The following is a 54593-nucleotide window of genomic DNA, read 5'->3' as shown; positions in this document are numbered from 1 at the left end:
GCTCCTTGGGCAGGGCGGCCCAGATCATCACCAGGTCGGCGTGGCTTTGGTGGTTGGCAAAGTAGATGCGTTGCAGCGCTTTCGGCGGGCAGCCCCACCAGCGCGCTTGGGAGCCGGTCAGGATACGGATCAGCCCGAGCAGGAAGTAGCTCACCAAGGTGGCAGCCCAGTCCAGCAGGATGGGTTTCAAGCGCTGCAACATGCAAACCTCATCGGGCAAGCGGTCATGGCAGTTCGGCGCTTTCCAGACGGTTGGCGATGACCCGGGCACGCCCGGCGACATAGCTGGAATTGGGCAGCTTCTCAAAGTATTTGGGCCGCGGCAACATCACCGCCAGCCGCGCGGCCTCATAGGTGCTGAGTTGGGCCGCTGGCTTGCGAAAGTAATGTTGCGCCGCCGCTTCGGCACCAAACACGCCTTCGCCCCATTCCACACTGTTGAGGTAAATCTCCAGAATGCGCTGCTTGTCCAGCAGCGCCTCCAGCGCAAAGGTCAGCACAAACTCCTGGCCTTTGCGCAACAGCGTGCGCTCGCCCGACAAAAACAGGTTTTTGGCCAGTTGCTGGGTGATGGTGGAGCCGCCGATGACCTTGGGTGGCTTGACTGGCTTCGGGGGTGGCGGCGCGGCCTTGGCCGGATTTCTGGCTGCCGCTTTGTTTTGCGCCTGCTGCGCCAGTGCCTGGGCTTTGGCGACGCGCTCCTCGGCTCGGGCGTTTTTCTCCCAGGCTTTTTCCAAGGCATCCCAGTCCACGCCGTCGTGGTTGGCAAACCCATCGTCCTCACTGGCGATCACCGCGCGCTTGAGGTTGTTGGAGATCTGCGCATACGGCACCCACTGCTGGCCCCAGGGCAGGCGGCCGGTGCGCGTGACCAGGCCCCAGGCTTCAGAGCGCTGAAATGCGGTGGACTGCGGGTCGATCACCAGCATGGCGGCAATGCGGGCGACAAAAAACAGCTGCAGCAGCACGCCTGCCACTATGACCAACACCAGCCATCGCCAGGCCGCTTTCATGCTTCAGGTGCCCAGCTTGGCGCGCAGTTCGGCCAACACCTGGCCTGCCGGTGGCCGCACGCCACGCCAGATAAAGAAGGCCTCAGCGGCCTGACTGACCAACATGCCCAACCCGTTGCGCGGCACGGCACCGTGGGCGCGTGCCCAGTCCATGAAGGGCCGGGCAGCCGCGCCGTACATCATGTCGTAAGCCAGGGCGCCGGGCTTCAACACCCGCGCATCCACCGGCACGCCATGCCCGCCCAGGCTGCTGGCTGTGCCGTTGATGATCACATCAAAATCACCCTCTAGCCCTTGTAAATCATGCGGTAGCAGCTCTACATTTTGTAGCGTTGCCAAGGGTAGGTGGCGTTGTACCAAGCCTTCAGCGCGGTGCTGTGTGCGGTTGGCCACGGTGATGTGAGCCGGCTGCGCACAGATCAGCGGGCCGAGCACGCCAGCCGCAGCGCCGCCTGCGCCGATCAGCAGCACGCGCTTGGCCCGCAGGCTGACCCCGGCATTGTGTTCAATGTCATGCACCAGCCCGAGTCCATCGGTGTTGTCGGCCAGGATTTGACCCTTCTGAAACGTCAGGGTGTTGCAGGCTTGGGCCAGCAGGGCGCGCTCGCTGGTGTGAGTGGCCAGCGCGGCGGCTTCAAACTTGAACGGCACGGTGATGTTGCAGCCACGGCCTGCCTCGTTGATGAAGCGCTGAACGCTGGCGGGAAAGTCGTCCAGCGCGATCTCGCGCTTGCTGTAGCTCATGTCTTGCCCGGTGAGTTCGGCAAAGCGGGCGTGGATCCAGGGCGACTGGCTGTGGGCTACCGGGTGGCCCATGACGCAATACAGGTCAGTGCTCATGTTAGGGGGGGGGTGTCTTTCTTGGATGGCGGCGAGACCTGTCAGGGCGATGACATGGGAGCTTGCAGCGTATCCTCTCGGGTGAATTTGAAGCGTGACACCACCGCAATCTGGTCAGCCTGGCTACGCATTTCGCGGTTGAAGGCACCAAAAGGCCCCGCCGCCTTGGCAATCGCCTGAGCGCGGCGGTCGAGCAGCCGGTTGCCCGAGCTTTGCACCACCTCGGTGGCGAGCACCCGGCCATCATGGTTGACGGTGACGATCATGGTCAGCTCGCCATACAGCTTGTTGCCGCCTTGTTCGGGGAAATTTTCGGTGCCTTTGTCTTCAATCGCGCGGCGCAGCCGGTCGTAGTAAATGGCGTAGACACCTTCACGGGTGGCCGGGCTGATGTAGCGCTTCTTCGGTCGCTCGTTTTCCATCTGGATGCGCCGCTCAATCTCGGCCAGCAATTCAATCAATTGGCGGCGTTTTTGCTCGCGTTGAACGTCTTCTGGATTGGGCTTTTTTTGCAGCGGGTCAGTCGGTGGCATGGCGGCCAGCGCCGTCTTGACCGAAGAGAGCAGCACTTTTTGCTGCTCTTGAAGCTCGCGCATCTGGCGCTGGCGGTCCTGTTCACTCACCTCGCCCTGCATCGACACCATGGCGTGGGGCAGTGGGCTGGTGGCGCGGCCTGCTGCCGCATCACCGCCGCCAGCCATGCTGGCTTGCGCAATGGCACGCGCCTTGTCTGGCTTGTCGTTGGTCTTGGCGTTGACCAGAATCACCTCCAGCGGGGTGTCTTCAAACACCCGGTTGAAGGACTCGGGGTCGACAACACGCAGCGTCAGCAGCGCCGCGTGCACGGCAATCGAGATGCCAAGCGCAAGTTGGAGGGTGGTGAAAGACCGCAGGTTCACGGGGCGCAATTATCGCCGGGCTTGGCCGCCTCAGAAGCTGTGTCGGCATCGCTGAGGTCCACCGCAATCGCGATCGGACCAGACAGGGTGTCGTCTTCTGACTCGTCTTCTGTGGTGCCGGGAGCGCCTGAGCCAGACTTGTCGTCTTCGCCGCCATCAAGCCGCTGGATGACGGTGCCGTGGATGTCCAGCGACACCTCGTCAATATCGCCCAGACGCACCAGCACCCGCGCGCCGCGCGGCAAGCTTTGCGCCCCGGCCACCGGCAGCACCAGCGGCAGATGATCGGCGCGCACCAGGTTTTCTTTGAACAGCGTGGCCTCGAACTCGGTAATGCCTTGCTGCTGGATGTATTTCAGAATCCAGAAGCGTTCTATCGCGTTCTGGAAGCCGTTGTAAGCGGCGTAAGTGGCATCAAAACTGGAGATGATCGAAAACAGCTCGGCATCTTTTGGCTTGAACGGTGCCGCCAGCGCCGCGGTCTTGCCGTGGCGGGCGCAGGCAATGATCTGCCACTGGTTCACCAGATCGGTGTAGCGACGCAGCGGTGAGCTGCTCCAGGCATAACTTTTCACACCAAGCCCCGCGTGCGGCATGGCTTTGGTCCCCATGCGCACCTTCACGCCAATGGCCAGACTGGCCTGGCTGCGGTAAATGCCGGGCACGCCCAGCTCGGCCATCCAGTTGCCCCAGGTGCTGTTGGCCAGAATCATCGCCTCAGAGACGATCAAGTCCAGCGGCGCGCCGCGCTGGCGCACGCTGATCTCGACCTGCTCGCTGCCTTGCGGCTCGGCACCGTCAGTCCAGAGCTTGTTAGCCCCCACGCTTGCCATTTCATGTGCTTCGCTGCCCCCCACGGGGGCGTTCGCGCCTTGGGACGGCCCGGTGCCGCGAATGAGACGGTAGTTGTAATCGGGCCGGTTGAAGTTCTCGGGCTTGCCGCGTACCACTTCGCGCTTGGCTTTCAGGTCTTTGGCCAGGCGGTATAAAAATGAGAGCTGCTCGCGCTTATCTGATAAGGGCTGCGGGTCGATTTCATGCTTAAAGTCTGGGTCTTCCAGCCAGGCGGTGGTGACGATATTGTCGAGCTGGTCATGGCGCAAGTTGCTGTCAATGTGCACCCGCTCCAGCTTCGTTTCGCTGCTTTTGATCTCCAGCGTGGCCTCATCCAGCGTGACATACAGCGACACGGCCGGGCAGTCCTGACCCTGCATCAGCGTATAGGCTTGAACTACCTCGTCGGGCAGCATGGTGATCTTGTAGCCGGGCATGTAGACCGTGGACAGGCGCGCACGGCCAAGTTGGTCAATGGCGCCGCCGGGCTGGATGGCCAGGCCGGGTGCGGCGATGTGGATGCCCAGCAACACCGTGCCGCTGCCCAGGCCCTGCACCGACAGCGCGTCGTCGATCTCGGTGGTGGCTGAGTCGTCAATCGAAAAGGCCCGCGCGCTGGACAGCGGCAGCTCGGCGGTGATGCGGGGCGCCTCAAGTTTCGGGAACCCAACCCCTTTGGGGAAGTTTTCCAGCAAAAAGCGCCGCCAGTGGAACTGGTAGGGCGAGTCAATTGCCCCGGCTTTGATCAGCAGGTCCAGCGGGCCCAGATGGGTGGCCCGCGAGGCTTCCACCACGGCCTTGTACTCAGGCGCGTTTTTGTCGGGCTTGAACAGAATTTTGTACAACTGGTCGCGAATAGCCTGCGGGCACACACCGCTGCTGAGCTCTTTGACCCAGGCTTCAACCTGCAGGGCAAGCTGTTTTTTCTTCTCGATGGCGGCCAGGGCTAGCGCCAGAATGTCTTTGGAGGCCTTGCGAAAGCGCCCTTTGCCCGCGCGGCGAAAGTAATGTGGGGCTTCAAACAGCGCCAGCAACATGCCCGCCTGCTCGCCCAAGGTGGCTTGTTCGGAAAAATAGTCGCGTGCCAGCTCGGCAAAGCCAAATTCTTCTTCCGGGGCGAATTCCCAGGCCATGTCCAGCTCAATCCCGCTGGCCACGCCTTGCGCGGCGGCCATCAGCTGGGCGGGTTCGGGCTTGTCAAATTTCAGCAGGATGTTGGCCGCCTTGACCTTGACGCGTTTGCCGCTGTCGAGCTCCACCTGGGCCGAGGTATCTGCCTCAGAGAGGATTCGGCCAGCGAGGAATTTGCCTGTCTCTTCAAATAATAAGTGCATGATGGATTGTCACACGGGCGGTTTTCGCCCTCCAAGAGGTGGCTGTTTTCCTCTGCCTTTGCGAGTCAGCAGGTTTCAGGCGGCGCGGTTTCACCCTGCTCAGTGAAGACTGCAGGCAGCTTGGTGGGGGCGGTGATACGCACTTGTTTGTTGACGTTTTCCCTGCCAAACACCACCTCAATGGCGCTCACGCTCACCCCAAACAGCGGTGCCAGAAAACGCACCATGTGGTCGGTGGCCTTGCCGTTCAAGGGCTTGGCGGTGACGCTGATCTTCAGTTGCGTGCCGTGGGGCTTGCCGATGGCATCTTTTGCGGCGCTGGGTTTGCCCAGGATGTTGACCACCAATACCGCGCCATCCCAGGCAAAAAAACTGTCGCCAGTGATGTTGTGGACCTGCCCACGGCTCATGGCGCAAAACCCAGCACCACCCGGCGGGTCATGGCAGATTTTTTCTCGATCTTGGTCACGATGACCGCGCCAATCTCAGCGGTGTTGGCCACATGCGTGCCGCCGCAGGGTTGCAGGTCGATCAGAACGGCGGGCTTATCGACCTCTGCCGATACCTGGTCAATGGGTGCGGCATGCGCGGTTGCTGTGCCGATGCGGATGGTACGAATCTGCCCGCTGCCGCGCGGCGGCTGCACCGACATGCTTTTCACCAGCGCCGGGTTCGCGTCGAGTTCGGCATCCAGGAGGGTGCCGACGCTGACCGGATGCGCTGCTGCCACCAACTCGGCGATGGCGGCGCTCAAAGCCTCTTTGTCCAGCGCCTCAGTCATGTTGAAGTCGATGCGCGCGTAGACGGGGGTGATCGAGCAGCCATTCACCAGCTTGGGCAATATGTGGCACAGCAGGTGGCTGGCGGTGTGAAAACGCATCATGCGGTGCCGCCGCGCCCAGTCGATACGGGCGGTCACAGTGTCGCCCACGCGCAGTGGAGGCGTCGCGCCTTGCTCTTGAGTCAATAGCTGCTCAAGCAATTCTGGTAAGGGCTGGTGGCATATTTCCTTTGTAAAACTGCCATCCTCGGCCTTGCCCTTGCGGGTGTCCGTAATCGCTATTGTTGAACCATCGGCCAGCACCAGCACTCCGGTATCACCCGCCTGCCCGCCGCCCAGCGGGTAGAACACAGTGCGGTCCAGCACGATGCCTTGCGCCGTGATGGCGGTCACCGTGGCGGTGCATTCAGTGAGATAAGCGTCTTGGCGGAAAAGGTCTTGGGTCATGTGGCGCATTTTCGCGCTTGTGCGGCATGGTCGAGCACCAGGTGAAGCACGTTGTCACAAAAGAAGTAAGTGCGACTTCTCGGCTCCAACCACGGCATTCAAGGCAATCCGGTGATCAAACGTGGCTAGTGCGCCTTGGTGCGCTACGGCCAGAGTCAGCAGGTACAGGTCGGTGATCTGGCCGTGCCCGAACACCCGGCTCCAGTTCACCAGGCCATCGGTGCGCAGACTGACATCGTCGGACCAAAAAGCGTGATCGACATCCCCACAGGCCAGGGCCAACTTGGCGCGCACGGCTTCAAACCCTGCCGGGCCATGCTGGCTGTAGCCGGGCAGGTTCAGCACGCGCAGCACACCGTTTTCCACCAGCGGGCAGGTGGCAATTTTGAGACCGGGTTTTTGAAAGAGGGCCAGTGCTTCGGCATTGTGGACGTGTGCATCGTCGAGCAGCGCAATCCAGACGTTGACGTCCAGCAGCAAACGCACGCGGCGCGGTGCGGCGCTCAAATCCCCTCCTGATCCATCAGGCGGCGAACGTGTTCCGTGGTGATGATTTCATCCCGCGCTGGCAGCACCGAATACTTGCTGCGCAAAACAGCCGGGGTCGCGGGCGCCTGGGCATTGGCGCGCAAGGCATCGCGCACGTAGCGCGACACCGCCTCGCCCAAGGAAGTGCGCTCGCGCTGGGCACGCTGGCGAGCGACCGCAAAAACATCGTCGTCCAGGGACAGGGTGGTGCGCATGGTCTATTTCCTTGCATAACATCAAATCACCATTTTGGCATCAAATCTTACGACAAGATCCGCGGCGTTGTTCCAGGCTCAACCGGTACTTGCGGCGAGGTCTGTCGTCGCCATGCAATCGATGGGACGGGATAAATAGTCGATATTTGTTTCTCATTATTTACATTTTGAACAAAATGCATAGAATAAGAAACACTATGCCAGCACCACCCTTTGCCATCTCCACTACCACTGCCGCCCGCTTGGGCGCGCTGGGGCTGCAGATTCGCGCACGCCGCAAGATACTGGGGCTAAGCGCCACTGTGGTGGCAGAAGCGTCGGGCTTGTCTCGCGTGACCTTGCATCGCATTGAAACAGGTGCCCCAGCCGTAACCATGGCGGCCTATTTGAACGTGATGGCTGCCATAGGGCTGGACTTCGGCGTCAGTCTGCCCGCTGATCAGGCCGCCACTGTGCCAGACACCGACCACATTGGCTGGATTCCGGCGAGGGTACGGCTGGCGGATTACCCGCAGCTCAAGCAACTGGCCTGGCAGGTGAATGGGGTGGATGAATTGACCCCAACGCAGGCGCTCAGCATGTATGAGCGCAACTGGCGCCACATTGACGTGGCGGCGTTGCAGCCGCATGAACAAAAACTGGTTGATGCCTTGCGCCTGGCACTGACATAAGAAGCCGCCGTGTTTGAACGCCCTCATCACCAGCGCATTGCACAGGTACTGTACGCACTCGACGCCCAGTTGCTGCGTGACAAACACTGTCTGTTTGGCGGTGGCACGGCCATCGCGTTGCGCTACGGTGAATACCGCGAGTCGGTTGATATCGACTTTTTGGTATCGGATCTGCCCAGCTAACGCAGCTTGCGCCAGTTGCTGACCAACCCCGGCGATATTGCAGGCATCGTTCATGACCAAGCCGCGCCTCTGGAACAAATCAAAGAAGTGCGTGCGGACCTATATGGCATTCGCACCACACTGCAGGTGGACGGTAAGCCGATCAAGTTCGAAATTGTTCTGGAAGGCCGCATCCAACTCGCCACGCCCACGGCGGAAGACGAAATTAGCGGCGTGGCCACTTTGAGCGAACTGGACAGCCCACCTCCAAGCTGCTGGCCAATTCAGATCGCTGGGGCAGACGGCGTGTTCAAACGGGATGTGATTGACCTGGCCATGGTCAAGCCCAAAGCAGTTGTCTGGCAGCGCTTGCGGGCGCTGCGCAGGAGCTGTGAAGCCGTGCGTCAAATTGCCCACCTTTTCACCGCATGCCACGCCAGAGGCCCAAACCAGCCCTCGTACACTTGCAACCCTTGGGTCAAACCCCGCACTTTTTTGCACCGCAACCATGTCCAACCTGCCCGCCTGCCCCCAATGCACTCTTGAAAACACCTACCCGGATGGCGACAACTTGGTTTGCCCGGATTGCGGGTTTGAGTGGCCGCTGGTGGCTGCCGCTGGCGAAGGCGACGCGGCGGATAGCCCGGTGCTCGATGCCAATGGCAACCCGCTGGCCAGTGGCGACACGGTGATTCTGATCAAAGACCTGAAGGTCAAGGGCTCGTCGATCGTGCTGAAGAAAGGCATCAAAATCAAAGGCATCCATCTGCCCGAAGGCGCTGGCGACCATGAGGTGGACTGCAAAATCGACCAGGGCGCGTTCATGCTCAAGGCCGAATTCATGAAAAAGGCCTGACGCAGTCAGTTGGCCGCTTCTTATTAGTGACGCCGCACCACCATGACCACCTCTTCACGTTTCTGGGCCGACCTCAGCACCCGTGACTTTGCCGTGCTGCTAGCCAGCGGTGAGGCCGCGCGCACTATTGCTGTGCTGCCGGTGGCCGCCACCGAGCAGCATGGCCCGCATTTGCCGCTGAGCGTCGACACGGTGCTGTTGGACGGCATGGTAAAAGCCGCCTTGCCGCACTTGGCCTCTGACCTGAAGGTGCTCGTCCTGCCCACGCAGGCGGTGGGCCTAAGCCCTGAGCACACCCATTTTCCCGGCACGCTGACGCTGAAAACCGAAACCATTTTGCGGCTGTGGACCGACATCGCCGAATCGGTCGCCGCCGCTGGTATCCGCAAACTGCTGATCTTCAACGCCCACGGCGGCAATGTGAGTGTGATGGACCTGGTGGCGCGTGACCTGCGCGCGCGCCTGGACATGCTGGTGTACAGCGTGAGCTGGTTCAATCTGCCGCTGCATGACGCCAGTGGTCAGGATGTGAATGCACTGTTCAGCGCGGATGAGCACCGTTTTGGCATCCACGCAGGCGATATCGAAACCTCGATGATGCTGGCGCTGGACCCGGCCCATGTGGAGATGGCTCAGGCGCAAAACTTCGCATCCACCTCACAGACCCGTGCGCAGCAGTTTGCAATTTTGGGCAACGGCAGAAGCGCCAAGCTGGGCTGGCAGATGCAAGACTACAACCCGGCGGGGGCGGTGGGCAACGCGGCTGCGGCCACCGCTGAAAAGGGCAGCGCGGTGGTTGATGCCGCTGGCCGCGCGCTGGCGCAGCTATTGGCTGAAGTGGACCGGTTGCCGCCTGACACCTTGCTGCTGCAGCCCGCGCTGGGTCAGGCTGGCCGTCTTGCGTGAGTGCTGCCAGAGCACTGGCCGATCCGGCGCGCGTGATCTGTAATGCTATAGTATAAATAGCTTTCAGCGCAATGCCTATAAGGGCTAGAGCGCTATTTAACCACTTTTTTTTAAAACCTATGATGGCACCTTATGACCTGTTTGCCCTGGGTGCTGCCGCCTGCTGGGCGGTGGGCAGTGTGACGGCGGTGATGCCTTCGCGCCATTTGGGGGCCTTTGCTTTCACCCGCTGGCGCATGGTCATGGTGGCGGTGATGTTGTGGTCGGTGGTGGCGGTCAGCGGCACTTGGCGCGGCTTTGAGCTGAGCTACTGGGGCGTGATGGCTGCCAGCGGGCTGATCGGTATCTTTATCGGTGACACCGCGCTGTTTGCCGCCATGAACCGCCTGGGGCCGCGCCGTGCCGGGGTGCTGTTTGCCACCCACGCGGCCTTCAGCGCTGCGCTGGGCTTCATTCTGCTGAGTGAGCGCATGAGCCTGCAGGCTTTTGCCGGAGCCGTGCTGACGCTGGCCGGCGTGATGATGGCCATCATGCTGGGTCGCCACAAGAATGAAACCCATGCCTGGGAGCTCGACCAAGGCCATGTGGGGGCCGGCGTGGCGCTGGCGCTGCTGGCGGCGCTGTGTCAGGCGCTGGGCTCGCTGATTGCCAAGCCGGTCATGGCGCTGCAGGTGGATCCGGTGATGGCGTCTGCGGTACGGGTCACGGTGGCCACCGTCGCGCATGGAGCGCTGTTGTTGATGGGCTTTCAGCGGGCGCGCTCGCAAAATGCGCCCACGCTGCGGGTGCTGGTGCAAACCGCGCTCAACGGCTTCGTCGCTATGGGCCTGGGCATGACGCTGGTGCTGCTGGCGTTGGAAAAAGGTGATGTGGGCATGGTCGCCATCCTGTCGTCGGTGTCGCCGATCCTGGTGCTGCCGCTGCTGTGGTTCCAGCTCAAGCGCGCACCGGCGCCGGGGGCGTGGGTGGGCGCGATGCTGACAGTGGTCGGCACCGGGTTGATCCTTTGGCGGTAAATTTCAATTAGAGGTGCCAGCCTAGTTTTTTTGTTGCACTGCAACAAAAAAGGCTTGCATCGCAGATTTGCTTCCCTATAATTCGCTCATGCTGCACTGCAACATAAATGAGTGAAGCAGATGCCAAACCCAAAACTAACCTCGAAGGAAATGACCATGATGACCACCGTTGAACAATTCACCACCTCTGCCAAAGCCAACCTGGACACCGCCATGGGCCTGTCCCACAAATCCTTCGCCGGGTTTGAAAAGATGGTTGAGCTGAACATGGCCGCTGCCAAGGCGATCATGACCGAATCTTTTGAATTCACACAATCCATGCTGGCTGCCAAAGACGTGCAGCAAGTGGTGGCCCTGCAATCCGGCCTGGTGACCCCGATGGCTGAAAAGTCTGCAGCTTATGGCCGCCATGTGTATGGCATCGCTATTGAAACCAGCGCCGAATTCACCAAGGCAATGGAAGGCAAAGCCGCTGAAAGCCAAAAAGCTTTCACCCAAGTCATTGACACCATGGTCAAAAATGCACCCGCTGGTAGCGAGTCCGCTGTGGCTGTGCTCAAGAGCGCCCTGGCTTCCAGCCAAAGCGCCATCGAGTCAGCTCAAACCGCCGCCAAAAAAGCGCTGGCCATGGCTGAAAGCAACGTCACTGCTGTGACCGAGCAAGCCCTGAGCGCTGCTGCCGCAGTGAGCAAGAAGGCCTAAGCCTTCTGCAAAGCCCGTGCCCGTCGGGCGGGCTCAAAAAAGCACCTTCGGGTGCTTTTTTTATTGGGGAAATCAATCATCCTGCAGAAACTTGGCCTGTCTCGCCCGTAGGTGGGGCGGCATGGTCAGGGTGGTGCGGTCCCATTTTTCCAGGATCAGAATCTTCTCCATGCAGTCTTGCATTTCGGTATGAACGCGGGCTGCACTCATGGCAATGGTGCGGTGGACCTCGGAATCGTTTTCGGGGTCATTCAGGCAATCCGCCTGGTAACGGTGCAGTTCGCGGATTTTGCGAATCGCCTCTGCCACCTGTGCCGGACAGGCGCACATGTAAATCAGGCCTTCTTCAATAATTTTTTCCAGCTCCGCGTCGGAAAATCTTTCTTCGTAATCCACAGTTATCAGACTCCCATTGTTGAACGATTGAGATATCAAGAATAGCGCCATCGCTTCAGCCGGGTTTAACAGGCATCAAATAAAGCCAACCAAGCAGTACAGGTTTACAGGTGAACAACCCCAGTCACGCAGGTGACAGAGTCGCCACCCACCCAGACCTGGCCGTCTGGGTCTTGTGCAATATACACCTGACCATGTCGGCCCAGGCAGGTGCCTTGGGTGGCGACGTAGCACCTGGGCACCAGGTTGTCGGCCATCAGCCACTGCGCGAGGCTGGCGTTCAGGCTGCCGGTGACCGGATCTTCATTCACGCCGTTAACTGCAGCGAAAGCGCGCACAGTGAGCTCGGTTGCGTTTTGCAGGCCAGTGCTGCTACCGCTGCTGTCGTTGCGTTTGCCAAAGGCACGTGCTTCGCGGTTGGAGCGCGCTATCAAATTTGTATCTACTCGCGCTTTATCTATATGGGCTAGACCCACTTTTAAGCCCAAACTTTTGAGACGCTGGTGGTCCGGCTGCAGCGCCAGCAAGACATCGGCACTGTCAATCAGCATGCCGAGCCATACCGGCCCGTTGTCGAGCAACTGGCTGGCAACGATGTGCTGCGCCTGCAGCCCCAGCGCGCTAGCCACCTGGGTGACCAGCGCTGGGTCGGGCGCGCTGCGCTGCAACGGGGGTGCGGCAAAGGCGAGTCGGCTGCCCTCGCGGCGCAGGGTGATGAGGCCTTTTACGCACTCTTGCACGATGTGTGTGGCCGACTTGGTCACGCCGCCCGCTTGCAGCCAGGCGTGGCAACTGCCCAGCGTGGGGTGGCCGGCAAACGGCAGCTCGCCACCCGGCGTGAAGATGCGCACCTGGTAGTCGGCACCTTTGGCTGCGGCTTCTGGGCTGGGGAGTAATACAAAAGTGGTTTCTGACAGATTTGTCCAGCAGGCAAAGTGCTGCATGGCGTCGCCGTCGAGCCCACTGCCGTCCAGCACCACGGCCAGCGGGTTGCCAAGGTAGGCGGTGTCGGTGAAAACGTCAACTTGGGTGAAGGGGCGTTGTTGCATGGGTGGTTTTTGCGGCTGCTTTGGTGGCTGTTTGGGTAGCGGTTTTGGTTGCTGTTTTGGTTGCTGTTTTGGTTGCTGTTTTGGTTATACCCGCGAGGCAGACCCTCTGGGCGGTCTCCTCATACTGGGGTACCAGAAAATCGTCAACCGCCCAGAGGATCTACCTCGCTAGACGCCTGGTGAAGTCAAAAATAAAGCGGTGGCGCTCGCGTGGTCCAACTGCGGTTTTTCGGATGACGGCTGACGGTTTCCGGTTCCCGGTCGGCCATCCCGCAAACTCAGCGCACCACTCAACTCGCGTAGCAGTCGGTGGGGCTGACCCCCGATTTTCTGGTACCCCAGTATGAGGGGGTCAGCCCCACCGGCTGCTGCGCGGGGCGTACCAACAGCGGTGCCTGGCCGGCTTGCCGCAGAAAACTCACCGCATAAACAAAGATCAGGCTCGGCATTCTGCAGCATAAGCCTTCATCGCCAAAGCTAGCGCCGCCACCCCCCGGTGAATCTCTTCCACACTGGGCGTGACAAACGACAGCCGCAAGGTGCGTTCGTCGCCGTGGTCAGCGTAAAACGGTGCACCGGGCACAAACGCCACACCTTGTGCGACGGCCAGTGGCAGCAAGTCGGTAGCAGACATGCCCGCAGGCAGACGCGCCCACAAAAACATGCCGCCTGCGGGGCTGTTCCAGCACAGGCGGTTGTCCAACTCGGTGGCAGAGGCATCCACGGGCATGGCACCAAAGTTATTCGCCAGGGCTTCCAGCATCGCATCGCGCTGGGCTTTGTACAGGGCGCGGATGGTGGGCACATGACGGTCCAGAAAACCGTCCTTCATCACCTCGGCAATCATGCGCTGGTTGAAACCCGGGCTGTGCAGATCTGCCGCTTGTTTGGCTTGCAGCAGTTTCGGGTAAACCGCTTTTGGGGCGACCAGAAAACCCAGCCGCAAGCCCGGTGCCAACACTTTGGAGAACGAGCCCAAATAGATGCAGCCTTCGGGGTTGCGGGAGCTCAAAGGGGCGGGCGGTGGCGTGTCAAACCACAGGTCGCCATAGGGGTTGTCCTCAATCAACGGCAGGCTCAGCTCGGCAGCGGCGGTGCTCAGGGCGGCGCGTCGGGCCTCGCTCATGCTGCGTCCGGTGGGGTTCTGGAAGTTCGGCAGCACGTACAAAAAGCGGGGTCGGTCAGAGGCTGATGTCTGCTGCGCAGCCTCCGGGCTCTGCCCGTGTTGCGGCCCGCCAAGCACCGCTTGCCGCAAGGCGTCAATATCCACCCCGTGTTCATCACTCGTCACACTCACCACCTCGGGCTCCATCGGCGTGAACGCCATCACCGCGCCCAGATAGGTGGGTGACTCGACCAGAATTTTGCTGCCCGCATCCACCAGCACTTTGGCCACCAGGTCCAGCCCCTGCTGGCTGCCGGTGGTGATGAGCACCTGCGCTGGATCCACCGCCCAGGTCACACCAGCGGCGGCGGCTTGCGCGCGCAATTGTTCGGCCACCATCTCGCGCAACGGTTTGTGGCCTTCGCTGGCGGCGTATTGCAGCGCGCCTTGAGGGTCGTCCTTGAGCACTTTGGCGCAGGCGGCCGCAAATTCGGCCACCGGAAAGGTCTTCGGTGAGGGCAGGCCGCCGGCAAAACTGATGATGCCGGGCTTTTCTGTGACCTTCAGGATCTCACGAATCACCGACGGGTTCATGCGCGCGGCGCGCCGGGCGAGTTGCCAAGGGGAGTTCACAGAAGCAGTGGGCAAGGGAGCGTTCATACAGATTCCTTTGAAACATGGAGAACAACCGGGGCAGGTGTCAAGTAGCGTTTGCCCAGAAAAACAGTGGTCATCACCGCCAGGGCAAAGCCCAGCGTGAGCAGCTCCAGCGGCTCGCCCAGTAGCGGCACAGCCGCCAGAATACTCAAAAAAGGTTGCAGCAGCTGCGTCTGGCTGACCCGCAGCGCGCCGCCCATGGCCATGCCACGGTACCAGGCAAAAAAGCCTGCCCACATGGAAAACACGCCCACGTACACCAAGCCCAACCAGGCCGAGGTGGCCACGCTGTGCTCCGGCCAAGTCAGCAATGCACCGGGCACACTCAGGGGAAGCGCTATCACACACACCCAGCAGATCACCCGCTCGGCCCCTAGCGCATGCGTCACTTGGGCGCCATAGACGTAACCCACCGAGGCGGCCAGCACCGCGCCCAGCAGCAGCCCATCGGCCCACTTAAAGCCAAAACCGTGACCTTGGCCGGCGGCGCGAAGCAGCGAAAACACCACCACCAGCGCGCTGCCCAGCGCGGCAAACACCCAAAACCCCAGCCGCGCCCGCTGGTGCAGCACCAACGCCGCAATGGCAGCGGTTGAAAGCGGCAGCAGCGCGGTGATCACCGCCGCATGCCCAGAGGTAACCTGGCGCAGCGCAAACCCCAGCAGCAGCGGGTAACCGATCGCGTTGCCCAGCAGCGCCATGGCCAGCGGTTTGCGCTGCGCCGGCGTGGGCAAGGCCGAGCGCGTGCTGAACAAAAACACCAGCGACAGCCCACCCGCCAGCGCCGCCCGGCCAAACGTGACAAACCACGGCGAGAGCTGCGGCGCGTCGAAGGTGCCAGTGGCCAGGCGCGTCATCGCCAGCGTGACCGCAAAAATGGCCACCCCCAGCACGCCCAGCCACATGCCCAGGGTTTCGTGGTGCAGGTTTTTCAAAGTTTGGCTTTCACGACAAAGCCCACAGCGCGGCGCTACGGGCGTGCAGGGCGGTGGTGTCAAACAGCGGCAGATCGCAGTGCTGGGCTTGAATCAGCATGGCGATTTCGGTGCAACCCAAAATGATGGCTTGCGCACCCTGCGCCTGCAGGTCACGGATGATGCGCTGGTAGGTTTGGCGCGAAGTGGCTTTGACTTCGCCCAGGCACAACTCGCCATAAATGATCTGATGCACCAAATCTCGGTCTGGCTTGGGTGGTGTCAGCACCGTCAGGCCGTGCTGGTTTTCCAGGCGGCTGCGGTAAAAGTCTTGCGCCATGGTGAAGCGGGTGCCCAGCAAGCCGACTTTGTGCAAGCCCGCTTGCTGGATGGCCAGCGCGGTCGGGTCGGCAATATGCAGCAGTGGAATGCTCACCGCGGCCTGCACCGCGTCAGCTACCTTGTGCATGGTGTTGGTGCAGATCACCAGCGCCTCGGCCCCGGCCGCCTCCAGTTTGCGTGCGATGTCGGCCAGCATGGCTCCCGCGGCTTGCCACTGGCCGCTGGCCTGGAACTGCTCTACCTCAGCAAAGTCGACGCTGTACAGAATGATTTTGGCCGAGTGCAAACCGCCCAGTTTTTCCTTCACCGTCTGATTAATCTGCTGGTAATACGGCACGGTGGACTCCCAGCTCATGCCGCCGATAAGGCCCAAGGTCTTCATTAAAATGCTCCTGTAAATATAGCTGCCAGCGCTTTTCTCATAAGGGCTAGAGGGCGATTTGGCTTACAGCGTAGCCATCCAGGCCGCCGTCAACACCAGCACGGCCGCCATGCTGCGGTTGAACCAGCGCAAGCGCCGCCCGCCGTGCTCAGCATCCGCCAGCCAGCGGCGCAGCAAGGTGCCCACCAGTGCATAGGTCAGGTTACTGACCAGGCCAAACACCAGCAAAATCGGCAGCACCAGAAGAAACCGGTGGGTCATGTCGTCACGCCCAGCCAGCCAGCCCGCCACCACGGTCAGGGCCAGCATCCAGGCCTTGATGTTCAAAAACTGCAGCATCACGCCCTGCCAGAAGGTCACCTTCAACTGCGCAGCATCGGCCTGGGCCAGCGTGTTGGCGCGCCAGAGCTTGAGCGCCAGCCACAGCAAATACCCGACGCCCAACACCTGCACGCCGAGGCGCAGTGCGGGCACCGCCATCACCAGCGTGCCCACACCGGCCGCGCACAGGCTAAACAGCAGGCCCCAACCCACTGGCACCGACAACACAAAACGCAGCGCGCGCTTGAAACCCAGATTGGCCGCCAGTGCGGTGGACAGCGTGGTGTTGGGCCCAGGCGTGAAGCTGGCGGCCGTGCACAGCAGCAGCAAGGCGGTGAGTTCAGCGGCGGTCATGGGGCGTGGAAGCGGGTGGCATACGACCAAATGTAGCGGTAAAAACAGTACAGCTGCAGTACACTCTGAAAGACATTTCTTGAAACTGTATTGCTCGTATTCGCAACACAAGGCAAGCTTGGTGAAGCGGCGACCGGTGCGACGTGGCCATCCATGCGTTGCTCAGTCATGGATGGCTTCACTGGCGTTCAACGACAGCTGTATTTCGCGTTAAACAAAGGCACAGATGTTAGTCAAAACCCCCACCCAGTCGCTGTCCGCACAACTTGCAGCGCGGTTTGCCGAGCGCATTGCTACCGGGCTGTTGGCGCCGGGTGCGCGTCTGCCATCCATCCGTTTGTGCGCGCAGCAGCAGGGTGTCAGCCCCAGCACGGTGGTGGCGGCCTATGACCAGCTGCTGGCGCAGGGGCTGGTGGAAGCGCATCGCCACCGGGGGTTTTATATAAGAAATCGGGCTCTAGCCCTTATAGATAAAGCGCTACCAGCTATCAATAGTGACATTGGCAATGCGCCTAATACGATGCCTGCGAGCGGCTTTGCAGCGCAGCATGTGCCGGTGAACGCCACCGCGCTGATTCGTGGCATGTTTCAGGGCGGCAGTGACAAGCCGCAGCCGGGCCTGGGCGTTTTTCCGCCGGATTGGCTGGACACCCCTTTTCTACCCGGCGCGATTCGCCGTGTCACCAGCGGCCCGCAGCTCAAGGCGTTTTCGCTGCAATACGGTGAACCTGCGGGGGACGCGGGGCTGCGCCAGGCCCTGTCTGCCAGGCTCAACACCTTGGCCATTGCGGCCAGCAGCGAGCAGATCATCACCACCGTGGGGGCCACCCATGCGCTGGACATTGTGAGTCGCACGCTGTTGCGCGCCGGTGACTGTGTGATGGTGGAAGAGCCCGGCTGGGCCATCGAATTTGCCCGGCTCGACGCTTTAGGCATGCGCATTTTGCCGGTGCCGCGCGGCCCGGACGGGCCGGACCTGGCGGTGATGGCGCGATACTGCGAGTTGCACAGCCCGAAACTGTTTGTCAGCGTCAGCGTGCTGCACAACCCCACCGGCTACTGTTTGAGCCCCGCCAGCGCGCACCGGCTGCTGCAACTGGCCAATGCCCACAACTTTGTCATCGTCGAAGACGACACCTATAGCCACCTGGCGCCCGAGCACGCCACCCGCCTGAGCGCGCTGGACGGCTTGCAGCGCACCATTTATGTCAGCGGTTTCTCGAAAATTCTGGTGCCCGGCTGGCGCGTCGGCTTTTTGGCCGCGCCCACGCATTTGTACGAACAGTTGCTCGACACCAAGCTGCTGGCCACACTGACCACGCCTGCGCTGCTGGAAAAAGCCCTGGCCTGGTGCATTGACCAAGGCCAGTTGCGCCGCCATGCGCAGCAGGTCCGCACGCGGCTGGACCAGGCCCGCGGGCGTAGCGTCACACTGGCGCTGGCGGCCGGTTGCACCTTTGTAGCGCCACCGGCGGGGCTGTTTGGCTGGGTCGATACGGGTGTGGACACCGACGCGCTGGCGCAGCGCATGCTGGATAAGGGTTACCTGCTGGCACCGGGTTCGCTGTTTCACGCCACGCGCGCGCCAGGAACGCTGATGCGCATCAACTTTTGCACCACGCAGGACACCGCTTTTTGGCAAATGTTCAAAACGGTTCGCGCCTGCATGTGAGAAAGTCGTTTTATTTGTGCTTGGAGGGTGTATCAGGGTAATTCCGCATTGCTTTGTGTCGTCAATTAATTAACAATTAATTAATTCGTGCAGCACGGTGTCTGCACGAACCAACCTTGCCCCCGGTTATTCGTCTGTGGGGCTGACACTTTAGGAGATCACATGTTGAAACTTTCCCATGTAGCGACAGCTGTCGCGTTGGCAGTGGCTGGTTCTGCGGCAATGGCTGGTGAGGTTGAAGTGCTGCACTGGTGGACCTCTGGCGGCGAGGCCAAGTCGGTGGGTGAACTGAAAAAGATCATGCAAACCAAGGGCAACACCTGGAAAGATTTTGCCGTGGCCGGCGGCGGCGGCGACAACGCCATGACCGTGCTGAAAAGCCGTGTAGTGGCCGGCAACCCGCCCGCTGCGGCCCAGATCAAGGGCCCGGCCATTCAGGAATGGGCCGCTGAAGGCGTGCTGGCCAACCTGGACCCGGTGGCCAAGGCCGAGAAGTGGGACAGTCTGCTGCCCAAAGTGGTGGCCGACGGTATGAAATACAAAGGCAATTACGTGGCCGCTCCGGTGAACGTGCACCGCGTGAACTGGATGTGGGCCAACGAGGCTGTGCTGAAAAAATCAGGCGTAACGGGTGTGCCCATGACCTGGGACGAGTTCTTTGCCGCAGCAGACAAGATCAAGAAAGCCGGTTTTATTCCTGTCGCACACGGCGGCCAGAACTGGCAAGACTTCACCACCTTTGAGTCGGTGGTGCTGGGTGTGGGTGGGCCCAAGTTTTACCAGGACGCGCTGATCAAGCTCGATCAAAAGGCGTTGACCAGCCCGACCATGACCAAGTCGCTGGAAACTTTCCGCAAGGTCAAGGGTTACACCGACGCCGCTTCCCCTGGGCGCGACTGGAACCTGGCCACCGCCATGGTGATTCAGGAAAAGGCCGCCTTCCAGTTCATGGGCGACTGGGCCAAGGGTGAGTTCACCGCTGCAGGCAAGGTGCCAGGCAAAGACTACATCTGCGCCGCAGCGCCTGGCACGGCCAACGCCTACACCTTCAATGTGGACTCGTTTGCCATGTTCAAGCTGAAAGATGCGGCTGCCCAAAAGGCGCAGGCGGATCTGGCAGCGGCCATCATGGGAACCGAGTTCCAGGAAGTCTTTAACCTGAACAAGGGTTCCATCCCGGTGCGCCTGAACATGGACATGGCCAAGTTTGACGACTGTGCCAAGTTGTCCTCCAAGGACTTCGTTGCAAGCTCCAAGGCCGGTACGTTGCTGCCCTCGATCGCCCACGGCATGGCTGTCAAGCCCGCTGCTGAAGGCGCCATCAAGGACGCGGTGAGCCAGTTCTGGAACGACGACAAAATCAGCGTAGCCGATGGTGTGAAGAGCATTGCCAAGGCGGCGGCTATTCAGTAAAGCTGGTTTGGCAAGTACCCGCAGCCGGGCTGCGGTGCATGCCGACGCTCATGTCCCCCGCCCTGCGGGCTCCTCCTTGATTGAGCTCTGGCATACACCCCAGCCCTGCTGCTAGACAGTGTTGGCTTCTTTGAGCGATTCAATGGCCTGGGTTTTCATTGCTGGCGCACCAACATTGTCAAGAGGCGATGGGGCGGGTGTTTCGCCTCGTTAAGGTCAAGGAGGAGGCCGAAAGCCGGAAGGCTTTTGGTCGGGGGACACGAACGAAGCGCAATACCTGGCCCCATCGCGTCGGTTAAAGCAGGGGTTGCCCCTTCAGCAAGGCAACCCACTTGTTGAACAAAACAAAGGTGAAATGTCGATGAAATCCTTTGAAAACATATTGCCCAAACTGGTGATCGCGCCGGGCTTTGTGCTCGGCTTTGCCTTCATCTACGGCTTCATGATCTGGAACGGCATTCTCTCGGTCACCAACTCGCGCATGCTGCCCAATTACAGCGAGTTCGTCGGGCTGGAGCAGTATGTGCGGCTGTGGGATATGGACCGATGGTATGTGGCCCTGAAAAATCTAGGCATCTTCACCGTGCTCTATGTTGGTGTGTCGATGCTGCTGGGCATGGTGCTGGCGATTTTTCTGGATCAGAAAATTCGCTTTGAAGGCGTACTGCGCACCGTTTATTTGTACCCGATGGCGCTGTCGTTCATCGTGACCGGTACCGCCTGGAAATGGATTCTGAACCCGAGCCTGGGCCTGGAAAAACTCATGCACGACCTGGGTTGGGCGTCCTTCAGTTTTGACTGGTTGGTGCAAAGCGACACGGCCATTTACTGCATCGTGATTGCTGGCGTTTGGCAATCTGCCGGGTTTGCCATGGCGCTGTTTCTGGCTGGCCTGCGCGGTATTGACGACAGCATCATCAAGGCGGCGCAAATTGACGGTGCCAGCCTGCCGCGTATTTACTGGCGCATTATTTTGCCCATCCTGCGCCCGGTGGTGTTCTCAACTATTCTGGTGCTGTCGCACCTGTCCATCAAGGCGTTTGATCTGGTGATGGCACTCACCGCCGGTGGGCCAGGCTATGCCACCGATGTGCCCGCCACCTTTATGTTCACCATGAGTTTTACCCGTGGCCAGATTGGTCTGGGCGCGGCCAGCGCGACCATGATGCTGGCCATGGTGGCGGCCATTGTGGTGCCGTATCTTTACAGCGAACTGCGGTCCAAGCCGCACGAGCGTTGAGGCCCGCAGGAGCTTTACCCATGAACGCCAAACTACTTTCCCGACTCGTGGTCTACGGCCTGCTGCTGCTGGCTGCCTTGTTCTTTCTGGTGCCGCTGTATGTGATGCTGGTGACCTCGCTCAAAGACGGCGCGCAGATTCGCGCGGGCAATCTGATGAGCCTGCCTGCCAGCCTGAATTTCGACGCCTGGCAGCTCGCCTGGTCTAGCGCTTGCACCGGCGTGGACTGCCGCGGTCTCAAGCCCTTTTTCTGGAATTCGGTGTCGATGGCGGTGCCAGCGGTGCTGATCTCTACCGCGATTGGTGCCGTCAATGGCTACGTGCTGAGCATGTGGAAGTTCCGTGGCTCGGATTTGCTGTTTGGCTTCATGCTGTTTGGTGTGTTCATGCCGTACCAGGTGGTGCTGCTGCCGATGAGCCAGGTGCTCGGCTTTTTGGGTCTGAGCAGTTCGATCACCGGCTTGGTGCTGGTGCATTCGCTGGCCGGCATGGCTGGCACCACGCTGTTTTTCAGAAACTACTACACCGCCATTCCGCGTGAACTGGTCAACGCCGCTCGCATGGATGGGGCCGGTTTCTGGCGCATCTTCTACCGCATCGTCATCCCGATGTCGACACCGATCCTGATGGTCACGCTGATCTGGCAGTTCACCAACATCTGGAACGACTTCTTGTTTGGCGTGGCGTTCAGCGGTGCCGACAGCAAGCCCATCACGGTGGGCCTGAACAACATGGCCAACACCACCAGCAGTGTGAAAAATTACAACGTTGACATGGCAGCAGCCATCATTGCCGGTTTGCCGACCATGCTGGTCTATGTGCTGGCGGGTCAATATTTCGTCAAAGGTCTCACAGCTGGCGCTGTGAAAGGATAAAACGCATGGCCGCTCCTCTCCACATCGCGGGTATTCGTAAGGTTTTTGGCAAGGGCGACAAGGCCGTCGAGGTGCTCAAACGCATCAACATCGACGTGGCGCCAGGCGAATTCCTGATTCTGGTCGGCCCCTCGGGTTGCGGCAAATCCACGTTGCTCAACATCATTGCCGGTCTGGAAGAACCGACCGAAGGCGAGTTGCGCATCAATGGCAAAAACGTCATTGGCATGGCCCCGGCGCAACGCGACATCGCCATGGTGTTTCAAAGCTACGCGCTGTACCCGACCATGAGTGTGGCCGACAACATTGGCTTTGCGCTGGAGATGCGCAAGGTGCCCAAGGACGTGCGCACCAAACGCATCCATGAAGTGGCTGCCATGCTGCAAATTGAGCACCTGCTGGACCGCCGCCCAGCGCAGCTCTCGGGCGGGCAACGCCAGCGGGTGGCCATGGGCCGCGCCCTGGCGCGCGACCCGCAACTGTTTTTGTTTGATGAGCCACTGAGTAATCTGGATGCCAAGCTGCGCGTCGAGATGCGCGCTGAAATCAAACGCTTGCACTTGGTCAGCGGCATCACCACGGTGTATGTGACGCATGACCAGATCGAAGCCATGACGTTGGGCAGCCGCATTGCGGTGATGAAAGACGGCATCCTGCAGCAAATTGGCACGCCCGACGAGATTTACCGCCTGCCGGCCAACACCTATGTGGCTGGTTTCATTGGCTCGCCAACTATGAACTTTATAGCAGGTAGCGCAAGCGGCACGGGGGCTACAAGCCTATTTTCCTTTGAAGGTGGCAGTTTGCAGCTACCCAGCCCAGTGCAAGGCAAAGTCACGCTGGGTCAGCGCCCGGAGCACATCCACCTGAGCGATGACGCCAGCTGGCGCGGTGTGGTCACGCTGGTGGAGCCCACCGGTGCGGACACCTATGTGGTGGTGAAAACCGGGGTTGGCCTGATCACCGTGCGCACGCCGCCCAGCACTCAGGTCAAGGTGGGTGACACCGTGGGCATGACAGTCAGTGGCAACCACAACAACTGGTTTGACGCGCTAAGCAGCCTGCGCCTGAGTTGAGCGGGGACTTCTAAATCGGCTAGTCCACGGCGTTGGCGGCCGTGTGGGTGGTCAGTTGCGCGCGCACCCGTTCAAACTCAGCGGCTGCCACCGGCCGCGAAAACAGGTAGCCTTGGCCGTAATCGCAGCCCGCAGCGCTCAGCAGGGCGCGCTGGTGATCGGTCTCAACCCCCTCGGCAATCACCTTCATGCCCAGCGCGTGCGCCATCGCAATGATGGCCTGACACAGTGCCAGGTCGGTCGAGCCCGGCACCAGTTGCCGCACAAACGACTGGTCGATCTTGATGAAGTCAATGTCAAACTTCTGCAGGTACGCCAGCGACGAGTAACCGGTGCCAAAGTCGTCCAGCGATACGCCAATACCGTCATCGCTCATGGTCAGCAGTTGCTCCACCACTCCCGCGCTGGTGGACAGCAACAGGCCTTCGGTGATTTCCACCACGATGCTTTCCCCGCTCAGGCCACGTGCGCGCAGCTGCTCAATCCACGGCGTGGCCTGCAGGTCGGGGTTTTCAAACTGCACCGGCGACTTGTTGATGCTGATCTGAAACTGCGGCGACAGTGTCTTGCACCAGGCCTGCACTTGGTCGGCCGCCTGCTGAAACACCCATTCGCCCAGCGGCACGATCAGCCCGCAAGCCTCCGCGATAGGAATGAACTCAGCCGGGCTGACCAGCCCGCGCGTGGGGTGTTGCCAGCGCAGCAGCGCCTCGGCCTTATGGATGGCGCCAGTGGCCAGTTCCACAATCGGCTGGTACACCACCCGGAACTGGTCTTGCGCCAAGGCCACGCGCAAGTCGCGGGTGAGCTGGGCGCGCCACTGCGCCGCCTCCTGTAGTGCCGGGGTGAAAAAACTGTAGCGGTTGCGCCCCGCGCCTTTGGCCACGTACAGCGCCTGATCGGCATTTTTCAGCAGGTCTTCGATCTCCAGCGCGTCGCCGGGGTACAGGGTGACACCTATGCTGGCCGAGATAAACACCTGATCGAGCCCAAGCTGGAACACCGCACCCAACGCGGTCAGCAGCTTTTGCAGCACCCCTTCCAAGTCGATGGCTTGCTGAAACTCGGTGATGATCACCATGAACTCGTCGCCGCCCATGCGTGCCACCGTGTCCACTTCGCGCAGGCAACCGGTAATGCGCCGTGCTGCCTCGGTCAGCAGCAGGTCGCCGCGGTCGTGACCGAGGGTGTCGTTGACTTCCTTGAAACGGTCCAGATCAATGAACAGCAGCGCCAGCTGCAGGTCGTCGCGCCGGCATTTTTTCAACTCCTGCGCCAGGCGCTCGCGCATCATGCGGCGATTCGGCAGGCCGGTGAGCGCATCAAAATGCGCGTGTTGCCAGATGGTGGTCTCGGCGACCTTGCGTTCGCTGATGTCGGTGTGGGTGCCAATCATGCGCAAGGGCTGCCCGTGCGCATCGCGGCTGATCACCATGCCGCGCGACAGCACCCATTTCCAACTGCCGTCTTTGCAGCGCATCCGGTGCTCGTTGACGTAGGTGGGGCTGCGGCCTTCGAAGTGGTCCAGGCGGCTTTGTGTCATCTGCGCAAGATCGTCCGGGTGGGTGCGCAGGTCCAGCTCGGCGGCGTTGTTTAGGATGTCGTCTCCGTCCAGGCCGTACATGTCCAGCAGACCCTTGGAAAAAAACTCCTCGCCGCTGGGAATATGCCAGTCCCAAACGCCGTCACCGGTGCTCTCCAGCGCCAGTTTCCAACGCTCTTCGTTGGTTTGCAGCGCCTGAGTTGCAAGAATGTAGTCGGTCACATCGGCAAAGGTTCGCACCATGCCGCCGTCTTCAAGCAGACGGCTCTTGACCTCCAGCATGCGCCCATCCTGCGTTTCACGAAGATAGTGCGCGGGTGGGGCGCCCATGCCGTCGCTGTTGACATAGTCGCGGGCGCTCTCACTGACGCGGCTGGCACCCGGGCCAAAGTCGCCTTTGCTGTGCTGCAGGGCGCTGAGTTGTCCTAGCGTCGGGCGTGTCGCCAGAAACTCTGCCGGCACCTTGAGGAGCTCGCACACGCGCGGGTTAAAACCAATAATGTGTTTGCCCGCATCCAGCAAAAAAATGCCCTGGCTGATGTGGTTGAGCGTGGTTTGCAGCAGGGCCGACTTCACCTGCAACATGGCGTTGACGTCAATCAGGTCCTGCTGGGCTTGCTTGCGGCTGGAGATGTCGATATGCGTGCCGATCATTCGCAGGGCGCGTCCGCTGGCATCACGGCTGACCACGACGCCTCTGGCAATCAGCCATGTCCAACTGCCGTCCTTGCAGCGCAAGCGCAGATCGACAGCAAAGTTGGCGCTGTGTCCATCCAGATGGGCATGCAAGGCCGCTGAGTGCGTGGCGAAGTCGTCCGGGTGCAGGCGCGAGGCAAAGGACTCGCGGCACTGCGGCAGTTCCCAGCCAGAGTAGCCCAGCAGTTGCTCCCACCGCGGTGAGTGCGTTTGCTCGTCGGTGACCAGATTCCAGTCCCAGATGCCAGCGCCAGTGCCCTCCAGGGCCAGGCGCCAGGGATTATCGGTTTCAGCCTCCGACTGGTTCGTTGGCGTGGGTGTTAGGGCTGGTGTGGTCACTTTGTCAAAGCAGGGTCGAATCGTGGTAACTGCAACTGTACCCGCAGACCGTGTGGCGTGGCGGGCAAAACGGCGGCACTACCACCATGGCGGCGGGCAATTTCTTTCACAATCGCCAAGCCCAAACCGCAACCACCGGGCACATCACTGGCGCGCCAAAAGCGCTCAAACACATGTGGCAAGTCTTGTGCTGACAGGCCCGCGCCGTTGTCACGCACCTCCAGCACCACTTGGTCTTCAAGGGTGTTGGCGCTCAGGGTCACCTCGCTGCCGGGGCCGGCATAGGTGAGGGCGTTGTCGATCAGGTTGTTCAGGGCTTCGCGCAGCAGCAGGGCAACACCGTCCACCAGCAGGTGGTCGGCGCCTTCAAAACCCAGGTCGATATTGCGTTTGACGGCACGCGGCGTCCAGTCGCGCGCTACCTCGCGCGCCAGCGCGGCCACATCCAGCGGCTGCAGTTTGACCTCGACCTCGTTGCGTGCCAGCGACAGCAACTGGTGCACCAGGTGCGCGCTGCGCTGCGCGCCAGAGAGCACCTTGGTCAGCCTTGCGCGCAGCGCCTGCGGGTCGGTCTCGGTCAGGGCCAGCTCGGTCTGGCTGATCAGCCCGGCCAACGGTGTGCGCAACTGGTGCGCAGCGTCGTTCAAAAAGCGTTTTTCCTGCCCCAGACTGCGCCGTACCGCCGACAGCAGCTGATTCAGTGCGGTGGCCAAGGCATAGACCTCTTGCGGGGCCTGGGTCAGTTCGATGGGCGACAGCGCTGCCAGTGTTGGCGCGCGCCGCTTGCCCAACTGGGCCTGCAAGCGGGTCAGCGGCTGCAGCCCACGCAAAATGCCCGCGTACATCAAAATGCTCAGCACCGCGCCCAGCAGCAGCAGCGGCAGCAGCATGTCGGCAATCAACTCGGTGGTCAGGCGTTGCTGCACTGCCAGACTTTTGGCCACCTGCACCCGCAGGCGCTGGGGCGAATTGGGCTCGCCATAGTCCAGCTCCAGCAGCGCCACCCGCATGGGTTTGCCATCGATCCGGGTGTTGTACAGCAAGGTTTCGGCGTGGCTGGTGTCCACCGCCGGCACCGGCGGGGGTATTTTGGCGTTGCCCAGCAAAAAACTGCCTGGCGGACTCGACACCATGTAGCTGACGCGATCTGTCGGGTCTTGTTCAATGATGTCTTGCGCCGCGCGTGGAAAGTCAATCAACAGGCCCGAGCCGATCGGCTTGACCTGGCGCGAGAGTGATTTCACCGACTGGGTCAGCGACTGGTCGATGGCTTTTTCAGCATAGTTCAGCGCCACCCGGTAGGCCAGTGCACCGCCAACGAGCAGCAGCACCAGCTGCGGCAGTAGCAGCCACAGCAGCAACTGGCGTTTGAGTGACAGGCCCTGGTTGCCCGGTGTGCCACCAGGCGCAGCCTGCGCCGGGCTGGCGGGCTCGGTCATGGTGCGCTGGTTTCCAGCATGTAGCCCAGGCCGCGCACGTTGCGAATGTTCAAGCCCGAGTCCACCAGTTTGCGGCGCAGACGGTGGATGTAGACCTCCAGAGCGTTGGAGGCCACGCCGCCATCAGCCGGTTCGGTGGCCCAGGTTTCCAGCACGTCTTCGCGGCTGACCACGCGCCCAGCATGCGTTACCAGCAAAGACAGCAAAGCCCACTCGCGCTGGGTAAGTTCCAGTGCCTCATCGCCTAACCAGGCCTGTGGCAGGGTGGCGTCCACGCGCAGGCGGCGGGTGCTGTGGCTGGCCACTTCCAGGCTGCCACCAAAGGCGGGCAGGCGGGCGCGGCGCAACAGCGCCCCAAGCCGGGCCTGCAACTCGGCCATGTCAAAAGGTTTGGTGAGGTAGTCGTCGGCCCCGGCGTTGAGGCCCTGCACCCGGTCATCCACGCCGTCACGGGCGGTCAAAATCAGCACCGGCAGGGCCGGCAGGCGCCGGCGCAGCCAGTGCAGCAATTCCATGCCGCTGATTTTTGGCAGCCCCAGGTCGAGCACCACACCGTCGAACCGTTGCGTTTCCAGCATCCGCTGCCCAGCTTCGCCATCGGCTGCCGCCGTCACCAAGTGGCCGGCCTGGGCAAGCTGCGCGCTCAAGCCGTCACGCAGCAGTTCGTCGTCTTCAATAATCAGCAAACTTGACATGCTGGGAGGATAACCCAGCAGTTTCCAAGCTAGGTGCGGCCTCCACTGGTTCAGCTCTTTTTGACCTCCCCTCGGCGTAAGAGAGAGGGGGTGAAGCGTGTGTTGGAAAAGAAGGTTCGGCAATCCAGCTGACTCAGCCAGCCAGAGAAACTTGCACAGCCGCCACCCGCGCCTGGTGAATAAATTCACCTACTTTTTGGCCGCTAGCCCCCGTAACTATTGCGCTAGCAGCTATCTCTTTTGTATCAACCTGCTGTATCAATTGCAGTACCGACAGCAGCCGCTGGCGTGGTGGATAGGCGGCTTCAGGGTAGCCGAGCCGGCCGCGTGCATCACATTCGCAGGCCAGCAGAATGTCGGCCATGCGCTGCGGTTTTCGCAGGGCGTCGCAGCGCTCTAGCAGTCGCACCAGCGCCCCTGCGCTGAAGTCGGCGCTGCGGTGGATGTTGCTGTGCTCACGGGCCATCACGTCGGCGAGCTCGCGGCAGTCTGTGGGTACACGCAGACGCTCGCACAGGGGTTTGAGGAGTTTCGCGCTGCGCGCCTCGTGGCCCAGGTGGCGTGGCAGCACGTCTGCCGGGGTGTTGCCCTTGCCCAGGTCGTGGCCCAGGCAGGCAAAGCGCACCGGCAGGCTAGCCCCCAGGCGCGCGCTCATGTCCAGCACCATCATCAGGTGCACGCCAGTGTCAATTTCGGGGTGATAGTCGGCCCGCTGCGGCACGCCCCACAGGCGATCCACCTCGGGCAGCAGGCGCTTTAAGGCGCCGCAGTCGCGCAGCACCGAAAACATGCGTGAAGGCGTGGCCTCCATCAGCCCGCGGGCGAGCTCTTGCCAGACGCGCTCGGGCACCAGGTGATCGACTTCGCCGCTTGCCACCATCTCGCGCATCAGCGCCAGCGTCTCTGGTGCCACACTGAAATCGGCAAAGCGTGCGGCAAAACGGGCCACGCGCAGGATGCGCACCGGATCTTCACGAAACGCCGGGCTGACGTGGCGAAACACCTTGTTGGCCAGATCGCGTTGGCCGTGAAAGGGGTCAATCAAGGCACCCGCTGCGTCAGTCACGGCAGATGTTGTTGACGGTGCATTTTTTATACAAAAAAGGCCTCTAGCCCTTGTCCAATCTGCGTTGGCAGCTATGGCATTGATAGTGATGTCGCGCCGCGCGAGGTCTTCCTCCAGCGTTACATCGGGCGCGGCATGGACGGCAAAGCCGTGGTAACCCGGCGCGGTTTTGCGCTCGGTGCGCGCCAGCGCGTATTCCTCGTGCGTTGTTGGGTGCAAAAACACCGGGAAGTCTTTGCCCACCGGCAAAAAACCCTGGTCGATCATGGCCTGCGGCGTGGCACCCACCACCACCCAGTCGCGGTCCGTCACGGGCAAGCCCAAAAGCGCATCGCGTACCGCACCGCCAACCAGATGAATTTTCATGCTGTCAGTTTACTGACAAACAGCTTGCCATTCGTCGCTATGGCGCGTTTTGCACAATCAGGTGCGAGGTCTTGCGAAGGCTGTTGCGACCCGGCATCCACACGTATGGCGGGTGACTGCGCATCGTGTCAGCGCGTACTTTGCAGCCGGTAAGGCTCTTCGAAGTCCCGAAAATCGTTCTCCAAGCCAGCCGCGTCCATCCAGGCTTTCACGCCGGGCAGCGCGCAAACGCGGTTCACATAGGCAGCCACATCGTCGGGCACCGGCAGGCCGTAAGTCAGCAGCCGGGTGCAAACAGGGGCGTAGTAGGCATCGGCAGCACAAAAGTCACCAAACAGCATCGGCCCAGTGCTTTCTTGCAGCAGGGTTTGCCACATGCTCACCAGCCGGGCCACGTCGCTGCGCACCCCGGGCTGGTCGCGCCAGATAAGCGCGCCCACATGGGGCAGCTGCGCTTCGATGTTCATTGGGCAATGCGTGCGCAAATGGCTAAACCCGCTGTGCATTTCAGCGCAGATGCTGCGAGCGTGTGCCCGCGCGGCTTTATCAGCGGGCCACAGGGGGGTGTCTGGAGCATGTTGGGCTGCATATTCGGCCAGATATTCCACAATGGCCAGCGTGTCCCACACCACCAGATCACCGTCTACCAGCACCGGAACCTTGCCGGTGGGGCAGATGGGTTTCAGCGCCGCCTTGAACTGCGAATCGGGCGTGAAGGCGTCAAAGCGCACCATGATTTCCTCAAAAGCGATGCCGGCTTGCTGCAGCAGCACCCATGGGCGCATGGACCAGGAAGAGTAGTTTTTGTTACCAATATAAAGCTTGATCATGGCAAGTCGCGGTTGGTGAGGGTGTCCAACCCAAGCGGACCAACCTGGCCCAAGCGGCCTTTGAGCGACTGGGTTTTGCCGGTAATCAACGCTGCGTAGACGGTGGTGTTGGCCAGCACCTTTTTCACATAGTCACGGGTTTCGGTGAACGGGATGTTCTCGGCCCAGATGGCGGCTTCCAGCGACGGGTCACCCGCCTGGCCGCGCCAGACACGCGGTCGCCCGGGGCCGGCGTTGTAGGCGGCCGCAGCCAGCGGCATGGAGCCGGCAAAGTCGTCCAGCACCAGCTTGAGGTAGCCGGTGCCAATGGCAATGTTGGTGTCACGGTCATTGATCTGGTAAGGCTTGAAGTCAGTCATGCCGATCTTCTTGGCCGTCCAGCGCGCGGTGGCGGGCATTACCTGCATCAACCCGGAGGCGCCCACGCCCGAGCGGGCGTCCATGATGAAGCGGCTTTCCTGGCGGATCAGCCCATACACATAGGCCGGGTCCAGGCCAATGGCCTGGCTTTGCGCCACGACCTGCTGGCGGTAAGGCATCGGAAAACGCTGGGCGATGTCGATCACGCTGCGGGTGCGCTCGCTGGTGTTGATGCAGCGGTCCCACACGGCGTTTTGGCACGCCAGGTCAGCCGCGGCCAGCAGTTCGCGGTCGTTCATGCCGCCGGGCAGGTGCAAATTGGTGCTGTAGTTCCACTCGCGCACGCCCTCGCTGCGCAGCCCCAGGGTAATTGCGGCCAGCGCGCGCTGCAAGCCGGGGTTGGCGTTGGCACGCTGCTTTTCCTGCGCGGTCAAAGGCTCTGGTGCGGCAGGCGGCGTGATGGGCAGGCCCAGTTCTTCCTGCGCCAGCATTGGGTAGAAGCCGCGCACGCTGGCCAGGCCTTGCATTGACTGGCGGGCCTCAACGCGTTCGGTGTCGGTGCGCCCGGGCTGCAACAAGGCACGCGCACGCCAATAGACCCAGGTGCTGTCGCTGGCGGCGTCCGCACTCATGGCGTTGATGCTGTCGAGCGCGTCCTGCCACTGGTGCTTGCGCAGCGCAGCGCGGGCGCGCCAGGCCAGGTGGTCATCACTCATGCCTTTGGGGCTGGCGTTTTGAAAGTAGAGCAGCGCGCTGTCCGAGAGTTTCAGCGCTGCCTGCTTGCCAATCGCCCCCCAGGCCCAGGCGCGTTGCTCCCGGCTGAGCTGCCGACTCCAGCGCTCGCTGAGCGCCTGCGCCGCGCTGTCGGGGTCGCTATTGGCCCAGCGGATCAAGGCCAGCACGGCCAGCTCTTGGGTTTGGCGTTGGCTGGAGGGTGTGCGTTTGAGCAGGAAGCGTTCGGGCTGTTTCAAAACCTCGGCCAGCGTGGCCGCCGCCTCGGGGGCAATCAGGTCCACCACCAGCCGGGTGCTGCTGAGCTGCCGAGCCTCGGTGGTCAGACGCGCTTTGCGCCACAAGTCGGTGTCGAGCAGCTGCCCGGCGGCCAAGTGGCTTTGTGCGGCCAGGGTGCAGCCGTCAGCGGCATCTTTCTGGGCATACCACTGGGCTTTGACCTCGTCAGCCGAGTCCACCTTGGCCAGAATGCTTTCCATGGCCAGGGTGTAACAGCGCACCTCGCGGTCGTCGTTCATGCGAAAGTCGTTGGCCACGCCCGCAAAGGCGGCCCAGTCGCGGCGCTTGCCCAGCAGCAGCAGCCAGTCGTTGCGCAGGCGGTCTTCTTGGTAGGTGCCCCGGTACTGTTTGAAAAAGTTGGCCACTTCCTCAGGGGTGGCGCTGTCCAGCCGCGCGCTCAGTGCCCAGTAGGCCGCCCAAGGCTGCAACATGTGGCCTGTGGTTTGGGGTAGCAACTGGGTTAGGCGGTCGGCGTCACCTTTTCTGAAGGCTTGCTGCATTTCCAGCAAAACGCTGTCGGTAAAGCTTTGGGCGTGGACAAGCGGCGCGGCCAGCGCGCCACTCAGGCCAATCAATGTCAAAATCATCTTGAACTGCATTTGGAGATTATGGATAACTCTGATGAACAACGTGCGCTGGCCAAGAAAGCCCTGCGCCAACGGCTTCTGGAACAACGCCTGCGCCTACCAGACCGCGAGCAGCGGGTTGACTTGTTGTGCCGCGCCATGCGGATCTGGCTGGTGGGCCGCCCGGACACGGTGATTGGGGCCTACTGGCCGATCAAGGGCGAATTCAACCCGCTGCCCGCCCTGCACCGCTGGAAAGAAGACGGTGAGCTGGTGGAGCGCCCGCAACTGCGCAAGATCGGTCTGCCGGTGGTCGACAAGGTCCACAAAACCATGACCTTTCACGCCTGGTATCCCGGCTGCCCGATGGAAGACGACGCCTACGGCATTCCCAAACCCAAAGACACCGAGGTGATTACACCCACGCTGTTGTTCATGGCCTGCGTGGGCTACGCGCCGGGTGGCTACCGGCTCGGCTACGGGGGTGGTTTTTACGACCGCATGTTGGCCGCGCTGGACCCCAAGCCATTCACCGTCGGCCTGGGTTTCGGCACCGATTTCCTTCCAGACTTTAGCCCTGAGCCGCACGACATTCCGCTGAACGCGATCCTGAACGATCACGGCGTGGTTTGGCCGGTGTGAGCGCAAGCAGGCACAGGCTTGTTGTTGCCAAAATTACAAGCTAAATTGGCCTTTAGCCCTTGTCAGTCAAGCGCTAGTAGCTATTTAAATGAGAGCAAATCAGCCCATGCAGACGCTGCTTGACCCGCTCATCGACAACACCTTCAAAGGCTTTGCGCACAGCAGTTCGGCCTTGCATCTGACACAGATCGGCCAGCAGGGCTGGAATGTGTTGAACGGCGACCTGCCGCTGCCGCTGGCGGTGATACGCCAGGACCGCTTGCAGCACAACCTGGCCTGGATGCAAAACTTTGCCCAAAGTCGGGGCCTGGGTCTGGCTCCGCATGGCAAAACCAGCATGTCCCCGCAACTGTTTCGCCGCCAGCTGGATGCCGGGGCCTGGGGCATGACCTTTGCCAGCGTCACGCAGGCGCGCATCGGTATCGCGGCGGGTGCCCGCACCTGCCTGATCGCCAACCAGGTGTTTGCCGACCGTGATTTGACCGAGCTGGACGCGCTCAGACGCAGTTACTCCGGCCTGCGGCTGATCTTTTTGGTGGACTCGGTGGCGCAGCTGCTGCTGATTGAAGACTGGCGCCAGCGCCACTCCGAAGCGTTGGCCTTTGAGGTGCTGCTGGAAATCGGCATGCCTGGTGGGCGCACCGGCTGCCGCAACCTCGCGCAGGCCCTGAACCTGGCTGAATGGCTGCACGACAGCGCCGCCGTGCGTCTGGTGGGCGTGGAGTGTTACGAAGGTCTGGGCGCTACCGGCGACACTGAAAAGGACGAGCCCCAAACCCGCCAGCTCATGGATCTGCTGCAGTCTGTGGCCCGTGCCTGTGACGCGCAAAACTTTTTTGATGCGGATGAGGTGCTACTCACTGCGGGTGGATCTGCCATCTTTGACCTGGTGGTGCCCGGCTTGAAACTGCAGCTGAGCCGCCCGGTGACCGGCCTGCTGCGCTCGGGTTGCTACGTGACGCACGACTAGGGCACCTACCAACGCATGATGAGCGCTGTCCAAGAGCGCACCGGCTGCGGCGGTGGGCTGGAAGCCGCGCTGCAGGTCTGGGCGCTGGTGCAGTCTTGTCCCGAGCCAGGCTTGGCGATTCTGGCGGTGGGCAAGCGCGACATCTCTTACGACTGGGCCATGCCCACGCCGCTGCTGCTTTGCCCGCGCGGTACACGTGCGCTGCAAACCGCGCCAGCCGACTGGCGCATCACCCAGCTCAATGACCAGCATGCTTATTTGCACGGCAGCGGTCCAGAACACGCCGACTTGCAGGTGGGCGACAGGGTCTGCTTGGGTATCTCGCACCCCTGCACCACGTTTGACAAATGGCGCTGGCTGCCACTGGTGGATGCGAGTTACAACGTGGTGGATGCGGTGGCGACGTGTTTCTGAAAGACCCCAACTAAGCTTCTGCACTCTTGATCATTGATGTCCAGCACGCGCTGTGCTGTGGTGATGAGGCCGCTTTTGATGTTGAACGCGTCATCGATCGCATCAACACCGTCTCAACACCGTCTCAAAGAAGGCCCGTGCGGTGGGCGCACCGGTGATGCTGATTCAACACGAGGATGACGGGCTGCTGCATTACGGCAACGAAGGCTGGCATCAGGACGCCCGTTTGCTGGTGAATGAATCAGACCTGCGGCTTCGCAAAACCGTGTGCGATTCGTTTTATCGCCCAGACAGCCCTCGTCAAAGCGGCCTTTATGTTCAAGTTGATCAAATTAATCAACTTCATCATAATAATTAGCACCAATTCAGGAGTTCAAATCAAATGCAACACGCCATGAGAACCATGACATCGTCTGATGCCAAGACGAATTTCGGCGAGGTTTTGTCGTCATTGAACAGCGCTGGACCTGTTGAAATCACCCGAAACGGCAAGTCTGTGGGGCTTTTGACCTTGCCGCCGGCGCAGGCCGTTGACAGCGGTCGGATGGCGGCGCTGGCAGCAGCCTACGCCCAGGGTCGAATGTCGTGGCCGCAAATTGCTGAGGAAACAGGTGCAAGTTTTGGCGAACTGTTGTTGGCGCTGGGGTTGCAAAAGCTCTCCTTGCCCAAAGTGACCGCCAAGAAGCGGCCTGAGCAAACAGCCTTGCTGAACCAGATGTTTGATGCCGCCGCTCGCTTGAAGTCGCAGCCATGAAGTTGTCCTTGATCGTCACAGACTCCGGACCGCTGATCACACTGGCGGTGGCTGAGGCGCTTGATGTGCTTTTTATGCCTGGTTTGCCGGTCATCGTGCCGGATATGGTCAGACATGAAGTGATTGCGGATTTGTCAAAACCGGGGGCGTTGTTGGTGGCCGACTGGATTCGGGCCAATAACTCGCACCGACTGACCGTGGCCCCAACCGAGGTGTTTGAAGAGTTCATGTTGCTCAAGTCGATCAACCCGGCGACCAAAACCAAAAACCGGGGCGAGCAGGCGGCCGCCGAGGTGTTGGCCACGGTGCTTGAAGGGCAAGACTTTGGCGCGGTGTTGGTGTTTGAAGACAGCGCAGTGCGTAAAACCAATTTTTTGCTGCGTCTGCCCGATGCTGTGGTGGTCGCTTCCACCTCCGAGTTTTTGTTTGGGCTGCAAAGCCGGGGCGTGATCGCCAGTGCGCAGGCGATTCTGGACCGTGCGGTGGATGTGCGCGGTAACGAACTGTTGGTCAGGTATGTGGTGGGGTCGCAAGACACTGAACACTTGCAAGATTGGCCGCAAGCTTTGCGTACCCCTTGATTGGCGGCGTTATCAGCATTCCACAATATTCACCGCCAGCCCGCCGCGGGATGTCTCTTTGTATTTGGTCTTCATGTCGGCACCAGTTTCGCGCATGGTTTTGATGACCTTGTCGAGCGACACCACATGCTGGCCGTCGCCCTGTAGCGCCATCCGGGCGGCGTTGATGGCTTTGACTGCGCCCATGGCGTTGCGCTCGATGCACGGCACCTGCACCAGGCCGCCCACCGGGTCGCAGGTTAGGCCCAGGTTGTGTTCCATGCCGATTTCGGCGGCGTTTTCCACTTGCTCCGGGGTGCCGCCCATCACAGCAGCCAAGCCAGCGGCGGCCATTGAGCAGGCCACGCCGACCTCGCCCTGGCAGCCGACCTCGGCGCCGCTGATGGAGGCGTTGAGTTTGTAGAGGATGCCAATGGCGGCGGCGGTCATCAAAAAGGTGCTCACGCTGTCCGAGCTACCTGAGCCATCCGGCGCTGGCGCCTGGCCTCGCGCGGGCAGCACAAAACGGTCGCAGTAATGCAGCACCGCCGGAATCACCCCGGCCGCACCGTTGGTGGGCGCAGTGACCACCCGGCCACCGGCGGCGTTTTCCTCGTTCACTGCAAACGCATAGACATTGACCCAGTCCAGCACGCTCAAGGGGTCGGCCAGGGTGCGTTCGGCGCGCTCGCGCAGCTGCGCGGCCAGGATAGGCGCGCGGCGCTGCACCTTGTAAGGGCCGGGCAGCGTGCCGGTGTGGCTCAAGCCGCGCTGCACGCACTCGCGCATCACCCGCCAGATGGTTTGCAGGCCGCTGGTGATGTCTGCGTCACTGCGCCAGGTGCGCTCGTTGGCCCACATGACCTGGCTGATGCTCAAGTTCGTCTGCTTGCAGATCAGTAGCAGCTCAGCGCCGCTGGTAAAGGGGTAAGGCACTTTTTTGTATTCAGTCAGCACCGCCTCGTTGGTGGCGCCGGCGGTCACCACAAAGCCGCCACCCACGCTCAGGTACTTGGCAGTTTTGAGCGCTTGTCCCTGGCCATCGAAGGCGCTGAACTTCATGCCGTTGGGATGCTCCGCCATGGCTTCGCGGCGGTACATCAACACATTTTCTTTTTCCGTGAAACCAATAAAGTGCAGCCCCAGCACGCTCAGCAGACGGTCGGCGCGCACCTGTGCGATCAGGCTGGGCACGGCGTCCACATCAACGGTGTCGGGGGCGTGGCCCATCAGGCCGAGCATCACCGCTACATCGGAGCCGTGGCCTTTGCCAGTGGCACCCAGTGAGCCGTACAGCTCGCAAGTCACGCCAGCGGTGCGCGCCAACAAACCCTCACGCTGCAGGGCCAGCGCAAACAGGCGCGCCGCGCGCATTGGGCCCACAGTGTGCGAGCTGCTGGGCCCGATGCCCACTTTGAAGAGGTCAAAAACGCTGATCGCCATATGGGTTATGTCGGCAGTGGTGTTGTTGGGGGTGTTGGGGGTGCTGTTGGCCGCTCAATGCGCCATCAGCGCGCGGGCATCGTCTTCATAACCTTTGAGCTTGGCTGCGAACTTTTGCCGTTGGGCGGGGCTGGCGCTGTTGTGCAGTTGAGCAAAGGTGTTGCAGTTGCTTTGCACCAGCTGCGCGATCTGCGCGCGGTAAACGGTGTTGGGCGACTGCAGGGTGCGCGCCAGCAGGGCGTGGATAGCGTCTTGGGCTTGTTGCGGCGTTTTTCCGCTGCCTGCCAGCGCTTGCAGGGTAGCGAGTAGGTCCTGGTTGCGGCGTAGCATCTCAAACTCTGCCAGTTGGGTGTTGTACGGTGTGCCTTGCACTCCGGCGCGCAGCAGGGCGATTTGGGCGTCGCTCAAGGTACCGTAGAAGCCTTCGCTGCGCTCCACGAGCCGCTTCAGGCGGCGCTTTTGTTGCTCTGCCGGACTGTCTTTGAGCCAATCTTCGCGCCACTTTTGCGCATTTTTTTCCTGCTGGTGCTGTAAATGTTGTAGCTGCTCAGGCTTGATAGTTAAGGCCAAACGGGCAAAACTGAGCTCAGACTGAGCCAGCACCGCGTCCAGCCGTAATTTGAAGCGGTCGGCGATCTGGCACATCTGCTCGGGCGTGGTGTCTTGCACGGACTGGGCCTGCACATCGGCCAGGGCGCGGGCTAGTTGCGGTAGTTCCTGGCTGCGGTGCCACGCCAGCAGGTTTTGCAAATCAGAGCGCAGCGGCACACTTTGGGCGTCGTTCAGGTCCAGATAGCTGTCCACCCACCAGTAGCTCAGGTTGGGTAACTGGCCATAACCCAGGCGCGCCACGCTGCAGCCGCCCAGCAGCGCGACGGTCAAAAGCGTCAGCAACAGCGCGCGGATAATGTGAAACAACGGCATACGGTTCAACTCGGAGGATGGCATGGCAGAAACCCAATCACTTTTCACAGACGCACCCCTGGACGTGGTGATCATGGCAGCGGGCAAGGGCACACGCATGAAAAGCAAACTGCCCAAAGTGTTGCACCTTTTGGCCGGGCGTGCCTTGGTGCAGCATGTCATAGACACAGCCGCTGTACTGTCAGCCCGCCAGGTGACGGTGATCATTGGCCACGGTGCTACAGAAGTAGAAGCTGCTATCGCAGGTAATATAAGGGCTACAGGCCAATTTGACCTAAATTTTGTGCGCCAGGAGCCGCAGCTGGGCACTGGCCACGCGGTGCAACAGGCGGTGCCCGTGCTGCGTGATGACGGCATTGTGGTGGTGCTCTCAGGCGATGTGCCGCTGACCCAGGCCGACACGCTGACGCAGCTGATCAGCGCCTGCGCCGGAACGCATCTGGCGCTGCTGACCATCGACTTTGCCAACCCGACGGGTTACGGGCGCATCGTGCGGGCGGGTGATGCGGTGCAGGCCATCGTCGAGCAAAAAGACGCCACGCCCGCGCAGCTGAAGATCACCGAGGTCTACAGTGGCATCATGGCCGTGCCTGCCAAACAGCTCAAAACCTGGTTGGCGCGGCTGGACAACAAAAACGCCCAGGGCGAGTTCTACCTGACCGATATTGTGAAATTTGCCGTGGCCGACGGTTTTCCGGTGGTGGCACACAAGATTCATGACGCGGCGCAGGTCGCCGGCATCAACAGTCCGCTGCAGCTGGCCAACTTGGAGCGCGCTTACCAAAAGCGTGTGGCGCTACAGCTGATGGAGCAAGGCGTGCGCCTGGCCGACCCGGCGCGGCTCGACGTGCGCGGCACGCTCACCTGCGAGCAAGACGTGTCGATTGATGTGAACTGCGTGTTTGAAGGTCAGGTCAGCCTGGGTGAGGGCGCGACCATTGGTGCCAACTGCGTGATCAAAAACGCCAGCATTGGCGCAGGCGCGGTGATTCATCCGTTTACCCACATCGAGGGCGGCGAGCCCGGCAGCAAAAACGCGGTGGAAGTGGGTGCGGGCGCGCTGATTGGCCCGTTTGCCCGCCTGCGCCCGGGGGCCAAGCTCGGTGCCGAGGTGCATATAGGCAACTTTGTCGAGGTGAAAAACTCCACCCTGGCCAAGGGCGCCAAGGCGAATCACCTAGCCTACCTGGGCGACGCCACCGTGGGTGAGCGCGTCAACTACGGCGCGGGCAGCATCACCGCCAATTACGACGGTGCCAACAAACACCGCACCGTGATCGAGGCCGATGCGCACATTGGCAGCAACTGTGTGCTGGTGGCACCGGTGACCATTGGCGCGGGTGGCACAGTCGGCGGTGGCTCCACCGTGACCAAAGACGCACCGCCGCTGGCGCTGACCGTGGCGCGCGGACGGCAAGTGAGCATTGCCAATTGGAAGCGGCCCGCCAAAAAATGACGATGCATGCGTTTTTGGTGCGCCCCGCGCGGCCACCGGCAGGGGCGGCCACCTCATACTGGGGTACCAAAAATCGGTGTCCGCCCCTGCCGGTGACCACGCGATGTGTTGGACACGCGAGTGTTTGAATTCAAGTCTCACATGGCCGAAAACTCCCCCTCTGACATATCTTTGGCGCAGCTCCAGCGCCAACTAGACGCCGCGCGGGCCGAGTTGCAACAGTTCACCTACATCGTCTCGCATGACCTGCGCGCGCCGCTGCGCCACATCAACGCCTATGCGCAAATCATGGTTGAGGACTGGCCAGACATGCCTGCTGAGATGGCCGCGCACTTGGACACCATTCGCCAGTCAGCCCAGTTGCTGACGCGCCAGTTGGAGGGGCTGACCCAGCTCTCGCGGCTGGGCACGCAGCCTGTGAATCTGCAGTCGGTGAATGTGAGCGCCATGGTGCGCGAGCTGGTGGATGCGTTGGGCGCGCCGGTGCCAACCCAGGCGCAAACTCACTCGCCAGCGCAACTGCCTACACCAACACCTTCCCAAGTGCTATGGCAGCTGGCCGCCGATGTGCCGCCTGTGCTGGCCGATGCAGCTCTGCTACGCCAACTGCTGGCGCAGGTGCTGGACAACGCTCTGAAATTCAGCAGCAGCCGTGCACCAGCGCAGATCAGCTTGACGTGGCAAATGGCACCAGCGCAGGCGTCGGCGAGTACGGGTGCGGATCCGGGAGCAGGAGCGCCCGCTTGCCAGATCACCCTCAGCGACAACGGCGTGGGTTTTGCCCCAGAGCAGGCCAAAGCGCTGTTTCAGGTGTTTGGCCGGCTGCACCCGGCGCGTGAGTTTGAAGGCCTGGGCCTCGGGCTGGTGCAATGCCGCAAGATCGCCGAACGCATGGGCTGTGCCATCGCTATTGCTGCCGAAGTTAATGTCGGTTGCCGCGTAACCATCACCTTGCCGCTTACCTGACTGCTATTTACGTAGTAGCTATTGACGCTTGATACATAAGGGCTAGAGGTCAATAAAGCTTATAAAACTCACGGTGCCTTCGGCAGCGGCACCCGTGCCCCGAACTTGCTGCGCTTGAGGCTGAAAAAGCTCTTTACATTGCGCACATTGGCATCGAAGGTAAACAGCCGCTGGCTCAACGCCAGGTAGTCCGGCATGTTGGCAGCGTGCACGATCAGGCAAAAGTCTGGCCCGGGCGAGACGCGGTAGCACTGCTGCACGGCGTCATCGCTCTGCACGCGTTGCTCAAACGCTTCCAGCGCCTCCTGGTCTTGCCGGTCTAGCGTGATCTCGACCACCGCGGTGAGCCCGTGGCCAATGACATTGGCCAGGGTGTCGACACTCAACACGGCAATCTCGCGCTCGATCAATCCCACCTCTTTGAGCCGTTTGACTCGGCGCAGACAGGTGGGCGGCGACACATGCACCCGTTCGGCCAGCGCATGGTTGTTCAGCGAGGCATCGGTTTGCAACTGCTCCAGCAGGTGCAGGTCAATGGCGTCAAGTTCGATAGGGGTCATCGCGCGGGTCTCCTAAGCAGTCGCTGGCGCAGCATCGGCCACAGCAGGTTCAGCGCCAGCCCCGCCATCACCGGCGCCAGCCCAATGGTGAAAAACACCTGCACCTGAATCACCAACGAGGCCAGCCCGGGCGAAATGTGCCCGTTCATCGCCACAAACAGCAAGAAGTGGCGCCAAGAGAGTGATTTATTCATTCAAAAATGTTTACTATTTGAAATATTTAAACACAAAGTTCAATTCATGAAATATTTGAATAGCAATCATAAAAAATAGACTACATATTTCATGCGCTAGCTTCTACGATGCGTGCCTCACTCAACGGAGCAGCTTATGTGTGGCATTGTCGGCGCGGTTTCCAACCAAAACATCGTTCCCATTCTGGTGCAGGGCCTGGCCCGGCTGGAGTACCGGGGTTATGACTCTTGCGGCGTGGCGGTGTACGCCAATGGCCTGAAACGTGCCCGCAGCACCGCGCGCGTTTCAGAGCTGATGGCGCAGATCGCCACCACACACCTGCAAGGCACCACCGGCATTGCCCACACCCGCTGGGCCACCCACGGCGCGCCGGCGGTGCACAACGCGCACCCGCATTTCAGCCACGGCCCGGGTGCCGATGCTTCCAGCCGCCCCGGACGCATTGCCTTAGTGCACAACGGCATCATTGAAAACCACGATGAGCTACGTGCTAGCTTGCAGGCCAAAGGCTATCTGTTTCAAAGCCAGACCGACACCGAGGTCATCTGCCACTTGGTCGACAGCCTGTACGACGGCGATTTGTTCGAGGCCGTCAAGGCGGCCTTGGGTTCGCTGCGTGGCGCTTACGCGATTGCGGTGTTTTGTAAGGACGAGCCGCACCGGCTGATAGGTGCGCGCGTCGGCTCGCCATTAATTCTGGGCGTGGGGCCAGACAGCCAGTCGCATTACCTGGCCAGCGATGCCATGGCGCTGGCTGGTGTGACAGACCAGATCGTCTACCTGGAAGAGGGCGATGTGGCCGACATCCAGCTGGGCAAATACTGGCTGGTGGACAAGGCCTTTAAGCCGCTCACCGCAGCGCAGCGCCCGGTAAAAACCGTGCACGCGCACAGTGGCGCAGCCGAGCTGGGCCCCTACCGCCACTACATGCAAAAAGAGATTTTTGAGCAGCCGCGTGCCATTGCCGACACCCTTGAAGGCGTCACCAGCATCCAGCCCGAGCTGTTTGACGGTGCAGATGCCAGTGCTGCCAGGGTCTTCAAAGACATCGATTCGGTGCTGATCCTGGCTTGTGGCACCAGTTATTACAGCGGCTGCACCGCCAAATACTGGCTGGAAAGCATCGCCAAAATCCCCACCCAGGTCGAAGTGGCCAGCGAATACCGTTACCGCGACTCGGTGCCCAACCCCCGCACCCTGGTGGTCACCATCACCCAAAGCGGCGAAACCGCCGATACCCTGGCCGCCCTGCGCCACGCCCAAAGTCTGGGTATGACGCACACCCTAACCATTTGCAACGTGGCCACCAGCGCCATGGTGCGCGAGTGCGAGCTGGCCTACATCACCCGCGCCGGGGTTGAGATTGGCGTAGCCTCTACCAAAGCCTTTACCGCGCAGCTGGCCGGGCTGTTTTTGCTGACCTTGGCGCTGGCTCAGTCACGCGGGATGTTGTCCGACACTGAGGAAGCCCGCCACATCAAGGCCATGCGCCATCTGCCAGCCGCCTTGCAAGCCGTGCTGGCGCTCGAGCCCCAGGTGATCGCCTGGGCAGAAGACTTTGCCGCCAAGGAAAACGCGCTGTTTCTAGGGCGGGGCATGCACTACCCGATTGCCCTGGAAGGCGCTCTGAAACTCAAGGAAATCAGCTATATCCACGCCGAAGCCTACCCGGCCGGAGAACTTAAACATGGTCCGCTGGCATTGGTGACCAGCGCGATGCCAGTGGTGACCGTTGCGCCGCACGACGCGCTGCTGGAAAAACTCAAGAGCAACATGCACGAGGTGCGCGCCCGTGGCGGCGTGCTGTATGTGCTGGCCGATGCCGATTCCAAGATAGAAAGCGCCGAGGGCCTGCATGTGATCCGCATGCCCGAGCACTACGGCGAACTGTCGCCCATGCTGCACGTGGTGCCGCTGCAACTGCTGGCGTACCACACCGCTTGTGCGCGGGGGACAGATGTGGACAAGCCACGCAACCTGGCCAAGAGCGTCACGGTGGAGTGAAGTAAAGCGGATTTTGCTATAAAAAAAGAAGCTATTGGCGCTTATCCAATAAGCGCTACAGGCATAGTTTGCTTGTAAACTTGGACGAGACGAAAGGGGAGTTCGTGACGCCAAAGCAAAAAGCCAGAGTCAGCATTGACACACTGCTAAGCGCAGCCGGTTGGCACGTCTGCAATGTGGCCAGTGCCAACATTCACGCCGCCACTGGCGTGGCCATCGGTGAATTCCCCCTCAACCCCGGCTTTGGCTTTGGCTTTGCCGACTACCTGCTGTATGTGAACGGCAAAGCCTGCGGCGTGATCGAGGCCAAGAAAGAGGGCGCCACCCTCCTTGGCGTAGAAGTACAAAGTGGTCGCTACGCCCAAGGCCTGCCCAGCAGCCTGCCCGCATGGCGCAGGCCCTTGCCCTTCTTGTGGGAGTCCACCGGGGTAGAAACCCATTTCACCAACGGGCTAGACCCTGAGCCCCGCGCCAGAAACGTGTTCGTCTTCTTCCGCCCCGAGCTGTTGGTGCAGTGGCATGCCTACTTGCAGGCCAATTCACAGGCGCCGGCGGGTTCCAACATCGCGCAGGAAACGCCAGGCACCTTCCTCGCGCGCGTGCGCCTGATGCCGCCGCTCGTCACCGAATGGGGCACCGGCGGCGCCAGCTTCAAGAACAGCTAGCGCAGCGTTCTTGGCGTTTGTTGCTAAAGTGTCCCTACCTGAACTTGCAGATTCAAATGCCGTCAAAGGCGGCTCCAATATCAACCAGTCAAACGGGAGTTACTGTGATGCGTTTATCTACTTGGAGCTTGATGGGGTTGTCGTTTCTGACGGCGTGCAGTGGCTATGCGCCACCCGCCCAGACAAGCGGCATGACCGAGGCCCAACTGGTGGCTCAAATGGGCCAACCCGACACGGTGCGCCAGACCGCCACCGGCACCCGGCTGGAATTCCCGCGTGGTCCCATGGGGCATCACACCTGGTTTGTGGATGTCGACCCCAATGGCAAGATCATCGAGATTGAGCAGGTGTTGACCGAGTTGAACTTCAACCAAATCACCGCCGGCATGACCCAGGACGAAGTTCGCCAACGCCTGGGGCGGCCCAGCGAGACTCAGGGGCTAGGCCGCTCACGCGGTGTGGTATGGAACTATCGTTATGAAAACCACTTCTGCCAGTGGTTCCAGGTGGAGATTTCCCAGGAGCAACAGGTGCGCTCTACCGGTTATGGCACGCCACCTGAATGCTTGAGGAACGATAACAACATGATCTTCCCATGACAGGAGTTGCCTGTTCTGCCAGAGGCTGTGGCCGCCTGAACGCGAGCCGTTGGCCGAATCGTCTAGGCTGCGTCGACGCTCAGCCAGACAGGGTTACGCGGACACGCTGCCTAAATAAAGCCACCTAGTCGACACCCTCGTCTTTGAAAACTATGTGAAGAATCTTCAAACTAACCGGTCCAACGACATATCGCTCACCAGCACGGTAGACAACATCGCGAATGGTCTGGGATGCCGAATGTTTGAAAAGGCAGTACAGCATTTGTTCTTTGCCCAGAGTGGCCGTCTTGCCGTAGACAGCTGCGATGTCTGCGACCAATTGGCTCTGAATTTTCCACAATGCAATCACGTCCGCAAGCACGGTGAGCAAGCCCAACGGGCCGGGAGCCAATGCTGCAAGGCCAGAAATCTTGGCTGTGGTCCGGCATGCCGCTTCAGCAAGCTCCTGGGCCCGGGTGTCAGGCGCGGCAGATTTGGCTTCGGTGGATCGTGGAATGACCGTCACCAAAGCCAAAATTGCAGCGCTGACCCGAGCGACCACCGGGGTGCTCGCTGGCGTGGCTGAGATTTCGAAAGAGGAGGGCTTTTTTGGTATGTCAATCCTTAAGGCGGACCATCATCGCACCGCGCGCCAAAACCGGTGGGCGGCCCAATTGGCCCGGCGCAGGCATCAACTAACCGGCCGACCAATGGCGTGAACAAGTCGAAAGGGGTTGACTGACGTTGGGACATGGCGTGCTGGCGCAAACTCTTGACGTGCCAGATAACCCCCCAACCCGCCAAGCCGAGGGGAAGACGCGGGTTTGGCTCGATGTCATTACGGGACTTTGCGTTGGTGCAAACTCCTGGAAGTCAAATCAACCCGCTACGCCCCTGCAACGACCCGAAAAGAAAGACCGCAATGAAAACTCCCTCCCTGATTGACGTCTCAGCACTTGAAGTGGCTTTGCAGACATTCGCTGATGAACGTGACTGGCAGAAATTTCATTCGCCGAAAAACCTGGCAATGGCGCTGACGGGTGAGGTGGGCGAGTTGGTTGAGCTCTTTCAATGGCTGTCTGAAGACGAGTCTATGGGCGCGGCCCAAGACCCCAAAACAGCAACAGCTGTCAGGGACGAACTCGCGGACGTTCTCCTTTACCTTGTACGGCTGTCCTCAGTGCTGGGCGTTGACCTCAACGATGCGGTCGCCCAGAAGCTGGCTAAGAATGCACGAAAGTATCCCTGCGGGGATTCGACTCCCAGCAGATAGCTGTCCCGGACGACTCTGCATCAGAAACGCCTTCGACAGGAGCAGCCAAGCGTTTAGGCCGACAGGCTCAGGGCCAGTTTCAATGCCTCACCTGTCGTGCCGATATAAAACGCGCCGTCATCGGGTGGTATCCGCTCTTGGCTTTCCCAATGTTGGAAAAGGCCTTATCGACTGACTGGGCAACTTGACCATGCACGTCGCGAACAACGGGCTGGCCATCCACCCCGCCAGCCAGGCTTGCAATGCTGGCAGCGGTTGGTGGGCAAACCACGCCGGGTCAACGGCCGCAAATTGCCGAACAAACGGAAAAATCGCGAGGTCTGTGGCGCAGGGGTCGATGCCACCCATGTAGCCATGTTGAGCAATTGCGCTTTCCAATGGCACCAACATCTTGAATACAGCTTTGTCCCTGTGTTCATACCCTTCATCTTCGCCATACCGTAACGGGTATTTGTAGCGGTCCAAGTGATGCTTGAATACGCCATCGTTACGGGCGACCCATTCAAGATTTTCCGGTGTCTGTGCCCGGCTGCATATTCCGACCAAAGAAGCCACTCTATCCGGCGCAAAAAAGCCACCAGTTCCGATTCAAAAAGGCCAGCCGTTCCGATCCAACGAAGCCAGCCGATGCGTCAACTGATAATTGAGCGAGGGAGCGCCCGCTATGCGGTGCATTGCTGCCCTACACGGCAGAGCCTTGAATTCACGCAATGGGCCAGTTGCTGCCGGTCACGAATGACCGCTGTCCGGCAGCCAAATGACTCTGACAACTCGCCGCATCAGCAATCCTTTTCACCAACGGCCACCTGGAATGCCAACGGTTCACGGCTGTCGCATCTTCGTGATGCAACAAATCAAGAAGAAAACGGGTCAGTCAGATGTCGGTCTGCTCTGCCATTTCAAGTGCATCTTCGACTTCAATGCCCCCCGTGCCAGAATGACTTGCATCACCTCCATCTCACAATTTAGTGAGTTAAAAGGTCACCATGCGTAAACAACATTCTTCCAAGGCCACAGTGCAATTCATTCCTTTTACGGACGCCATCCCGGTCACAGAGGGGGCAGCGCAGGAAGCCCGAAGGGCGACCGAAGCAGCCCCCTCTGTGACAGCGCCTCATGCCAGCACTGAGGTCGTCCCGCGCGTCAAGCGACGCTTCAAGAGCAACGCCGAGAAGCGGCGTATCGTCGCCGAGGCTGACGCCTGCACGCTACCCGGCGAGGTCGGCTTGCTGATGCGCCGTGAGGGCATCTACTCGTCTAACCTTTGCAACTGGCGTCAGCAAATCCGAGCCGCCGATGCATTGGCCCTGGATGCAAAAAAGCGTGGCCCAAAGCCTAATCTTGAACTCGCCCAGGCGCGCCGCGTGGAGCAGCTCACGCATAGAAACACCCAGCTGCAAAGCCAACTGGATCAGGCTCTGCTCATCATCGATGTCCAAAAAAAAGTTTCTATGCTCATGGGCCTCACGCTGGCCACGTCAGCACAAGGCAGCATCTGATGCAAGGCGTCATCGAACTCATCCCCACCACGGGCGAAGCCAGGGCCTGCTCCGCACTGGGCACCACGCGAGGCGAGCTGCGTCGCCAACGGCTACGCACCCTGGCCGCAAGCATCATGGGGCCACCAGCGCCACGCCAGGCGCGCTCCTCACCCCTGGCCTTGAGCGAGGCCGAGCGGCAGTTGGTACTGGACACTTTAGGCAGCGAGCGCTTTGCCGACACCGCCCCTGCCAGCGTGCACGCCACTCTGCTTGATGAGGGCCGTTACCTGGGCTCCGTGCGCACAATGTACCGCTTGCTCAAGACCCACAGTGGCTGCGCCGAGCGACGCAATCAGCGCCGCCACACCGCCTATGCCAAGCCTGAATTGTTGGCCACCAGTCCCAATCAAGTTTGGTCTTGGGACATCACCAAACTCAAGGGGCCAGCCAAGTGGACCTACTTTCATCTCTACGTGATTTTGGACATCTTTAGCCGCTACGTGGTCGGCTGGCTTATCGCGCCGCGCGAGTGTTCCGAGCTTGCCACGCAGTTGATTGAGGACACCGCCCAGCGTCAAAATATCGCGCCGGGTACGCTCAGTCTGCACGCCGACCGAGGTGCCAGCATGCGCTCCAAACCGGTGGCCAGTTTGCTGGTCGATTTGGACATCACCAAAAGCCACAGCAGGCCCTACACGTCCGACGACAACCCATACTCAGAGGCGCAGTTCAAGACGCTCAAATACCGCCCTGACTTTCCCGAGCGCTTTGGCTCAATCGAAGATGCACGCGCGCACTGCCAAACTTTCTTCGCCTGGTTCAACGATGAGCACCGCCACAGTGGCATTGCCCACATGACACCTCACAGCGTTCACCATGGCCTCGCCCACGAGCTCATCGTGACGCGTCAGACAGCCCTGGATGTAGCCTTTGCTGCCTACCCCAACCGATTCAAAGGTCGCCGCCCAACGCCTGCCCAACTTCCCACAGCCGCTTGGGAATCAATCCACCACCAAAAAAGGAAACCGAAGCCGAAATCCCAACCGAAACACTACACCCTGCTCAGTAAATATATGTTCAACGGTGATGCAAAGTCATTGACACGTTCCGAGAGATAGGATTACGAAAATGACATTTGCGAAAAATGATTTAAGCCAAGCGGTAGTTCTGTTTCTTGGGTATGGTGTTGCCTTGTCTCCCATTTGTGACGGCGCAAAACTTTTTGAGATTTACGGCCAACAAAAGGGGGAAAGCTTGCTGAGTGATGTCCTGAGGCTAGCGGATGAAGCCTCTCAAATTTCAATTGATTGGGCAAACACGAGTTTGGATGCCGCAGGTATTGCGGTGCATGAGGAGATGCACAATCGACACCCCTATCTCGACAGCAAAGCTCTTGATGCTATTGCGTGGAAATTTACATTCGACTGGCGTTAGTGGCCATGATTGCTTTTAAGCGTGCAGCGCCCCAAGCCAGGCGCTACGCGCAGAGCATCAATGTCAGTCCAGCCCGGGCATCGAGCCCGGCCCGCCTTGGCAGTGCTGCGGGGTTAGTTGCGTTGCAACTAAACATAACGGTCGATCGCATGTAGCGTGTCCAGTCGCTGCGCTAAAGCTCCGCTTGGTGGCCCCGCTGCACGCGACCCCCGTTATGTCTTGCGCCCACTTGCCCTGCGCGCGTGGCCCATTGCTCACTGCGTGTAGCAACAAGCCACACGCCCAACACCCATAGCCAGCGCGGTCACGGCTGGTGCCGTCACCGCAGAGTGGTTTTAGCCAGGCGCGTGCCGCGCAGCATCACGTGTGGCTCTCCCCGCCCACCCTGTGGGCCTGGCTGCTTCGCGCACAGGCCACGCCGGGGGTGGCCCGTCCGCCCCCAGGGGCTCCCTCCACCCCGGCGCTGTGCGGCTTGGCCGTCGCTGTGCCAGTACGTCACGGCTCGCCTGCCACCATCACCACATAGTGCTGCGCGCCGTGCCTGTGTTTGTCGTCAAACTGAAATGCTATTGTTTTAGTAGCTGCTTGCGCATATTCCACGAGGGCTACAGGCCAATTCGGCATGTAAGCACTTGGCGCAAAGCCTTTGCAAGCCCGTCTCTGGCGCACAACCCCATCCCTCTTTGGGGGCGAGGGTGCAGCAGCAGCGCCAGCCAGTAAAGGCCGCTGCGCGCCGCCTGGAGGCGGTGGCCTCTCGGCCAGCCTTGACAGCCTGTCCCCGCCGCCGCCCATGTCGCACATGAGGGGTGGGGTACCCCTGCACGCGCGGCGTGCCGGGCCTCACTGGCATCTCTTGTGCTCACCAACTCTCGAAAGGCAAAACCATGCAACGCACTCCCGTCATCACCGTGATCCTGTCCTCCAGCCTAGCCTGGGCCTATGCCCAGTTCTTCAAGCGTGTGGGCTTGGATGATTACAAGGCGCTGGCCGTCGATCTGGAGGAGGCCTACCTCATGCTGGCCGCTGGCGAGGCCATCCGTGAAGCGTTGCGCCAGGCTGGGTATGCGCCACGCTGAGCGGTCCATCAGCACCCACGCCCGGCGCTGCGCGCCGTGCATGGGCGGCGCCCGTGCGGGCTGGGGTGTGAAGCCTGTAGCTAATGGGTAATGAAACGCTATTGTTTTAGTAGCTGCTTGCGCACGTTCTGTGAGGGCCACAGGCCGTTTTGTCTTATAAGTATTTGGCGTGGGGCCGTGGGTGTTCCCTGTGGGTTTGTGATTGCTTTGGTATTGAATAGAGCTGCTAAAAAGCCGCCCCCAACCCGCAGGCCGAGGCGGGTTAGCTGATTGCGTGCCGTTTGGCAGCTAACAGGAAAAGCAGGTTTGGCTTTAGCGCTTGCTGCGTGTGGCCTTGGTGCCTTTGCTGTCCTTGCTGTCTTGGCTCTTGTCCGGTGTCTTGTCTTGTGGCGTGACAAACCCGATGGGGCGCTTGGGTGGGTCGGGTGGTGTCATCAGTTCGCGCAGCGCGTCGAATACCTGCTTGAGCTGATTGCGGGTATTACGGCTGAATGTGTCGTGCTGGATATCCAGCGATTCCGTCTTCATCTCCAACTCGGTCAAGCGCTTGGCCAAGTCCTCATGAATGGCGGCGGCTTGGCGCAGCCGCGTAAACGCCCGCACCACATACACCGACACCTCCACAGCGCGCGGACTGTTCAGCACCATCGCCGCCATGATGGCGCCATGCTCGGTAAAAACGTAAGGCTGGTACTTGCGATGCTGACCGCGCCCGGTCTTTAAGGTCGCAAATTGCGACCTTAAAGCGGTGGCCTCATCGTCCGAGAGTTGGAACATGAAGTCAGACGGAAACCGTGCCGCATTGCGTTTGATCTGCTCATTGAGCCGCTTGGTCTGGACCCCGTACAGCGCGGCCAGGTCGGAATCCAAAATCACCCGCTGGCTGCGCAGCATGGCAATGCTCAGCGAAATACTCTCCACCGCTGGCGCGGTGGGCACAACTGCCGCCGTGCTCATCGGTCCGCGTGCGCGGTGCGCTTCGTGGGGGTCTTGGTAGGTGCCGCTTTGGTGGTTGCCGCAGCGGCCTTGGCCGTGGCGCGCGACACATCCCAGCGACGGGTCTGGTACTTGATGATCAAGCTCTCCAGTACTTCTTTAACGACGGCCTGTTCCTCGGGGGGCAGTTGGTCAATGGCCTCGAACTGCAAGCGCAAGTCCTCGGATGGATCGCGTTCGGTCTTCTCAAAAACCAACACATCAGCACTCACCGACAGTGCAAGCGCGAGCCGTCTGACGACATCCAGGGTGGGTTGTGACGTGCCGCCCTCATAGCGGCGAATTTGTAGCACATGCACGCCGACCCGGTCGGCTAAGGCTTGTTGGGTCAAGCCGCGCTCTTTGCGCAATGCGGTAACACGCTCAGGAAATTCCATAACAAGCAGCATTGAAGGAAGTGAAAGTGCTTGCATTGTCTTGGTCCTCTTTGTGTTGATTCTCAAAATAGAACATTTATGTTAGCATAACAATATCAAAACAGAGTATTGACAGGTTTTAGGAGCAAAGCGGCATGCCCCGCATCCCCGAGTCCGAGCTAGAGCGGCTTAAAGCAGAAATCAGCCTGTTGCGCCTGATCGAGGGCCAGGGGCACGCATTGCAAAAGCGCGGCAAAGACTGGGTGATGCGCTGCGTGTTCCACGAAGACGCCACGGCCAGCCTGGTGGTGACCGAGAGTAAAAACCTGTACCACTGCTTTGGCTGCAACGCGGCCGGCTCGGTGATTGACTGGGTGATGAAGACGCAAGGCGTGAGTTTGCCGCACGCGGTGCAAATCTTGAAGCTGGGCGCGCCGCTGGAGGGTGAACGGGTCGGCGTGGGCCGCAGCCAGGTGCGACACCTTCCTTCTTTAGTTGCTGCCCCGGATGCTGCCGATGCCGCCACGGATACCGCCACCCAGCAAGCCCTGCTGCGTCAGGTGGTGGAGAGCTATGCAGCCAACCTCAAAGCCTCACCCGAGGCGCTGGCGTATTTGGCCGCGCGCGGCCTGAACCATCCTGAGCTGATCGACCACTTCCAACTGGGCTACGCCAATAAGAGTCTGACCTACCGGCTGCCACCCACCCATACCCAGGGCGGCAAAGCCATTCGCGCCCAGTTGCAGGCCTTGGGCGTGCTGCGTGAGAGCGGGCATGAGCACCTGAACGGTTGTCTGGTCGTGCCGGTGGTGGATTTGGATCGTCAAGTGCTGCAACTCTACGGGCGGCGCATCGTCGCTAAAAGCAAACTCTTGCCCGGCCAGTCCCCGCACCTGAACCTGTCACGGCCTTTGCAGGGCGTGTTCAATGAAGCGGCGCTCATAGCCAGCAAAGAAATCATTCTGTGCGAGGGTCTGATTGATGCCATGACGTTTTGGTGTGCGGGCTATCGCAACGTGATTGCCACCTTGGGCGCGGGTAACTTCACCGCCGACCACTGGCAAGCCCTCAAGCACCACGGCACGCGCCGGGTGCTGATTGCCTATGACCGGGATGATGCGGGCAATGCCGCCGCCGACAAGCTGGCGCCTGAGCTGATGGCGGCAGGCATCGAGTGTTTCCGGGTCTTGTTCCCCAAGGGCATGGACGCCAACGAATACGCGCAGAAGGTGCAGCCCGCCGCCAAGAGCCTGGGTCTTGTGTTGCAGCAGGCCCAGTGGTTGGGCAAGGGCAAGCCTGCGCAAGTTGTGAGCGTGGTCACCGAAGCAACGCCAGCGCCACCAAAACCAAAACCCGCAGCTAAAGAAAAAGCATCCGTGCCGACACCAGCACCAGCACCAGCACCAGCACCGACACCGGCACCCGCCGAGCCTCCTTCCTTAGCCGCTGTCCCCGCTCCCGCACCAATCGTCGCTTTACCACCCCTGCCATCCGCTTCATTCAGGCCATGCTGGGGCATGCGGAACTGTCCACCACGCAGATTTACACGCAAGTCTCGATCGTGAAGCTCAAGGAGATTCATACGCTGACGCATCCGGCGCGGCTGCAGCGGGTAGCCAATGCGTCGGATAAGGCTGCAAGCGATTCAAACGACCCAGGGCAGCCCAACCCCCAGGCGGAGCCACAAGACCCGGCAGCGGCCCTGTTAACCGCTTTGGATGCCGAGGGCCAAGAAGAGCAGGAAGACCCGGACGAGGGAGATGCCAGCGATGCACCCTGAGCCCAGTGATGCAGTGCGCATGCAACTCAGCTTGCCCCAGGCGCTGGCCTGCGCCTTGGCGCAGTTCCTCAAGCGCGCGGGCTATAGCGACTACCGGGCCTTGGCCGCCAGTGAGCAAGAGGCCTACGCCATGCTGCACGCCGGGGAGTGCCTGCGCGCAGCGCTGGCCGAACAAGGCATAGCGCCGCGCTGACACACATGCCCCATAGTGCCCCGTATCATCGCGGGCATGTCTTCCCCTTCTTTCCTTAGCCGCCACGGCCCGCACGGGCTGCATTGGTGTCATTGGCTGATGCTCTTCGCGCTGGCGTGGGCGGGTCTGACCGCGCAGCCATTCGAGGCCAAAACCGCGTCTGGGCAAAATTCCTTCGTGCAGGGTTTTACGCGTCTGGTTTCCCTCTCAAACGCACAGGAAAACGTGTCGGCTCCACCTGTTGGGGCAAATGGGGGAACTCTCGATATCAGCTCAACTTCCCTCGGCAATTTTCTGGGCAAAGGCGGCAACAAGAATGTATACGCGTACGGCGACGGACAGGCAGTCGCAGTTTTGCAACCTGGCAAGCCACTGCAGGCAATTCCAGACGAGATTGGAATGCTAAATCAGTTGAATGACTTGGGCATTCCAACAGTAAATGCAAGAAGTATTACTGTGAATGGCCAGCCCGCCATGATCATGGATCAGTTCGCGCAGGGATCAAAGGATATCGTTGCGCTCCAAAATGGAAAGGTGCGGATTGTGGGAGATTCACCGTTGCTGAATGCACAAAGTGTTAGTGATTTGCAAAATATTCGCAATACGATGGTGACCAATAATGTTCAGATAAACGACCTGCAATTCCTAATAGGAAAGGACGGCAGAGTTGTAGTTGCAGATCCTCTCAAAGTCAATATCAATACCCCGCCATCTAACAACAATCTAAGGATGATTGACCTCCTGATCCAAGCAGCAAAAAAGAATGGACCCTTCTGATGCAACCGAAAACTACGCAATCAACCAATCCTTCGTCATCACTGGATTTGTTGCGCCAATTTGTAGGCAAGAAGGCAACTGCCATAGTGCGATACAGCTGGTGGGAAAAGGAAGAGGTTTCTACAGAATGCAACATTCCCAGGGAGCAATCGTTTTCATTCACGTCAGGGCCATTGGCAGTAGTATTTGAGGACGGTAGCGTATTAGGAGTTGCCAGTGATCCAGGCATCAATAGTGTGATTGTTTGGTTGGATCGTGCCGCCGGTCAAGCCGACATATCACAGACGCTAAGCGAAGACGCCGAGCTGTTTCCGATCAACGCCAGTGACGAAACATACTCGGAGCCATTTTGGAATAAATTTGCTGAGCGCACTCTTTCCGGGTTTTCTATTTTGAAAAGCAAAGAAATGAATGCAAGTGAAGCGGGTTTACCAAGTGAACTAGGGCTATGTTTCCATTTTGGCAGCGATGAGCGGTTCATTGCATCGCACGGTCTGCACAACGGGTCAGATGATTTTTCGGTTATTGCGGATAGTCAGTTTGACCCAATCGCCAGGGGGAAAATAGAAGAACTGCCATTGCTTTAATGGGGCAAATAGTGTAGCGAAGCTTGACCAAGCAACCATTGACAGCATTTTGAAAATCGGGAAAGGGGCGAGGCCAGACCCGGCAACATATCTTTCGCAAGATTTATTAAATTCGCATCTGGGCCAGTTTGATGGCGGAGTTACAAAGTTTTCTTCTGCGGCCCCATCAGGAGTTATTGGGCCACCTGGGGGAACATTTGTAATGCCGAAATCTTTAGCGGATAGCTTGATTAAACAGGCTGGCGGCGATGTTGCAAAACTTGAACGGCTTCTTAGTCTTGAACCGGGTACGTTGGGTGCCAATCCTGTGCGGATTGATATTCCTTCGCCAAGCGGACTTCGGATATCAAGTGGGAACGAACTAGGCGCAAACAAACAGTGGGTGCCGGGCGGTTACACCGGTGGTGGCATACCGGAGGCGACAATTAACCCGGCTCAGCCTGGCACGTATATCGTGAAGCCGACCTTTAACGGGAGTCCATAGTGAACAGCATGATTTTTTCAGGTTTTGGAATTGAAATTTTTAAACGCGATGAGCGATATTTCATACGGTACGACGCCGGGGAGTTAGCAGTGCAATTTCGAGAAGATGAGATTA

General features: G+C 60.4%; 61 protein-coding genes and 2 pseudogenes (1 of these 63 running past the window's edge). 33 read left to right on the top strand and 30 right to left on the bottom strand.

The window, feature by feature from the left end:
- From BLL52_RS01980 to BLL52_RS01940, 9 genes are all read right to left on the bottom strand, one after another.
- Window positions 1-202, bottom strand: partial view of a lysophospholipid acyltransferase family protein gene (locus BLL52_RS01980; protein WP_075585061.1) — the 5' end (the start) only. It extends 443 nt beyond the left edge of the window; only the first 202 of its 645 coding nucleotides appear in the window; its start codon is at window positions 200-202; its stop codon lies off the left edge, out of view.
- 22 nt (window positions 203-224) lie between these two features.
- On the bottom strand, window positions 225-1013 hold the full coding sequence (locus tag BLL52_RS01975) for a transglycosylase domain-containing protein (protein WP_075585060.1): 789 nt from the start codon (window positions 1011-1013) through the stop codon (window positions 225-227).
- A gap of 3 nt (window positions 1014-1016) precedes the next feature.
- The gene (gene aroE, locus BLL52_RS01970; RefSeq protein WP_075585059.1) at window positions 1017-1853 is read right to left on the bottom strand and encodes a shikimate dehydrogenase; all 837 of its coding nucleotides are present in this window, start codon (window positions 1851-1853) and stop codon (window positions 1017-1019) included.
- A gap of 41 nt (window positions 1854-1894) precedes the next feature.
- The gene (locus BLL52_RS01965) at window positions 1895-2761 is read right to left on the bottom strand and encodes an energy transducer TonB (protein WP_075585058.1); all 867 of its coding nucleotides are present in this window, start codon (window positions 2759-2761) and stop codon (window positions 1895-1897) included.
- Window positions 2749-4920: a ribonuclease catalytic domain-containing protein gene (locus BLL52_RS01960; protein ID WP_075585057.1), complete on the bottom strand. Its 2172-nt coding sequence runs from the start codon at window positions 4918-4920 to the stop codon at window positions 2749-2751. The genes BLL52_RS01965 and BLL52_RS01960 overlap by 13 nt, the downstream gene beginning before the upstream one ends.
- A gap of 65 nt (window positions 4921-4985) precedes the next feature.
- Complete coding sequence (locus BLL52_RS01955; RefSeq protein ID WP_075585056.1) at window positions 4986-5330, bottom strand: DUF167 domain-containing protein; 345 nt, start codon at window positions 5328-5330, stop codon at window positions 4986-4988.
- Window positions 5327-6148 (bottom strand): alanyl-tRNA editing protein, encoded by an 822-nt coding sequence (locus BLL52_RS01950; protein ID WP_075585197.1) that lies wholly within the window; start codon window positions 6146-6148, stop codon window positions 5327-5329. Before BLL52_RS01950 ends, BLL52_RS01955 begins: the two co-directional genes overlap by 4 nt.
- A gap of 54 nt (window positions 6149-6202) precedes the next feature.
- Window positions 6203-6655: a PIN domain-containing protein gene (locus BLL52_RS01945; RefSeq protein ID WP_241838960.1), complete on the bottom strand. Its 453-nt coding sequence runs from the start codon at window positions 6653-6655 to the stop codon at window positions 6203-6205.
- Entirely contained in the window at window positions 6652-6891 is a 240-nt protein-coding gene (locus BLL52_RS01940; protein ID WP_075585055.1) for a hypothetical protein, read from the bottom strand. Before BLL52_RS01940 ends, BLL52_RS01945 begins: the two co-directional genes overlap by 4 nt.
- A 197-nt stretch (window positions 6892-7088) precedes the next feature.
- Here BLL52_RS01940 and BLL52_RS01935 point away from each other — a divergent pair, with 197 nt between their 5' ends.
- From BLL52_RS01935 to BLL52_RS01905, 7 genes are all read left to right on the top strand, one after another.
- Window positions 7089-7562, top strand: coding sequence for a helix-turn-helix domain-containing protein (locus BLL52_RS01935; RefSeq protein ID WP_075585054.1), 474 nt, complete (start codon window positions 7089-7091; stop codon window positions 7560-7562).
- A gap of 9 nt (window positions 7563-7571) precedes the next feature.
- Complete coding sequence (locus BLL52_RS21210; protein ID WP_241838958.1) at window positions 7572-7745, top strand: nucleotidyl transferase AbiEii/AbiGii toxin family protein; 174 nt, start codon at window positions 7572-7574, stop codon at window positions 7743-7745.
- A gap of 6 nt (window positions 7746-7751) precedes the next feature.
- A complete protein-coding gene (locus BLL52_RS01925; RefSeq protein ID WP_075585053.1) occupies window positions 7752-8270 on the top strand; it encodes a hypothetical protein in 519 nt (172 codons plus the stop codon).
- Window positions 8233-8580, top strand: a complete 348-nt coding sequence (locus tag BLL52_RS01920; protein WP_075585052.1) for a zinc ribbon domain-containing protein YjdM — start codon at window positions 8233-8235, stop codon at window positions 8578-8580. Before BLL52_RS01925 ends, BLL52_RS01920 begins: the two co-directional genes overlap by 38 nt.
- A gap of 42 nt (window positions 8581-8622) precedes the next feature.
- Window positions 8623-9486 carry a creatininase family protein gene (locus tag BLL52_RS01915; RefSeq protein ID WP_075585051.1) on the top strand — a complete coding sequence of 288 codons (864 nt, stop codon included), beginning with the start codon at window positions 8623-8625 and terminating at the stop codon, window positions 9484-9486.
- A 119-nt stretch (window positions 9487-9605) separates the two neighbouring features.
- Complete coding sequence (locus BLL52_RS21690; protein WP_075585050.1) at window positions 9606-10502, top strand: DMT family transporter; 897 nt, start codon at window positions 9606-9608, stop codon at window positions 10500-10502.
- A 156-nt stretch (window positions 10503-10658) separates the two neighbouring features.
- Window positions 10659-11204: a phasin family protein gene (locus tag BLL52_RS01905; protein WP_075585195.1), complete on the top strand. Its 546-nt coding sequence runs from the start codon at window positions 10659-10661 to the stop codon at window positions 11202-11204.
- 72 nt (window positions 11205-11276) lie between these two features.
- Here BLL52_RS01905 and BLL52_RS01900 read toward each other — a convergent pair whose 3' ends face one another.
- The 6 genes from BLL52_RS01900 to BLL52_RS01875 form a co-directional block, all read right to left on the bottom strand.
- Complete coding sequence (locus BLL52_RS01900; protein WP_198930583.1) at window positions 11277-11600, bottom strand: hypothetical protein; 324 nt, start codon at window positions 11598-11600, stop codon at window positions 11277-11279.
- Between the two features lie 104 nt (window positions 11601-11704).
- On the bottom strand, window positions 11705-12649 hold the full coding sequence (locus tag BLL52_RS01895) for a PhzF family phenazine biosynthesis protein (protein ID WP_075585048.1): 945 nt from the start codon (window positions 12647-12649) through the stop codon (window positions 11705-11707).
- Window positions 12650-13085: 436 nt separating this feature from the next.
- On the bottom strand, window positions 13086-14414 hold the full coding sequence (locus BLL52_RS01890; RefSeq protein ID WP_075585047.1) for an aminotransferase-like domain-containing protein: 1329 nt from the start codon (window positions 14412-14414) through the stop codon (window positions 13086-13088).
- Complete coding sequence (locus tag BLL52_RS01885) at window positions 14411-15316, bottom strand: DMT family transporter (protein ID WP_075585194.1); 906 nt, start codon at window positions 15314-15316, stop codon at window positions 14411-14413. Before BLL52_RS01885 ends, BLL52_RS01890 begins: the two co-directional genes overlap by 4 nt.
- Before the next feature lie 40 nt (window positions 15317-15356).
- Window positions 15357-16049, bottom strand: a complete 693-nt coding sequence (locus tag BLL52_RS01880; protein ID WP_075585046.1) for an aspartate/glutamate racemase family protein — start codon at window positions 16047-16049, stop codon at window positions 15357-15359.
- Between the two features lie 63 nt (window positions 16050-16112).
- A complete protein-coding gene (locus tag BLL52_RS01875) occupies window positions 16113-16724 on the bottom strand; it encodes a LysE family translocator (RefSeq protein WP_075585045.1) in 612 nt (203 codons plus the stop codon).
- A gap of 226 nt (window positions 16725-16950) precedes the next feature.
- Here BLL52_RS01875 and BLL52_RS01870 point away from each other — a divergent pair, with 226 nt between their 5' ends.
- The 5 genes from BLL52_RS01870 (at window position 16951) to BLL52_RS01850 (ending at window position 23000) form a co-directional block, all read left to right on the top strand.
- The gene (locus BLL52_RS01870; protein ID WP_075585044.1) at window positions 16951-18396 is read left to right on the top strand and encodes an aminotransferase-like domain-containing protein; all 1446 of its coding nucleotides are present in this window, start codon (window positions 16951-16953) and stop codon (window positions 18394-18396) included.
- A gap of 162 nt (window positions 18397-18558) precedes the next feature.
- Window positions 18559-19809: an ABC transporter substrate-binding protein gene (locus tag BLL52_RS01865; RefSeq protein ID WP_075585043.1), complete on the top strand. Its 1251-nt coding sequence runs from the start codon at window positions 18559-18561 to the stop codon at window positions 19807-19809.
- Window positions 19810-20164: 355 nt separating this feature from the next.
- Window positions 20165-21049, top strand: a complete 885-nt coding sequence (locus BLL52_RS01860) for a carbohydrate ABC transporter permease (protein WP_083633731.1) — start codon at window positions 20165-20167, stop codon at window positions 21047-21049.
- A gap of 20 nt (window positions 21050-21069) precedes the next feature.
- Window positions 21070-21924, top strand: a complete 855-nt coding sequence (locus tag BLL52_RS01855) for a carbohydrate ABC transporter permease (protein WP_075585041.1) — start codon at window positions 21070-21072, stop codon at window positions 21922-21924.
- 5 nt (window positions 21925-21929) lie between these two features.
- Window positions 21930-23000, top strand: coding sequence for an ABC transporter ATP-binding protein (locus BLL52_RS01850; RefSeq protein WP_075585040.1), 1071 nt, complete (start codon window positions 21930-21932; stop codon window positions 22998-23000).
- Between the two features lie 19 nt (window positions 23001-23019).
- On the opposite strand, the gene BLL52_RS01845 is transcribed toward BLL52_RS01850, so the two are convergent.
- From BLL52_RS01845 to BLL52_RS01820, 6 genes are all read right to left on the bottom strand, one after another.
- Window positions 23020-25578: a bifunctional diguanylate cyclase/phosphodiesterase gene (locus BLL52_RS01845; protein WP_075585039.1), complete on the bottom strand. Its 2559-nt coding sequence runs from the start codon at window positions 25576-25578 to the stop codon at window positions 23020-23022.
- A complete protein-coding gene (locus tag BLL52_RS01840) occupies window positions 25575-27017 on the bottom strand; it encodes a sensor histidine kinase (RefSeq protein WP_075585038.1) in 1443 nt (480 codons plus the stop codon). The genes BLL52_RS01845 and BLL52_RS01840 overlap by 4 nt, the downstream gene beginning before the upstream one ends.
- Entirely contained in the window at window positions 27014-27712 is a 699-nt protein-coding gene (locus BLL52_RS01835; protein WP_075585037.1) for a response regulator transcription factor, read from the bottom strand. Before BLL52_RS01835 ends, BLL52_RS01840 begins: the two co-directional genes overlap by 4 nt.
- A gap of 133 nt (window positions 27713-27845) precedes the next feature.
- Window positions 27846-29144, bottom strand: coding sequence for a multifunctional CCA addition/repair protein (locus tag BLL52_RS01830; protein WP_075585036.1), 1299 nt, complete (start codon window positions 29142-29144; stop codon window positions 27846-27848).
- A 128-nt stretch (window positions 29145-29272) separates the two neighbouring features.
- Window positions 29273-29974 (bottom strand): glutathione S-transferase family protein, encoded by a 702-nt coding sequence (locus tag BLL52_RS01825; protein ID WP_075585035.1) that lies wholly within the window; start codon window positions 29972-29974, stop codon window positions 29273-29275.
- Window positions 29971-31944: a lytic transglycosylase domain-containing protein gene (locus BLL52_RS01820; RefSeq protein ID WP_075585034.1), complete on the bottom strand. Its 1974-nt coding sequence runs from the start codon at window positions 31942-31944 to the stop codon at window positions 29971-29973. Before BLL52_RS01820 ends, BLL52_RS01825 begins: the two co-directional genes overlap by 4 nt.
- Before the next feature lie 36 nt (window positions 31945-31980).
- On the opposite strand from BLL52_RS01820, the gene BLL52_RS01815 reads away from it, so the two are divergent.
- From BLL52_RS01815 to BLL52_RS01800, 6 genes are all read left to right on the top strand, one after another.
- On the top strand, window positions 31981-32553 hold the full coding sequence (locus BLL52_RS01815; protein ID WP_075585193.1) for a 5-formyltetrahydrofolate cyclo-ligase: 573 nt from the start codon (window positions 31981-31983) through the stop codon (window positions 32551-32553).
- A gap of 106 nt (window positions 32554-32659) precedes the next feature.
- Window positions 32660-33523, top strand: coding sequence for an alanine racemase (locus tag BLL52_RS01810; RefSeq protein WP_338065717.1), 864 nt, complete (start codon window positions 32660-32662; stop codon window positions 33521-33523).
- Between the two features lie 18 nt (window positions 33524-33541).
- Window positions 33542-33937, top strand: coding sequence for a type III PLP-dependent enzyme domain-containing protein (locus tag BLL52_RS21810; protein ID WP_338065716.1), 396 nt, complete (start codon window positions 33542-33544; stop codon window positions 33935-33937).
- Between the two features lie 142 nt (window positions 33938-34079).
- The gene (locus tag BLL52_RS20210; protein ID WP_139313273.1) at window positions 34080-34295 is read left to right on the top strand and encodes a cysteine hydrolase family protein; all 216 of its coding nucleotides are present in this window, start codon (window positions 34080-34082) and stop codon (window positions 34293-34295) included.
- 36 nt (window positions 34296-34331) lie between these two features.
- Complete coding sequence (locus BLL52_RS01805; protein ID WP_158025668.1) at window positions 34332-34691, top strand: type II toxin-antitoxin system Phd/YefM family antitoxin; 360 nt, start codon at window positions 34332-34334, stop codon at window positions 34689-34691.
- On the top strand, window positions 34688-35272 hold the full coding sequence (locus tag BLL52_RS01800) for a hypothetical protein (RefSeq protein ID WP_075585032.1): 585 nt from the start codon (window positions 34688-34690) through the stop codon (window positions 35270-35272). Before BLL52_RS01805 ends, BLL52_RS01800 begins: the two co-directional genes overlap by 4 nt.
- A gap of 12 nt (window positions 35273-35284) precedes the next feature.
- Here BLL52_RS01800 and BLL52_RS01795 read toward each other — a convergent pair whose 3' ends face one another.
- Window positions 35285-36694 carry an L-serine ammonia-lyase gene (locus BLL52_RS01795; RefSeq protein ID WP_075585031.1) on the bottom strand — a complete coding sequence of 470 codons (1410 nt, stop codon included), beginning with the start codon at window positions 36692-36694 and terminating at the stop codon, window positions 35285-35287.
- Between the two features lie 54 nt (window positions 36695-36748).
- A complete protein-coding gene (locus BLL52_RS01790) occupies window positions 36749-37642 on the bottom strand; it encodes a DUF6279 family lipoprotein (RefSeq protein WP_139313272.1) in 894 nt (297 codons plus the stop codon).
- Here BLL52_RS01790 and glmU point away from each other — a divergent pair.
- Both glmU and BLL52_RS01780 read left to right on the top strand, forming a co-directional pair.
- On the top strand, window positions 37641-39074 hold the full coding sequence (gene glmU / locus BLL52_RS01785) for a bifunctional UDP-N-acetylglucosamine diphosphorylase/glucosamine-1-phosphate N-acetyltransferase GlmU (protein WP_075585029.1): 1434 nt from the start codon (window positions 37641-37643) through the stop codon (window positions 39072-39074). The genes BLL52_RS01790 and glmU overlap by 2 nt on opposite strands.
- A gap of 141 nt (window positions 39075-39215) precedes the next feature.
- The gene (locus BLL52_RS01780) at window positions 39216-40040 is read left to right on the top strand and encodes a sensor histidine kinase (protein ID WP_075585028.1); all 825 of its coding nucleotides are present in this window, start codon (window positions 39216-39218) and stop codon (window positions 40038-40040) included.
- A 68-nt stretch (window positions 40041-40108) separates the two neighbouring features.
- On the opposite strand, the gene BLL52_RS01775 is transcribed toward BLL52_RS01780, so the two are convergent.
- Together BLL52_RS01775 and BLL52_RS20205 are read right to left on the bottom strand one after the other, a co-directional pair.
- Window positions 40109-40600, bottom strand: coding sequence for an Lrp/AsnC family transcriptional regulator (locus BLL52_RS01775; protein WP_075585027.1), 492 nt, complete (start codon window positions 40598-40600; stop codon window positions 40109-40111).
- 59 nt (window positions 40601-40659) lie between these two features.
- A pseudogene (locus tag BLL52_RS20205) lies at window positions 40660-40764 on the bottom strand (EamA family transporter); the annotation flags it as partial.
- A 166-nt stretch (window positions 40765-40930) separates the two neighbouring features.
- Here BLL52_RS20205 and glmS point away from each other — a divergent pair.
- From glmS to bamE, 3 genes are all read left to right on the top strand, one after another.
- Window positions 40931-42799, top strand: coding sequence for a glutamine--fructose-6-phosphate transaminase (isomerizing) (gene glmS, locus BLL52_RS01765; protein ID WP_075585025.1), 1869 nt, complete (start codon window positions 40931-40933; stop codon window positions 42797-42799).
- A 104-nt stretch (window positions 42800-42903) separates the two neighbouring features.
- Entirely contained in the window at window positions 42904-43464 is a 561-nt protein-coding gene (locus BLL52_RS01760) for a type I restriction endonuclease (protein ID WP_175580243.1), read from the top strand.
- A 107-nt stretch (window positions 43465-43571) separates the two neighbouring features.
- A complete protein-coding gene (gene bamE, locus BLL52_RS01755) occupies window positions 43572-44063 on the top strand; it encodes an outer membrane protein assembly factor BamE domain-containing protein (protein WP_158025667.1) in 492 nt (163 codons plus the stop codon).
- A 124-nt stretch (window positions 44064-44187) separates the two neighbouring features.
- On the opposite strand, the gene BLL52_RS01750 is transcribed toward bamE, so the two are convergent.
- Window positions 44188-44604, bottom strand: coding sequence for a hypothetical protein (locus BLL52_RS01750; protein WP_139313270.1), 417 nt, complete (start codon window positions 44602-44604; stop codon window positions 44188-44190).
- A gap of 360 nt (window positions 44605-44964) precedes the next feature.
- Between BLL52_RS01750 and BLL52_RS01740 the strand changes: the two genes are divergently transcribed.
- Window positions 44965-45315: a nucleotide pyrophosphohydrolase gene (locus tag BLL52_RS01740; RefSeq protein WP_075585192.1), complete on the top strand. Its 351-nt coding sequence runs from the start codon at window positions 44965-44967 to the stop codon at window positions 45313-45315.
- A 117-nt stretch (window positions 45316-45432) separates the two neighbouring features.
- Here the strand turns inward: BLL52_RS01740 and BLL52_RS01735 are convergent, their stop codons facing one another.
- A complete protein-coding gene (locus tag BLL52_RS01735) occupies window positions 45433-45780 on the bottom strand; it encodes a glutathione S-transferase C-terminal domain-containing protein (RefSeq protein WP_241838957.1) in 348 nt (115 codons plus the stop codon).
- Window positions 45781-46418: 638 nt separating this feature from the next.
- Between BLL52_RS01735 and BLL52_RS01720 the strand changes: the two genes are divergently transcribed.
- Both BLL52_RS01720 and BLL52_RS01715 read left to right on the top strand, forming a co-directional pair.
- Window positions 46419-47914, top strand: a protein-coding gene (locus BLL52_RS01720; protein WP_420852611.1) for an IS3 family transposase whose coding sequence is annotated in 2 segments (ribosomal slippage) — window positions 46419-46811 and window positions 46814-47914 — 1494 coding nt in all. Because the reading frame shifts where the segments join, the coding sequence is not laid out codon by codon here.
- A 10-nt stretch (window positions 47915-47924) separates the two neighbouring features.
- Window positions 47925-48230 (top strand): hypothetical protein, encoded by a 306-nt coding sequence (locus BLL52_RS01715; protein ID WP_075585019.1) that lies wholly within the window; start codon window positions 47925-47927, stop codon window positions 48228-48230.
- A 495-nt stretch (window positions 48231-48725) separates the two neighbouring features.
- Here the strand turns inward: BLL52_RS01715 and BLL52_RS21685 are convergent, their stop codons facing one another.
- The gene (locus BLL52_RS21685) at window positions 48726-48854 is read right to left on the bottom strand and encodes a hypothetical protein (RefSeq protein ID WP_274534882.1); all 129 of its coding nucleotides are present in this window, start codon (window positions 48852-48854) and stop codon (window positions 48726-48728) included.
- A 260-nt stretch (window positions 48855-49114) separates the two neighbouring features.
- Here BLL52_RS21685 and BLL52_RS01710 point away from each other — a divergent pair, with 260 nt between their 5' ends.
- Window positions 49115-49306, top strand: a complete 192-nt coding sequence (locus tag BLL52_RS01710; protein WP_075585018.1) for a DUF7706 family protein — start codon at window positions 49115-49117, stop codon at window positions 49304-49306.
- A 312-nt stretch (window positions 49307-49618) separates the two neighbouring features.
- Here BLL52_RS01710 and BLL52_RS01705 read toward each other — a convergent pair whose 3' ends face one another.
- The gene (locus BLL52_RS01705) at window positions 49619-50263 is read right to left on the bottom strand and encodes an ORF6N domain-containing protein (RefSeq protein ID WP_075585017.1); all 645 of its coding nucleotides are present in this window, start codon (window positions 50261-50263) and stop codon (window positions 49619-49621) included.
- Window positions 50264-50358: 95 nt separating this feature from the next.
- Window positions 50359-50679, bottom strand: a pseudogene (locus BLL52_RS01700) (helix-turn-helix domain-containing protein); the annotation flags it as partial.
- Window positions 50680-50813: 134 nt separating this feature from the next.
- Here BLL52_RS01700 and BLL52_RS01695 point away from each other — a divergent pair.
- The 6 genes from BLL52_RS01695 to BLL52_RS21130 are packed head-to-tail and all read left to right on the top strand — an operon-like array spanning window position 50814 to window position 54479.
- Window positions 50814-52223 carry a toprim domain-containing protein gene (locus BLL52_RS01695; RefSeq protein WP_075585015.1) on the top strand — a complete coding sequence of 470 codons (1410 nt, stop codon included), beginning with the start codon at window positions 50814-50816 and terminating at the stop codon, window positions 52221-52223.
- A complete protein-coding gene (locus tag BLL52_RS19860; RefSeq protein ID WP_083633729.1) occupies window positions 52166-52438 on the top strand; it encodes a hypothetical protein in 273 nt (90 codons plus the stop codon). The genes BLL52_RS01695 and BLL52_RS19860 overlap by 58 nt, the downstream gene beginning before the upstream one ends.
- Window positions 52428-52631: a DUF7706 family protein gene (locus tag BLL52_RS01685; RefSeq protein WP_075585014.1), complete on the top strand. Its 204-nt coding sequence runs from the start codon at window positions 52428-52430 to the stop codon at window positions 52629-52631. Before BLL52_RS19860 ends, BLL52_RS01685 begins: the two co-directional genes overlap by 11 nt.
- 36 nt (window positions 52632-52667) lie before the next feature.
- Window positions 52668-53408, top strand: coding sequence for a hypothetical protein (locus tag BLL52_RS01680; protein ID WP_206744485.1), 741 nt, complete (start codon window positions 52668-52670; stop codon window positions 53406-53408).
- Window positions 53408-53995 carry a hypothetical protein gene (locus tag BLL52_RS01675; protein ID WP_075585012.1) on the top strand — a complete coding sequence of 196 codons (588 nt, stop codon included), beginning with the start codon at window positions 53408-53410 and terminating at the stop codon, window positions 53993-53995. Before BLL52_RS01680 ends, BLL52_RS01675 begins: the two co-directional genes overlap by 1 nt.
- A 49-nt stretch (window positions 53996-54044) precedes the next feature.
- A complete protein-coding gene (locus BLL52_RS21130; protein WP_139313266.1) occupies window positions 54045-54479 on the top strand; it encodes a hypothetical protein in 435 nt (144 codons plus the stop codon).
- Window positions 54480-54593 lie beyond the last annotated feature (114 nt).

Source organism: Rhodoferax antarcticus ANT.BR (assembly GCF_001938565.1).
Lineage (GTDB): Bacteria > Pseudomonadota > Gammaproteobacteria > Burkholderiales > Burkholderiaceae_C > Rhodoferax > Rhodoferax antarcticus.
The sequence above is the reverse complement of the archived record's forward strand: the minus strand, read 5'-3'. Positions and strand labels throughout refer to the sequence as shown.

Bases quoted from the DNA above. Each gene is read 5' to 3' on its own strand.
- BLL52_RS01975 (WP_075585060.1), bottom strand. From the start codon at position 1,013: ATGAAAGCGGCCTGGCGATGGCTGGTGTTGGTCATAGTGGCAGGCGTG.
- aroE (WP_075585059.1), bottom strand. From the start codon at position 1,853: ATGAGCACTGACCTGTATTGCGTCATGGGCCACCCGGTAGCCCACAGC.
- BLL52_RS01960 (WP_075585057.1), bottom strand. From the start codon at position 4,920: ATGCACTTATTATTTGAAGAGACAGGCAAATTCCTCGCTGGCCGAATC.
- BLL52_RS01955 (WP_075585056.1), bottom strand. From the start codon at position 5,330: ATGAGCCGTGGGCAGGTCCACAACATCACTGGCGACAGTTTTTTTGCC.
- BLL52_RS01950 (WP_075585197.1), bottom strand. From the start codon at position 6,148: ATGACCCAAGACCTTTTCCGCCAAGACGCTTATCTCACTGAATGCACC.
- BLL52_RS01940 (WP_075585055.1), bottom strand. From the start codon at position 6,891: ATGCGCACCACCCTGTCCCTGGACGACGATGTTTTTGCGGTCGCTCGC.
- BLL52_RS01935 (WP_075585054.1), top strand. From the start codon at position 7,089: ATGCCAGCACCACCCTTTGCCATCTCCACTACCACTGCCGCCCGCTTG.
- BLL52_RS01920 (WP_075585052.1), top strand. From the start codon at position 8,233: ATGTCCAACCTGCCCGCCTGCCCCCAATGCACTCTTGAAAACACCTAC.
- BLL52_RS01915 (WP_075585051.1), top strand. From the start codon at position 8,623: ATGACCACCTCTTCACGTTTCTGGGCCGACCTCAGCACCCGTGACTTT.
- BLL52_RS21690 (WP_075585050.1), top strand. From the start codon at position 9,606: ATGATGGCACCTTATGACCTGTTTGCCCTGGGTGCTGCCGCCTGCTGG.
- BLL52_RS01905 (WP_075585195.1), top strand. From the start codon at position 10,659: ATGATGACCACCGTTGAACAATTCACCACCTCTGCCAAAGCCAACCTG.
- BLL52_RS01895 (WP_075585048.1), bottom strand. From the start codon at position 12,649: ATGCAACAACGCCCCTTCACCCAAGTTGACGTTTTCACCGACACCGCC.
- BLL52_RS01890 (WP_075585047.1), bottom strand. From the start codon at position 14,414: ATGAACGCTCCCTTGCCCACTGCTTCTGTGAACTCCCCTTGGCAACTC.
- BLL52_RS01885 (WP_075585194.1), bottom strand. From the start codon at position 15,316: ATGTGGCTGGGCGTGCTGGGGGTGGCCATTTTTGCGGTCACGCTGGCG.
- BLL52_RS01880 (WP_075585046.1), bottom strand. From the start codon at position 16,049: ATGAAGACCTTGGGCCTTATCGGCGGCATGAGCTGGGAGTCCACCGTG.
- BLL52_RS01875 (WP_075585045.1), bottom strand. From the start codon at position 16,724: ATGACCGCCGCTGAACTCACCGCCTTGCTGCTGCTGTGCACGGCCGCC.
- BLL52_RS01870 (WP_075585044.1), top strand. From the start codon at position 16,951: ATGTTAGTCAAAACCCCCACCCAGTCGCTGTCCGCACAACTTGCAGCG.
- BLL52_RS01865 (WP_075585043.1), top strand. From the start codon at position 18,559: ATGTTGAAACTTTCCCATGTAGCGACAGCTGTCGCGTTGGCAGTGGCT.
- BLL52_RS01860 (WP_083633731.1), top strand. From the start codon at position 20,165: ATGTCGATGAAATCCTTTGAAAACATATTGCCCAAACTGGTGATCGCG.
- BLL52_RS01855 (WP_075585041.1), top strand. From the start codon at position 21,070: ATGAACGCCAAACTACTTTCCCGACTCGTGGTCTACGGCCTGCTGCTG.
- BLL52_RS01850 (WP_075585040.1), top strand. From the start codon at position 21,930: ATGGCCGCTCCTCTCCACATCGCGGGTATTCGTAAGGTTTTTGGCAAG.
- BLL52_RS01840 (WP_075585038.1), bottom strand. From the start codon at position 27,017: ATGACCGAGCCCGCCAGCCCGGCGCAGGCTGCGCCTGGTGGCACACCG.
- BLL52_RS01835 (WP_075585037.1), bottom strand. From the start codon at position 27,712: ATGTCAAGTTTGCTGATTATTGAAGACGACGAACTGCTGCGTGACGGC.
- BLL52_RS01830 (WP_075585036.1), bottom strand. From the start codon at position 29,144: ATGAAAATTCATCTGGTTGGCGGTGCGGTACGCGATGCGCTTTTGGGC.
- BLL52_RS01825 (WP_075585035.1), bottom strand. From the start codon at position 29,974: ATGATCAAGCTTTATATTGGTAACAAAAACTACTCTTCCTGGTCCATG.
- BLL52_RS01820 (WP_075585034.1), bottom strand. From the start codon at position 31,944: ATGCAGTTCAAGATGATTTTGACATTGATTGGCCTGAGTGGCGCGCTG.
- BLL52_RS01810 (WP_338065717.1), top strand. From the start codon at position 32,660: ATGCAGACGCTGCTTGACCCGCTCATCGACAACACCTTCAAAGGCTTT.
- BLL52_RS21810 (WP_338065716.1), top strand. From the start codon at position 33,542: ATGAGCGCTGTCCAAGAGCGCACCGGCTGCGGCGGTGGGCTGGAAGCC.
- BLL52_RS01805 (WP_158025668.1), top strand. From the start codon at position 34,332: ATGAGAACCATGACATCGTCTGATGCCAAGACGAATTTCGGCGAGGTT.
- BLL52_RS01800 (WP_075585032.1), top strand. From the start codon at position 34,688: ATGAAGTTGTCCTTGATCGTCACAGACTCCGGACCGCTGATCACACTG.
- BLL52_RS01795 (WP_075585031.1), bottom strand. From the start codon at position 36,694: ATGGCGATCAGCGTTTTTGACCTCTTCAAAGTGGGCATCGGGCCCAGC.
- glmU (WP_075585029.1), top strand. From the start codon at position 37,641: ATGGCAGAAACCCAATCACTTTTCACAGACGCACCCCTGGACGTGGTG.
- BLL52_RS01790 (WP_139313272.1), bottom strand. From the start codon at position 37,642: ATGCCATCCTCCGAGTTGAACCGTATGCCGTTGTTTCACATTATCCGC.
- BLL52_RS01780 (WP_075585028.1), top strand. From the start codon at position 39,216: ATGGCCGAAAACTCCCCCTCTGACATATCTTTGGCGCAGCTCCAGCGC.
- BLL52_RS01775 (WP_075585027.1), bottom strand. From the start codon at position 40,600: ATGACCCCTATCGAACTTGACGCCATTGACCTGCACCTGCTGGAGCAG.
- glmS (WP_075585025.1), top strand. From the start codon at position 40,931: ATGTGTGGCATTGTCGGCGCGGTTTCCAACCAAAACATCGTTCCCATT.
- bamE (WP_158025667.1), top strand. From the start codon at position 43,572: ATGCGTTTATCTACTTGGAGCTTGATGGGGTTGTCGTTTCTGACGGCG.
- BLL52_RS01740 (WP_075585192.1), top strand. From the start codon at position 44,965: ATGAAAACTCCCTCCCTGATTGACGTCTCAGCACTTGAAGTGGCTTTG.
- BLL52_RS01715 (WP_075585019.1), top strand. From the start codon at position 47,925: ATGACATTTGCGAAAAATGATTTAAGCCAAGCGGTAGTTCTGTTTCTT.
- BLL52_RS21685 (WP_274534882.1), bottom strand. From the start codon at position 48,854: ATGCCGAATTGGCCTGTAGCCCTCGTGGAATATGCGCAAGCAGCTACT.
- BLL52_RS01710 (WP_075585018.1), top strand. From the start codon at position 49,115: ATGCAACGCACTCCCGTCATCACCGTGATCCTGTCCTCCAGCCTAGCC.
- BLL52_RS01705 (WP_075585017.1), bottom strand. From the start codon at position 50,263: ATGAGCACGGCGGCAGTTGTGCCCACCGCGCCAGCGGTGGAGAGTATT.
- BLL52_RS01695 (WP_075585015.1), top strand. From the start codon at position 50,814: ATGCCCCGCATCCCCGAGTCCGAGCTAGAGCGGCTTAAAGCAGAAATC.
- BLL52_RS19860 (WP_083633729.1), top strand. From the start codon at position 52,166: ATGCTGGGGCATGCGGAACTGTCCACCACGCAGATTTACACGCAAGTC.
- BLL52_RS01685 (WP_075585014.1), top strand. From the start codon at position 52,428: ATGCACCCTGAGCCCAGTGATGCAGTGCGCATGCAACTCAGCTTGCCC.
- BLL52_RS01680 (WP_206744485.1), top strand. From the start codon at position 52,668: ATGTCTTCCCCTTCTTTCCTTAGCCGCCACGGCCCGCACGGGCTGCAT.
- BLL52_RS01675 (WP_075585012.1), top strand. From the start codon at position 53,408: ATGCAACCGAAAACTACGCAATCAACCAATCCTTCGTCATCACTGGAT.